We start from the raw sequence: 56,899 nt of genomic DNA, 5'->3' as shown, positions 1-56,899 counted from the left end.
ACTACTGCCACCGCGACGTGCCCAGGCAGAAGGAGTTGCTGCGCGGGGCGTTCGGCGGTATGCACGCCGAGGTGGACCGCTGGCTGGCGGAGCTCGACCGCACCCCGGCGTTCTACTTCGACTCGATCACCCAGATCCGCATGGACACGTGCTCGCGAGGGCGGGTGACACTCGTCGGCGACGCGGGCTACTGCCCCGGCCCGGCCGTCGGCGGCAGCACCAGCCTGGCCGTCGTCGGCGCATATGTCCTCGCCGGAGAGTGGCGCGGGCGGGCGGCAATCACGAGCGCGCCTTCCCCGCCTACGAACGCGCGATGGCGGAGCATGTGCGCGGCAGCCGCGCGGTCGCACTGAGCGCGGCGAAGACGCTGGTCCCCACGTCCCGCCTTGGCGTGTCGGGACTTGTTCAAGGCGCTCGCCTGGTCTCCGCTCTGCCCGCGAGGCCCCGTCGTGCCTTCCTTCGCCTCACCACCAAGAGCGCACGCCTCTACAACTCCATGACCGTCGACGACTACCAGCCCTTACCCGATCGAGCACCGCACCCTTCCTAAGGCGATTTCTCGCACGGATATCCCTCAACACCCGTCCAGCACACGTGGCCGCCGACCGACAACGTGGCCCAACCCGTCGGGCGGCCCGGACGTCCGTTGCCTGGCTCGACGATGAGATCACCGATTCTGATCGAGACCGGGTAGCCGCACCGTCACTACCGAGCTCTACTTGACTGTCGGGGAGGCAGTTTCGACCCTGCACTATTCGACGTCCTCGCTACGTATTCTGCAAGTATGTTGGATCCTCTCAGCCTTGCGGTCGGTGGCGGTCTGGTCGGTGTCGGCTGGGTATGTGGTCGGTTCGGGCATCGGCGGCGAGCCCAGTTCGGGTCGAAACTTCGCGCGCGCTGCGGTTGCGGTCACGATCTGGCGCTGCACGACCGGGCCGCAGGCACCTGTCACGCCCAGATCTCTCGTAAGGGCACTCACGGCCTGCGGGAGTGGGTCGGCTGCAACTGCCGCCGCTACAACGGCCCGACCCCGCTGGAGGAGATGTTCGCGTCGCCGATACTTCCGCCGGAGTCCTGAACGGGCGGAAGATGATTCACCGTAGCTGCGCCGAATCGGTTGTGGTTCGACGGAATAACCGAACTTCGCACGGCGAGGGAAAGCTCCACCCGCGAGATATCGGTCTCACCGTCGGGTGGCAAGCCGCTGGTTGGTGACCTCGAGCTGGCGCATCGTGCTGGCCGTCAAGGCGCGCACCTGGGCGTCGTCCAGACGTCCGCACAGTCGCCCCCAATGCACCGCGACCTGCTCCCCCGCCGACACATCGGGCACCGCCGCGTAGCCGTCCACCCGGATCGGCATCGGCTGCACCGTTTCCGCCGTGAGTACGAGCTGCCGCCCGTCCCAGCTCAGCTTGCGGCAGCGCAGCGCGATCTCGTCGTCGGTGCGGTCGACCACCGTCCCCCAGGTGATTCGGCAACTGTCGAGCACGTGTAGTGGATGCCCGTTACCGTGCCCGACCAGCCGTGACCACGGGTACACGCCGAAGACGTGGAAGCAGTGGTTGGCCGCGGCCTCGTCGGCCAGTTCCGGGCCCAGATGCGCCCAGTACCTGCCCGCAACCGGTCCGAGCAACGCCAGCAACTCGGCGGTGAACTCGGCCGGGTCCAGGTTCGCGCCGATTCCGCCGCCCAGCCAATAGGATTCGACGAGGCGGCGATCCAGCGGGTCGACGATCCCGGTCATCGTCGCCATCACCCGCAGATACGGCCACGCACCGGTGAACCGCCGCGCCACCGCTCGCACCTGGTCATCCGATCCGTCCCGCAACGCGGCCGCGTCGGGTGGCCCACAGAAACCGAGTTGGTTGGGGGCGTACGCATACCGGGCGAACATCTCCGCGCCACCGCCCGTCATCAGCCGGGCCCCTCTCCGGCGCGGTCGACGCACCACCGCTGCTCGAGCCCGCCGAGTCGCCATATGCCGACGGCGATCGCCCAGGTGAGCACGAACAGGCCGACGACGAGGAAGCCGAGCGCGCCGAGATCCAGATCGCCGACCCAGGCCACCGGACCGCTGGTGATGCCGAGCTTGTCGGTCAGTATCGAGATGATCTCCTGCGCGCCGATCAGCAAGGCGACGGCAACCGACAGCCCGGTGAGCGATACCAGATTCAGCAGGCCGATGAGGAGGAGGAAGGTTCCCGAGACGCCGGTGCCGAATACGCCGGTCCACCGCTGCAACCCGGAGTTCTCGTCCCGCAGATTCGCCGCGAGTGCCTTGACGCCGAACGCGAGCAGTGCGACGAGGACGAACACGATGGTGGAGTGCCCGAGCGCGAACCAGAATCCGACCGACAGCGGTTTCCGCCCGTCGGCCACCAGTTTTCGGGTCGTGTTGTCGATCGCGGCGATGTGGTCGGCGTCGAAGGCGTGCCGCATCCCGAGTGTGTAGGCGGTGACGCCGAGGCCGACGCCGAATACCGCGCCGTCCACGACGTAACCGCCGGGAACCACGAGTAGCAGCAGCGTCGCCCACCCGAGGATGTGCAGCGCCACGATGACGAGAGCCATCCCGGCGACATCGCGACGCTGCCGCCGGTCCAGCCCGGCCCACGCGCCGCGCGCCACCGCGGGTGCATCGGCGACCTCGACGATAACGAATACCTCGCCTTCTCACTTCGGACGGTGGAGCCCGCCGTCTCAACAGATACGCGGCAGCTGTTCTCCCGCGGGCAGATCCACCACGCGGGTGCCGCCGAGAGCCGTGCGGGCCACCACCATTCCGGCGTGTTCGCCGACGCAGTGACCGATGGCCGCGGCCTGGGCACCCAGCGGGTGTTCCCGCATGGCCGCGAGTACCCGATCGGCGTCCTCGGGGGCGACGAACGCGAGGAGCTTGCCCTCGTTGGCCACATACATCGGGTCCAGCCCGAGCAGCCCGCAGGCGTCGCGCACCTCGTCCGGGACCGGAAGCTGCCGCTCATCCAGCGCCACACCGACATTCGCGGCCCGAGCGATCTCGTTGAGCGCGGCGGCGACGCCGCCGCGCGTGGGATCGCGCAGCACGTGCACGTCGGCGCCGGTCGCCAGCATCGCGGCGACCAATCCGTGGAGCGGCGCGGTATCGCTGAGCACAGTGGTGCCGAACTCCAATCCCTCACGGCAGCTCAGCACCGCGACACCGTGCACTCCGATATCACCGCTGACGAGTACGACGTCGCCCGGCGTCGCACGCTGCGGCCGGATATCGACGCCGGGGTCGACGAGGCCGATTCCCGCGGTGTTGAGGAAGATCCCGTCACCGTGCCCGGCGTCGACCACCTTGGTATCCCCGGTGACCAGGTGGACTCCCGCCGCCAGGGCGGCGGTGCCCACCGCCTGGGCGATGCGCGCGATATCGGCCAGCGCCGTGCCCTCCTCCAGAATGAACGCGGTCGACAGCACCATCGGCCGCGCACCGGCCATGGCCAGATCGTTCACCGTGCCGTTGACCGCGAGTTCGCCGATCGTGCCTCCGGGGAACACGATCGGCTTGACCACGAAGGAGTCCGTGGAGAACGCCAGCCGGGCGCCGCCGAGCGTGACCACTGCCGAATCGCCCATCTCCGCGCGCGCGGCCGAGCCGAATGCGGGCAGGAACAGATGCTCGATCAGCTCCCCGGACATCGCGCCGCCACCGCCGTGGCCCATCACGATATTCGGCGAATCCCGCAGCGGCATCGGGCACACCCAGCCCTCCATATCGATGGCCACGGGCGGGCCGCCGTTCTCAGGCATGGGCCACCTCCGCCGGAAGATCGAGCCGCCGGTACAGGTAGTAGGCGGCGCACGCGCCCTCGGAGGACACCATGGTGGCGCCCAACGGCTTTCGCGGCGTGCATTCCTTGCCGAAGGCCGCGCACTCGTGCGGTTTGATGAGTCCCTGTAGCACCTCACCCGAGCGGCAGATCGACGACTCGGCGGTGTGCAGATCGCCGACCGAGAAGCGTTGTTCGGCGTCGAACTCGCGGTAGCGCTCCGACAGCCGCCAGCCGCTGCCGGGAATCATGCCGATGCCGCGCCAGGCCCGGTCGGTCACCTCGAAGACGTCCTGCAGCATGGCTTTCGCGGCCGGGTTGCCCGCCGAGGCGACCGCGCGGGGATAGGCGTTCTCCAGTTCGTGCCTGCCTGCCTCCAGTTGCAGCACGGTGCGGCGGATGCCTTCCAGGATGTCCAGCGGCTCGAATCCGGTGACCACCATGGGAACCCGGTATTTCTCGGCCAGCGGCGGGTATTCGTCGGTGCCCATCACGGTGCACACGTGCCCGGCGGCGAGGAATGCCTGCACCCGGCAGGTCGGCGACTCCATGATCGCGGCGATGGCCGGCGGCACGAGCACATGCGACACCAGCAGCGAGAAGTTCCGGATGCCGAGCCGCTTCGCTTGGTACACCGTCATGGCATTGGCCGGTGCTGTGGTCTCGAAACCGATGCCGAAGAAGACGACCTCGCGATCGGGGTTCTCCTTGGCCAGGTTGAGCGCGTCCAGCGGTGAGTAGACCACCCGGACGTCGCCGCCCTCGCTCTTGACCCGGAACAGATCTTTGGTGCTGCCCGGTACGCGCAGCATGTCCCCGAAGGAGCAGAAGATCACCCCGGGCCGGGCGGCGATCTCCAACGCCTTGTCGATCACCTCGAGCGGGGTGACGCAGACGGGACAGCCGGGACCGTGAATCATCTCGATCTGATCGGGGAGCAACTGGTCGATGCCGTGCCGGATGATCGAATGGGTTTGTCCGCCACAGACTTCCATAATGGCCCAACGCCTGCTGGTCGCGGCGCGAATCCGGTCGAGCAGGTTCTGGGCCAACTCGGGGTTGCTGAATTCGTCCAGATACTTCATGGTGTCACCTCTGGTTCCTCGCGTGGTTGCTCGGCTGCGGGATTGTCGAGACCCGCCTGTTCGGCGGCGATGGCGAAGCCGTCGCCGAATTCCTCGTTCAGTACACCGAGGTGTTCGAACTCGGCCAGGGTCTCGAGCGCGGACTCCTCGTCCAGCCGCTGGATCGCGAAGCCGACGTGGACCACGACGTAATCGCCGATCGCCGCGTCCGGGATGTATTGCAGGCACACGTCCTTGTGCACGCCACCGAAATCGACGACCGACATCAACGTGCCATCGCGTTCGTGCAGGCTGAGCACCTTTCCTGGTACCGCAAGACACATCGTTGCTCTCCTTCCGCTCATCCCTCGCTACACGCGAGGAGTTGGCCGAACGCGAGGCCGCCGTCATTGGGCGGTAGTCGGCGATGGCTGATTACGGTGAACCCGTTGTCCCGCAGCAGCGCACACGACCGCGTGAGCAGCAGGGCGTTCTGGAAGACGCCGCCGGACAGAGCGACGGCCGCCGAGGGCGCGGCATAGCGCACCGCGAGGTCGAGCACCAACTGGGCGACGGCCCCATGGAACCGCGCGCCGACCACGGCGGAGGGCACGCCGGCGCGGACATCGGCCAACACGGCCGCGATCACCGGCGCGGCGTCTATCACGGCGGGATCGCCCGTGCTGGATGGGAACCGGTACTCGGTTCGGCCCCGCGCCCCGCCGCGCGACAGCCCTTCCAGCTCGATCGCCGCCTGTGCCTCGTAGTCGACCACGTGCCGTACGCCGATCAACGAGGACACCGCGTCGAACAGCCTGCCCATGCTCGAGGTGGGCGCGCAGCCGAGCCCGGTCTCGAATTGGTGGACCAGTACCCGCCTTTCCTCTTGGGGGCAGGCCGCGACCGCGGGAATCTCTTGGTCCCAGTCGATCCCGGCGGCCCACAGATGCGCCAACGCCATGCGGTAGGGCCTGCGGACCGCGAGATCGCCACCGGCCAGCGGCACGTAGTTCAGGTGCGCCAGCCTCCGGTAACCCTTGTAGCCCGCCAGCAGGACTTCACCACCCCACACCGCGCCGTCCGGACCGTATCCGGTGCCGTCGAAGGCGATGCCGACCACCTGCTCGGTGGCGCCGAGCCCGTGCTCGCCCATCACGGCGGCGATATGAGCGTGGTGGTGCTGCACGGTATACACCGCGCGCTCACCCGCATGCCCGCGCGCCCACGCGGCGGAGCGGTAGCCGGGATGCGCGTCGGTGACCAGCTGCACCGGGCGCACCCCGGTGAGCTCTTCGAGATGTCGTTGCGCGGTATCGAAGGAGCGCAGCGTGGCCAGGTCGTCCATATCGCCGATGTGCTGGCTCAGCCAGGCGTAGCGCCCGTCGGCCACGGCGCAGGTGTTCTTCAGATCGGCGCCTACCGCGAGGGTCGGCGGCAGTGGGACCGGCAGCGCCAGTGGTAGCGGGGCATAGCCGCGCGAACGACGGATGGGCAGCTCGTGGCCGTCCAGCGCACGCACCACCGAGTCGTCGCAGGGCACCAGGATCCGCCGGTTGTGTGACAGCCAGCCGTCGGCCAACTCGGCGAGGCGGGTGCGGGCGTCGCCGTCCTCATAACAGATCGGCTCACCGCCGAGGTTGCCCGAGGTCATCACCAATGCCAGCGGACCGGGCGGATCTCCGGGTAAGCCGAACAGCAGCAGATGCAGCGGGGTATAGGCGAGCATGACGCCCAGGTCAGGATTGCCGGGCGCCACGGATTCGGCGGCGGATCCGGAGGTCTCCGGATCGGGGTCCACCGGGCGGGCTCCCGCGGGTGCGGACCGGCGGGGAAGCAGCACGATCGGCCGGGCCGGGCCGGTCAGCAGCGTTGCGGCCGCATCGTCCACCACGACGATGGTTCGAGCCGTCGCGAGATCGGGCACCATGACGGCGAAGGGCTTGTCGCCACGGCGTTTACGCCTGCGCAGCTCGGCCACGGCCGCCTCGTTCGCGGCGTCGCAGGCGAGGTGATAGCCACCGATGCCTTTGACCGCGAGGATTCCGCCCGCGCGCAACAGCTCTCGCGCGGCGGCCAGTGGGTCACCCTCGCCGGGCCCCGAGTACGCCAGCGTCGGGCCACAATCGGGGCAGGCGATCGGCTGGGCGTGGAAGCGGCGGTCGGCGGGGTTGGTGTATTCCCGAGCGCATAGATCGCACATCGCGAAGTCCGCCATCGAGGTCCGCTCACGGTCGTAGGGCAGACTCGCGATGATGGTGAACCGCGGACCGCAATTGGTGCAGTTCACGAACGGGTGGCGGTAGCGGCGGTCGGCCGGGTCGCGCAGCTCGCGCTCGCAGTCCGCGCAGAGGGCGACATCGGGTGAGGCAAGCGTGCGCCCACCGCCGTCGCGGGTGGTGTCGGCAATGTGGAATCCGGTGCCGCCGCGCACCGGAATATCGGCCTGGTCGACCGATTCGACCACCGCGAGCGGCGGTGGCCGCAAGCGCAGCCGATCGGCGAATTCGTCCAGATCCGTTCGCGCGCCTTCGATTTCGATGACTACCCCACTGCTGTCGTTGCCGACGCTGCCGGACAACGCCAGTTCGGCGGCAGTGGTGTAGACGAACGGCCGGAATCCGACGCCCTGGACCACACCGCGCACGAGCAGGCGGCGGCGCAACCGATCGGGGCTCATCCCTGGTCTCCGCGCTGTAGCAGGCGCAGCCCGTCCATGGCCGCCGCGGCGCCCTCCTCGTCTGTTTTCTCCACGACGAAGCCCATGTGGATGATCACCCAGTCCCCCGGCCGCGCCGGATCATCCTCTAGTAGGCCGATATTCACCTTCCGCTGCTCCCCGGACACATCGACGAGAGCGACCTGGCCGTGGTAGCCATCGAGGATGTCCACCACTCGTCCCGGGATGCCAAGACACATCGGTTATTCCTCCTGTCGCACCGTGGTCGGTGGGAGCGGCGTCCCGCCGTCGGGCATCACGTCGGCTCCGTCCACCGCACCGACCTGCGCGGCCGGGCGGGGCCCGGTACCGGTGGGCACCAGGTCGGCGAGGACACGGCCGACGGCGGCGACCGCGTCGTCCACCGCGGCGGCGACCGGCGCGGATAAGCCGATTCCCTCCTGCACGGAAGCGACTTGGCAGCCGACGACGACGGTCGGCGGCAGCACACCGCCCAGCGCACGCACCCCGGCGAACACTGCGGCCGGAGTCATCGCGTGCGCGTCGAGCTGTGCGGTGTCCGCATCCTCGGGCGCCGCGCGGAACACCTCGACGGTGCCCGGGGCTCCACGATTGGGCACCGCGTCGATCAGCACGAGCGCGTCCCAGGCGTCGAGCAGGTCGTAGGCGAGGTGCATACCGCGTATGCCGTAATCCACCACGCGCACACCGATATCGGGGTGGTGCGGCAGCCGCCGCACCACCTCGGGGCCGAATCCGTCGTCGCCGAGGAAGATATTGCCGATCCCGGCGATCAGTACCGCGGCCGTCGGCTCGCCCTACATGTGCCGGATCTTCAGATAGCGCCGGAGATCCGGTATCGACCGCAGGCCCACATACACACCGGCCGCCGCCAGCACGGCTACAACGGCCGTCGCGATCACTCCCACCGTTTCCATAGCGGACTTCCTTTCACTTCTCGGGGCTGTCGAGGGGTTCCAGTTCGTCGGGCGCGAAATACAGGTAGCGGCCGTACCATTCGTGCAGATCGGCCGCGGGGTCGTCGTCCAGCACGACCCCGACGTGCGCCTGCCCGTCCACATCCTCGTGCACCGAGATGACGCGGGCGGGTTTGCCGTCGAAGAACAGGTCCTGGGCGTCGGCGCGCCGTGATGGGTGCAACCGGACCCGGCTGCCTTTGCGCACCAGCACACCCGCGACCGGCACGGCGTCCGATTCCGGGCGAACGGCGTTGTCGGCCAACGGGTCCCACCAATCGATGCCCTCGGGAACCTGTGGGATCAGTTGCGGCCGGTCGAGATGCGGATCACGCAACACGCCATGTAACTGCCGCATCGCCTCGGGCGTCATGCTGTCGCAGCGATCGATGATCTCGGCGGCACGTGGATCGGTCGCGCGCGCCTGGGCCTTCTCCTCGTCGGTCATCGTCATGACACGCAGAGTGAGGATCTCGTCGATTTCGGTGGAGTCGAACAGCGGACCTTCGCTCTGCTCGGCGATCTCCGGGTGGTCGTAGAGGATGATCGGCGAGATCAACAGCACGCTGTGGTCGCCGGGCGGACCGGCGAGCACGGGGAAGCAGCGGTGCCGGGTGCAGCGCTGCGCCGCAGCCTCGGCAGCGGGCGGCGGTTCGAGCAGCGAAACGAACTGTCCGCCTGCGATATCCGCGATGACGTGCGCGCCGATCATCGATCGTGCGATGGCGTCCTGCTTATCGGTCGCGGCCGGGCCCGCGTTGCGCACCGAGATCGAAAGCCGGAGGTACCCGCCGTCGCGGTCGAGCTCGAGTTCGATTTCGCCATCGAGCGGCAGACGGGTCCGTACGAACGTCCCCACTACCCGTCCCGACGAGTCGGTGATCTCCTCGGTGTCGGTCCCGCCGGGAACCCGCAGTGGCCGTACGAGATTCGCGGGCATCAGCGGTCCGATGACGAGTTCTCGCGCGACCGCCTCGTCCCAGGACAGCCACGACTGCGTGCCGACGCTCAGTTCCGCGACCGGTGTGCCCGCGCCGTCCACGACCTGTCGCCGCTGTAGCTGAAGGAATCTGATCGTGATGGTGAGCATCGGGTCCGCTGCGGGATCGATCAGGCACTGCGCCGACATCGCCGACTCCTCGCCGATCCCGGCCGCCGCGGCCCCATCCGGTCCCAGCACACCGAACTGCCAGCGCGACTGGTTCTTGCGCGAATTCGCCCGATAGGGATAGAGCAGATAGCCCTCGTAGAGCACCGCGTCGGCGACGGCGCGGGCCCTGACACTGGGATCGGCGGTCATGGCAACTCCTGTGAACAGGACAGTAGCTTGGTCACCGCGTCATCGAATCCGAGCAGGCCATGACCGGCCTTGTAGGCGGCGAGCGCGTCGAGGGTGTCCCGGTGCAGGCGCAGCCATCCGGTATTCGGGAATTGTGCCGCTATCAGGTTGTGCCAGACCGAGATCGGCATATCGAACTTGTCGTCGCGGTCCCAGGGAATCTGCTGGATCGCGAATCCACCGCTGCCCTTGAAGAAGACGGTGCCGCTGAACAGGAACAGTAGCGGCACCGTGCCCTCGCGCAGCGCGTGCAGATACTTCGACCCGGTCACCTCGAAGTCGTAGGTGCACGGCATCGGCAGATCCACCTCGGTGCCGCCGGTGAACCCGGGAACCATGGTGGCGCAGTGCATCCAGAGAAACGACCGTTGAGTATCGCGCCAGCGCTCGCGCGGGCCGAACAGATCGACCAGGCCCTCGCTCTCCTCCTCGGAATAGCCGCGACGGAACGGTTCGATACGGACCTGCGCGCGCAGAGCGATCGCGTGCACGGGTTCCTCCGCGAGCGCGGCGATACCGACCCGTGCCGACAGGATCGGGGCGACGGCGTACGGCTCCGGCTTCATGTCCAGCACGTGGAACGTCGTCGAGTAGACAGGGCTCATGCGGCACCGCCGGGGTGCGCGCGAGCCGAAACGGTTTCGAAGAAATCGTCCAGGTAGCGCCGCACGTCCTGCCCGCCGTCGAAGCCGCGCCACAGCTGCCGCATCCGGCCGACGAACTCGTAGCAGGCGTCGATCGGCAGCAGCAGGCAGCTCGCCGCGGCGGTTCCGCGTTCGGGCACCCGGATCAGCAGCGCCTCGACGTCGGCGGCGAGCACATTCAGTTCGGGATGTCGCTCCAGGATCGAATTCCACTCCGCCAGTGGAAGTTCCGATTCGGTCGCGCCTGCCGGTCCCGGATAGAACGCCACCGTCCGTTGCAGCGCGGAGTTGCGGAAGAAGAACGCCAGCCCCACCGGTATATCCAACGCGTCCCACTCCCCCTGGCTGATCGTGAAGTCGGGGAATGTGAGATACCGATCCGGCACCGCCCGATAACGCAGGGCCGCGGTCTGGTCCACGAACAGCAGATAGCAGCTGCGACAGACACACATCAGTTGCCTGCCTTCGACATTCACGACGTGCTGGTGTTCATCGGCGATCGGCTCGGCGCACATCTCGCATCGCTCACCCACCCGCGGCGTGGGTGAGCGATCCGCGGTGATGCGCTTCAGGACCCGAAACGGCGTGTTCACCCATGCACCCCCACCGGCACCGCGACCGACAGTTCGCCGGAGCGCACGAGCACCGGAAGCGGCTCGAGATGTCCGTCGCCGTCCACGCGCGCTCCGGCGTGCACGACGTCGAAATGCGCGCGGCAGTTCGGGCAGCGCAGCACGGCGTCACCGACCGGATGGCCGACGCGACGGTGCAGGGCGGCGCCCGCGAGGGAGTTGTCACACGCCGGGCAGTGGTCCCGGTAGGCGAATACGTTGTCACCCACCCGGCAAGCCAGCACCGCGAGCCCGCCGACGGTGAACCCGCCCACCTCACCGGCGTCGAGATCTGCCAGTTCGGGGACCGCGATCCAGCTGCCGGACCGGTGGCCTTCCGTATGCACCCGCGAGAACAGCGAGTCGGCGGAGATCAGTCCCGCCGACTCCGGCTGCGCGGCAACAACTTCGATGGACTCGATTTCCGGCGCCGCCGCCCGCACCGCGTCCTCGACGGCCAGTTCCAGAGTTACCGACGAGGACGGGCAGCTGCGGCAACTGCCCGCCAGTTCCAGGCGGACAACGCCGTCGACGATATCGACCAGGCTGACGTCGCCGCCGTGCGAACCGAGATACGGGCGCACACTGTCCAGCGCCGTGCGCACCCGGGTGTCGAGGTCGTGCGGGTGCAGCCCGTGCACCAGCAGCAGGCTGGCGACGAGATCGTCGCGCGCCAGCCGCTCGATCGCCGCCGCGTCCAGCAACTGGAGCACGCGGGCCAGGCCCGCGCCGTAGAGTTCGGCGACTTCACGCACCAGTTGTTCGGCACGCTCGCGGGCCAGGGTGCCGCCCGCCGAACTCGCCTCCAGCAGCGTTTCGATGCGCTCGCCCGCCTCGCGCCACCGATTGTCGTCGGGCGTCGCGTCATGCTGGTCGTCCGGGTGATCGTTCACCGCCACCTCCTGTCGCTTCGCCCGCTGTGGACTCACTCCCCGGTCAGTGTCTGCGTCGGGGAGTGCAGCTTCTCGACCGTCTGTCCGTTGCCGAGGTACATGTGCACACCGCAGGGCAGGCAGGGATCGAAACTGCGCACGGTGCGCATGATGTCGATGCCCTTGAAGTGCTCGCGGTCGTTTTCTTCGAAAATCGGCTGGCCCTGTACCGCGTCCTCGTACGGGCCCGGCGTGCCGGATTCGTCGCGTGGACTGGCATTCCACGGCGTCGGCGGATACGGGTGGTAGTTCGCGATCTTCCCGTCCCGGATCACCATGTGGTGCGACAGCACACCGCGCACCGCCTCGGTGAAGCCGCAGCCGATGCTCTCGTCGGGCACCTCGAACTTCTCCCAGGTCTTGGTGTGGCCTGCCCGGATCTCCGCGAGCGCCTTCTCCGCGAAGTGCACCGCGCACGCCGCCGCGTATGCCTGGAAGTAGGTGCGGGCCCGGTTGCGTTCGATGGTGTTGCTTCCGTGCGCGGGGATCTTCCATTCCAAGGTGACCGGGCCTTTGAGCGCGGTCTTGGGCAGGTTGATCTGCACACTCTTGCCGGTCGACTTCACATAGCCGATGTCGACCAGGTTGGCCAGCGCCGTCGACCACAGCCGCGCCAGCGGACCGCCGCCGGTGTCGAGAGCGAGGTGGTCGGTGCCGTCGAACCAGCGCGGCGACATCACCCAGCTGTATTTGTCTTCCAGATCGCGCTTCTGCGGCTTGGGATTGGTGTGCTGGTTCCAGGGGTGCCGCCGGTCAATCGGGTTACCGAGCGGATCGTTCTTCACGAACATCTCCTGATCGGTCCAGTCGTCGTAATACGAACTGCCCAAATGGATTCGGATGCCGAGGTTGATGTCGACCAGGGAGGTGGTGAGGAGCTTGCCGTCCACCACGACGCCCGGGGTGACGAACATCTTGCGGCCCCAGTTCTCCATGTCCTTGTACTGGAAATTGCAGACCTCGGGATCCTGGAACGAGCCCCAGCAGCCCAGCAGCGTGCGTCGCAGGCCGACCTGTTCGTAGCCGGGCAGCGCCTCGTAGAAGAAGTCGAACAGGTCGTCGTGCATCGGCACGACCTTCTTCATGAACTCGACGTAGCGCATCAGCCGGGTCATGTAGTCGGTCATCAGCTGAACCGTCGCGACGGTGCCGACACCGCCGGGGTAGAGCGTCGACGGATGCACGTGCCTGCCTTCCATCAGGCAGAACATCTCCCTGGTGTAGCGGCTGACCTGGAGCGCCTCACGATAGAAATCGCCGGTGAACGGGTTGAGCGCGCGCATGATGTCGGCGATCGTGCGGTAGCCGTGGTCACCGGCGTGCGGCGCCTCGGTCTTCTCCGCCCTGGCCAGGACGCCGGGATTGGTCTCGGCGACCATCTTCTCGCAGAAGTCCACGCCGACCAGGTTCTCCTGGAAGATGTTGTGGTCGAACATGTACTCGGCGGCCTCGCCGAGGTTGACAATCCACTCGCCCAGGTTCGGCGGCTTCACGCCGTAGGCCATGTTCTGGCAATAGCACGAACAGGTCGCGTGGTTATCGCCGCAGATACCGCAGATGCGACTGGTGATGAAGTGGGCGTCGCGAGGGTCCTTGCCGCGCATGAAGATCGAGTAGCCGCGGAAGATGGACGAGGTGCTGTGGCACTCGACCACTTCCCGGTTGTCGAAGTCGATTTTGGTGTAGATGCCGAGGCTGCCGACGATGCGGGTGATCGGGTCCCACGACATCTCGACGAGACGGTCCGGGTCGATTGTTCGGTGCGACGGCTCGGGGATGATCTGTGTCATCGGAGATCCTCCTACCAGGTTCGGGTCGCGCCGGTCTCCAGCTTTTGGCCCTTGTGCCGCCAGTGCGGCTCCTTGTCGACCGTGCGGCCGGTGATGTGACGGAGGCTGCGGATCACGGATCCGTAGAGCCCCGATGCGGTGGACGAGAACTTTCCGCCGGGAGGTTCGTCCATGAACGGCATGAACTTGTCGGGGAATCCCGGCATGGTGCAGCCGATGCAGACGCCGCCGACGTTCGGGCAGCCGCCCACGCCGTTGAGCCATCCGCGCTTGGGCACGTTGCATTTGACAACCGGGCCCCAACAGCCCAGCTTCACAATGCATTTCGGCGAACCGTATTCGGTGGCGAATTCGCCCTGCTCGTAGTAGCCCGCCCGGTCGCAACCCTCGTGCACGGTCGCGCCGAACAGCCACTTGGGCCGGAGCGCTTCGTCGAGCGGGATCATCGGCGCCTGTTCGGTCGCCATATAGAGCAGATAGGTCAGCGTCTCCGACAGATTGTCCGGTTGTATCGGGCACCCGGGCACGCAGACGATCGGGATGCCCGCCTTGCTCTTCCAATCCCAGCCGAGGTAGTCCGGCACACCCATCGCTCCGGTCGGGTTGCCCGCCATCGCGTGGATGCCGCCGTAGGTCGCGCAGGTTCCGGCCGCCACGATGGCGGTGGCCTTCGGAGCGAGACGGTCCAGCCACTCACTTGTGGTCATGGGCTGGCCGGTAGCCGGATTGTTGCCGAACCCGCACCAGTAGCCGTCCACGTGCAATCGCTCGTTCGGAATCGAACCCTCCACCACCAGGACGAACGGCTCGAGCTCGCCGCGGTCGGCCTTGAAGAACCATTCCATAAAATCGTCGGCGCCACCCGTCGGCCCGCACTCGAAATCGATGAGCGGCCAGTGCACCGCGATCTTCGGGAGGCCGGGCAGAGCGCCGAGAGCGATTTCCTCGATACTCGGCTGCGTGGCCGCGGTCAATGCTACCGAGTCACCGTCACAACTGAGTCCCGCATTGATCCAAAGAACGTGGATCAACGTATCTTCGGCTTGAACTGCTTCCTGAGTGGGCATCTAGTGCCACCTTCCGCAGTGAATCACCGGGGGCGATCTCACCTTTCTCGAAGAAAGTCACCAGTGATCCTGATCACGTCATATTAGGCCCGCCCGGAGGCTTCCTCAAGGGCCGCCGAGCGGGCCTCGCGGCGTTGCGCCGCAAGCCAGTCATACCAGCGCGACATTCCTTCTCCCGTGGTCACCGAGATCGGAAGAACCTCGACACCTGGGTGTACCGAGGCCGCGTAGGCACGACATTTGTCCAGGTCGAAATCGACGTAGGGCAACAGATCAATCTTGTTGATGAGCACCAGGCTTGCGGCCTGGAACATATGTGGGTATTTCAGCGGTTTGTCTGTCCCCTCGGTCACCGAAATGACTACAACCTTGTCCCGCTCGCCGAGATCGAAGAGCGCCGGACAGACCAGATTGCCGACATTCTCGACGAACAGCAGCGCTCCCGGAGCGGGATCGAGGGTCTCCAGCGCTCGGTACATCATCTCGGCATCGAGGTGGCAACCTGCGCCGGTATTGATCTGGACCACCCGGCAGCCGGTCGCCTTGATCCGTTCGGCGTCCAGCAGCGTCGCCTGGTCGCCCTCGATCACCGCGATCGGCGCCTCGTCGAGATCGCGGATGGTTCGCTCCAGCAGGGTCGTCTTGCCTGCGCCCGGCGAGCTGGTCATATTGAACGCCAGGATGTCGCGCTCGGCCAGCCAGGCGCGATTGTGTTGGGCCAGTTCGTCGTTTTTGGCGAGGACCTTCAGTTCCAGGCTGACCGTCTCGGTGGCCGGCACGTGGACGTGGTCGGCGCCGGGCCCGTGGTGGTGGTCGTGTGGGTGACCGTGGTCGTGCTCGGACGAGTGGTCGTGGCCGTCGTCGTGGTGCCGCTCATGCGGGACGCGAATCACCGCCGCGTCGTCCCCGCATCCGCAGGTTGCGCACATATCTCGCTCACCTCCATCGATCGGATACGCAGCTCGCGCCCGGATTGGATCTCCACATCGGCGCTGCCGCAGGGGCATAGCAGGATCGGATCGGACAGATGGAATTCGGCGCCGCAGGTCCGGCATGTCGCAACGCCCGGAACCTCCACCAGCATCAGCTGCGCGCCCTCCGCCACCGTTGCCTCGGCCGCCAGTTCGAAGCAGAACCGCATGGCCTTGGGTACGACGGCGCACAGCGCGCCGACTTCGACGGTGACGGCGTGCACCCGCCGTCCCTCCGCGTGCTCGCAGACGGCGTCGATGACGCTCTGGGTGATTGCCATTTCATGCACCGCAGCCTCGATCCATCGAGCGGATCCTTTGAGATTACCCGGCGACGAGCACTGTCGCGCGAAATCAGCTACGACACAGCAAATCGAAGGTTCACGTCGAAGACGGGGCGCCTCGCCGACCGGCGTCGGATTCGCGAGGCGTCGCGTGTGGCTCCTGCCGAAATGTACGAAGTACACCCGGCAAAACAGACTCGAAATAGGCGCTTGCTCGCCGTTGTGGATACTTCGCCCGGCGGCCGTCCGTTGGCGCAGTATCTGCTTTTCTTCCGCTCACTCCCCGTTCGGCGCCGTCCTGACGCACACTGGAAGGCAATGTTTCCGGATTGATGATGCAACGTTCGAGCTGTGCCACATCTGGCGATCCGCTATGTCCACTGCCCTATGCGTGAAGGAGCGGTTATGAACGCGTATCCACCGATCGCCGAGCACGGCATCATCGGCGATTTACAGACTGCGGCTCTGGTCTCCTCGGCGGGCACGATCGACTGGTGGTGCACACCCAGGTTCGACTCGCCGAGTATTTTCGCCTCGCTATTGGACAGTGAGCGTGGAGGTTTCTGCCGATTGGCCGTGGATTCCACCGCCCGGGATGCGACAGTCCGCCAGCTGTATATGTCGGATACGGCCATTCTTCTCACCCGGTTCATGGCGGCCGAGGGGGTTGGTGAGGTCGGGGATTTCATGGAACCGATTCGGGATCCCGCGCCCACCGATCGGCATCGCCTGGTGCGCGTGGTCCGGGTAGTGCGTGGAACTCTGACCTTCACGCTCACCTGCCGCCCGCGATTCGACTACGGTCGCGCCGCGCACACTCTGGAGCGGATCGACAACCGGGCAGTGGTGTTCCATGGCCCGGAAACAGATCTGCACTTGCAGGCCACCGACTCGATAGCGCTACAGGACGACAACGGTGACATCACGGCACGGTTCACGCTCTCCGAAGGTGAGACCGCCGTGGTGGTGTTGACCAGCATGGCCGGCGACGGCCCAGCTCCGGCGCATCCGGCGCTCAGCGATATCGCCGCCGAGCTCGAACAGTGTCGCGGCTTCTGGCAGTCCTGGCTGCGCTCCTCCACCTATAGAGGCCGCTGGCGGGACATGGTCAATCGTTCCGCGATCACGTTGAAGCTGCTCACCTACGCGCCGACGGGAGCCCCGATCGCGGCGGCCACGATGGGATTGCCGGAGCAGGTGGGTGGTGAGCGCAACTGGGACTACCGCTACACCTGGATCCGGGATGCCTCCCTGTCGGTACGGGCGCTGATCGATCTCGGCTTCACCGAGGAAGCCCATGCCTTCCGACGTTGGCTGCGCGGGCGCATCGACGCCGGCGGCACCGCATCCGGCGAGCCATTGCAGATCATGTATCGGATCGACGGCGACCCCAAGCTGGAGGAGGAGGTGCTCACCCATCTGGAGGGCTACCGGGGCTCGGCGCCGGTGCGGGTCGGCAATGCGGCGGCCGATCAGGTCCAGCTCGACATCTACGGTGAGGCCGCCGACGCGCTGGCACAGGCCTCCGATATCGGCGGCATCGAAGGATGGCGGACATTCGCGAATCTGACCGACTGGCTGACCGACAACTGGGACCGGCCCGACGAAGGAATCTGGGAAACCCGTGGCGGCCGACAGGATTTCACCTACAGCCGGCTGATGACCTGGGTCGCATTCGATCGCGGTATTCGCCTGGCCACCACATACTCGCGGCCCGCGGATGTGGCGCGGTGGACACGAGCGCGGGATGCTGTATTCCAGCAGATCGTCGAGCGCGGCTGGAATGCGAAAAGGCAGGCGTTCGTGCAGCACTACGCCACCGAAGTGCTCGATGCGTCACTGCTGCTGATGCCCCGGATGGGTTTTCTGTCACCGGTGGATCCGGCGTGGCTGAGCACGTTGGACGCCATGGACGACGAGTTGGTCAGCGACAGCCTGGTCTACCGATACAACCCCGAGGCCTCTCCGGACGGACTGCGCGGCGTCGAGGGCACCTTCAACCTGTGCAGCTTCCTGTATGTGGAGGCGCTCGCCCGCGCGGGCAGGGTGACGCAGGCCCGCTACGCCTTCGACAAGATGCTCACCTACGCCAATCACGTCGGACTGTTCGCCGAGGAGATCGGGCCGTCCGGTGAGCAGCTGGGCAATTTCCCGCAGGCGTTCACCCACCTCGCTCTGGTCGCGGCCGCCATGGCCCTCGACGACCAACTCGATTGGGCCGAGGCGGCGGCCAAATAGGGCGACGAGCCGATGGCCGGTACCGAGGTGTCCAGCCCGCCACGCACGGTGGTTCTCCCGCTGGCGCTTGCGCAGTTCATCTGTAGCTTCGCCGGTTCGAATATGAATGTGATGATCAACGACATCAGTGCCGACCTCAACACCACGGTGCAGGGCGTGCAGATCGCGATCACGACCTTCCTGCTGGTCATGGCCGCGCTGATGATTCCCGGTGGCAAGATCACCGACCGGTTCGGCCGCAAACGCTGTTTCGTTGCGGGTCTGGTTGTGTACGGTGTCGGCGCGGTGGTGAGCGCGCTCGCGCCCGGACTGGGCGTGCTGATCCTGGGTAACTCGATCCTCGAGGGTGTCGGCACGGCGATGCTGATCCCGCCCGTCTATATCCTGACGACCTTGCTGTTCACCGAAACGACTTCCCGCGCACGGGCATTCGGGGTGATCATGGCCATGGGCGGCATCGGTGCCGCGGCGGGACCGCTGCTCGGCGGACTCATCACCTCCGGGCTCGGCTGGCGCGCGGCCTTCGCGTTTCAGGCGCTGGTGGTCGCGTTGATCGTAGTTCTCGGTCGGCGCATCACCGATCCGCTACCCGAGGACCCGACGGCGTCGTTCGACCTCCCGGGCGCGGTGCTGTCCGCGGTCGGGCTGATTCTGATCGTGATGGGGATTCTGGCCGCCGACAACGATTTCCGGCTGATGCTCGCCCTGCTCGCGGCGGGCTTGGCGGTTCTGGCGTTGTTCTTCCTGTCGATCCGCGCCCGGGAGCGGGCCGGCCGCGAGCCGCTGATCTCGACGAGTCTGTTCCGCAACCGCACCTCCAACCTCGGTCTGCTCACACAGCACGTCCAGTGGCTGGTACTGATGGGAACATCCTTCGTGGTCGCTGCGTATCTCCAGGTTGTGCGGGGATACGACGCCATCCAGACCGGCGTTATCTTCACGGCGGCCACGGCGGGGCTGCTGGCGTCGTCGCTCGCCGCGGCGCGACTGGCGCGTCGCCGTTCCCAGCGCACTCTGATCATGGCGGGGTTTCTCGTGACCATCGTCGGCATCGGCGTACTCGTCGCCTTGGCGGGCCGCTCTGTGAATCCCTGGGCCTTCGCTCCGGGATTGCTGTTGATCGGGGTGGGAGTGGGAGTGATGCTGACCCCGTCGGTCAACGTCGTTCAATCCAGCTTCGGTGTCGACCAACAAGGCGAGATTTCGGGGTTGTCGCGCAGCGTGTCCAACCTCGGCTCCTCGCTCGGCACCGCGATCGCCGGTACCATCCTGGCCGCTGCCCTGACCGGTCGAGCCTACGCCGCCGCGATGATTACGCTGGCCGTCATCGGGATCGTAGGTTTGGTCGCCGCGACGTTGCTGCCCCGACGTGCCGATACCGGACCACCCGGCGGGTGATGACAGTGCCGCGCCGAATGTGCGAAACACGCCCCCACGGACGAACGAGATGAGATCCGATGGACACCGAAGGCCATGCGCTTTTGCACCGTCCCTTGTTCTCGCGCAGTGTTCCGCTCGACCGCGACAATGCTGCGAGCCGCATCAGCGCGTACATCTACGGAAATATTCTGGTTCTTGCGGCGCTGGTGCCGATCGTTACGGCGGACAAGTACGTCGGAATACTGGTGGTCCTCGGTACGGCCCTGTCTACGTTCGTCGCCCATGTCTTCGCCGAAGCAGTCGGACACAGCGTGCGTGACCAAAGTGCATTGACGCTGAGAGGGAGCCGACACGATTTACGCAATTCGGTCCCGATTCTCAGCTCAGCGGTGTTGCCGTGCATCATTCTCGCGACGGGATGGCTGGGGTGGTTGGATCCGAGGACCGCGCAGATTCTCGCGGAGCTCGCTGTTCTGGTCCGCATCGGGAGCATCGTGTTCGTCATCGGCCGGCTGAAAGGCGAGCGCCCTACGGGAGTGTCCGTGTTCGCTGCCGTCGTGCTGACGGTTGTCGCAGTGACCGTCGTGATCATCAAGATCCTGTTGACCCATTGAGGCGCGGGACAGTTCACTTCGGTCCTTACCGATCGCGGGGCCGCGCATATCCTCGCGGGTCATACCCCGAACTGCGCGGTGATCCGGCCTTGGTCGATCGCCTCCAGAAATGCCGCGTGATCGCGGGCGTTCTGATCCGCGTACGACTCGGCGAACGCGGTCATCGCGGTATCGAATGCACTGCCGGCGCCCAGGTACGCGGCGATCGCGATCCGGTCACCGGAGCGCGCGTGCCCGTAGGCCAGCACCCGTGCACACAGCCGCCCGTACAGCTGCATTCCGGACGGAGTCATCTCTTCGACCACCGCCGAACCCTTTCCGTCACGCAATTGACGCACATAGAAGTCCCGTACCACGCCGTCGTGTCCTGAACCCTGCTGCCAGCCGAGGAAGATGTCGCTGGCCGCCTGCATCAACCGCTGCCCCGCGACGACCCGCTCCCCCTGGTTGGCGAACGACGGTCCGTCGAGATAACGCGCCAGCACCGACGGCATCGCTTCTTTCGCCTGGAGGAACAGGGGGTCGCCGTCGACTCCTTGCAGCAGCAGGATCCACGCCTGGGTGCCGACGCTACCGACGCCGACAACCTTACGGGCCGCCTGCACGAAGTCGAACTGCCCGAGTAACACTCGGCGGTTGTCCTGCAATGTCGACTGGTAGTCGCGCAGCCGCTCACGCAACTCCCCGAACAGCGACTCGGCGTCCTCTTCGGCGAAGATCTCTTCGATCGGGATGATCAGCGGCGGATTGCTGATGATCTTCCGTCGGCCATCCACCTCGGTGGTCAATTTCGCCAGGGCCTGCACACTGTCGCGATGCCCCGACTTCTCGACCGTTTTGCGCACGCGCTTCTTGGTCGACGTATCGAGTTCGTCGCGGAGCTCGACCAATTCGGCGATGGGCTCCAGGTGCGAGTACCACACAGCCAGGGTCCCCCGCTCCGCCTGCCGCAGCATGGTTTGGCGGTACTCGGCAGCGCAGGCCCCGATGACTGCCCGACGCTGCTTGCCGTTGAATCCCCGTTGCCTTGCGGCCACCGCGAGGCTCGCGACGAGGCGCTTGACGTCCCACTCGAACGGTCCCGGATACGTCTCATCGAAGTCGTTGATGTCGAATGCGAGCTTGCGTTCCGGGGTCGCGAAGATCCCGAAGTTGCTCAGGTGGGCGTCTCCGCACAACTGTGTTCGCAGGCCTGTCGCCGGAGTATGCGACAGGTCGTCGGCCATGATCAGTGCCGAACCTCTGTAGAAGGCCAAGGGACTGCTCGCCATACGCCCGTATCGCACCGGAATCAGCTCCGGGATACGAGCCGCGGCCTGGGTTTCCAGCAATCCGACCGGGTCACGTCGGTCGCCGGTCTCGTGTTCGGCGAGAGTCTCGAACGGAGTCGCACGCCGGGCGACCAGACCACTCTCGGCACGTTCGGCGCGGGTCGGCTGCCCGGCTCCGGATCGGCGTCCGACAGTATCAGCCATGCTCAACTACTTTTGCCGGGGATCTGGGGCGCTGCTTCGCCGACGGCCGGCGCCGACGATGACATCGCGGGCCGGGCCACCAGTTCGACCAGCAGCAGCGCTGCGGCGGCGAGAAGGATGGTGACCATCACGACCAGCCCCGACGGGTACTTCCAGAATACGAGGGTCATCGTGGCGATCGCGATGATGATCACTCGCAGCGGTATTCGGTACGTCGCGACGGCAGTCTCGACCGGGTTAGGGGCACGGCCGGTCTTCGGCGCCCGGACGGCATCGACGGCTCTGGTGAAGCCGCGGCGCACCGCCGCGGCGGAATCGGATGATCCGGTGAGATATCCGACTGCCGCGATTACCACCGCCAGGAGGAACACCGCACGCACCGCGGTGCGAAGAGGAAGAACAAGCGCGTCGATCATCGCCGCGGCCGCATCACGCGAGAGGACATCGGCGGGTATGTCTCCGAGGTAGATTGCCCTGCCGATGCTGATCGCCACCGCCAGAAGCACCATGGCCACCGCGATACTGACGCCGACCAATGAAAACGCCTTCCGGCGACTGCCTTTGGGTGCGGCCCAGACGGCTGCGGCGGCCAGGAGGAGAGTCACCAAGGGCAATACCGTGTGTGCCTTGTCCAGAGCCGACACCATTCGCTGTGCCTTGACCAGTTGGGGGGATTGGAACAGGACGAACGACTTGTCGACCTCGGGAATTTTCTCGGCGAAGGCGAATCCGCGCTCGGTCAGTTTGGTCTGGACATTGTCGATGATCGGTGCCAATTCGATACTGACCGTGCCCTGTTCATCGATCTGCACCGCCGCCCTTGTCTGGCCGGTCATCACCGCGACCAGCACTTCATGCGCTTTCCGGTTCGCCCGGATCCACAACGCCTCGAATTGGTCCGAGGCCACGAACTTGCCGACCGTTTCGTGAACAAAGGATTTGGCTTGATCGGCGAGCACCGGTGCCAGACCGACCACGGCGGGTGGAACCCGGGGTGCGTTCTCGGTCAGTGCCGTCAAAGCCTCGGCGGTCAGTGTCTGAATATCGAGACGAGTCATGATCTGATCGGTGATCTGGTTCGTCAGCTCGGTTTCCAGCACCGGATCGGCGGCCAGGGGCGTCACCGTCTGGATGTATCGGTCCGTATCGAGAACCTCACCGCGCGCATACCGCGCCAGCACCGAGGAAAACGCCAGGACCGCTACGAGTACCAGTAGTACACCCGCTCCTGTCCAACGCCATGCGCGATGATCGGTCACCCGCGATGGACGGACTCCCGCCGCCGCTGGCCGTTCCGCACCCTGGTCGAGACGGAGTTGCGCGACTTCCCGGCGCAGCCGCTCGAGTTCCGCACGCTCGGTGGCATTCAACGGTTCGCCAGCCTCTGAATTATTCATGGAATCGTCCAGATCTGTTGGTGCACACCCGTTTATTGCAGGACGGAACAGAATGTCTCCTGCAACTATGCCCATATGTTCGCAATGCTCGTTGCCCACCTCGGTGATGCAACCTCGATGCCCGAAAAGGTCGAATTATCCTGAGGCCACATGTCATCAAGCGGCCGTACTGCATTATAACGTGAATCCGGTGCCACCCTTGTACTATCAAGGGAAGACGCAAATACACCTCGGGTCGTTTCCGCGGCGGCACCCGCGGCGCCCATCCGGGGATTTTTCAGCACGCAAGAGATCACGAGCGAGGCGGTGTTCGCCGATCGGCAGGATCCGGCGGGACCGATCACGTCGAGCGCAGGTACTTACCCACAGGTGGTGGCGGCCGGTCGCGAAGTCATCACCCTGATCTGCCGAAGCGAGGATCTATGGTGAATGAGAGTGATTTAGACGAACTCGGGCCCATCGACTACTTGGTCGTGGAATTCCCCGCGGACCGGCAACCAGACGGGTCGGCCTTGCCGCTGCTGCGTGATCTGGTCGAGCGGGGCATCGTCCGTGTAATCGACCTGGGGTTTGTTCGCAAGGAACAGGACGGGTCGCTGGTGGGTATCGAGATCCAGGATCTCGACCTCCAGGGCGACTTCGATGTGACCCTCTTCGCGGAAGCCTCGTCCGGCGTGCTGGATCGCACCGACCTCGCCGAAGCCGGAACGGTGTTGGAGCCGGGGTGCTCGGGGGCCGTGCTGGTCTATGAAAACCGTTGGGCGGCGCCGTTCGCGGCGGCTTTGCGCCGGGGCGGCGCCCAACTCGTTGCCTCGGGTCGCCTGCCCACCCAGGCCCTGCTGGGGGCACTCGACGCACTCGAAACCGACAACTGACAGCAAGGAGCACAGCATGCCCGGTCTTCTGCGCGGAGTCGTCCGCACCGCCGCAATCGCAGGAACCGCAACCGCCGTCTCGAATCGAGTATCGCGGCGTCAGGGCGAGCGGTGGGCGTCGCAACAGCAAGCTGCTATGCCGCCGGCGGCAGCCCCATCGGAGCCTATGCCCACCGCGGGTGAACCGGCGCCCGACCGGCTCAGCGCGTTGAAAACACTCGGCGAGCTCAAATCACAGGGCGTGCTCACCGAGGAAGAATTCAATGCCGAGAAGGCCAAGATATTGGGTTCCGAACCGTGAGTTCGATTCATGCTGATGGGAGAGGGCAATGGATTCTTTCTGGGAATTTTTCTGGTTGACCGTATGGATCTTCGCGTTCGTCGCCTATCTGATGGTCTTGTTCACGATCATCACCGATTTGTTCCGGGATCATGAGATGTCGGGATGGTTGAAGGCGTTGTGGCTCGTGCTGCTGTTCGTGTTCCCGTTCCTTTCGGCGCTGGTGTACGTGATCACCAGGGGCCAGTCGATGACCAAGCGATCGATGGCGGCCGCACAGCACGCCAGGCAGCAGCAGGAGAGCTACATCCGGGATGTCGCCGGAAAGTCGTCGACCGAGCAGATCTCCGAGGCGAAAGCGCTTTTGGACTCCGGGGCGATCACCGCTGACGAATTCAGCGCGCTCAAGGCAAAGGCGCTCGGTGGAAGCGGATCGTGACAGATACGGCCGGACGACCTTCGGCTTCGATCGACACCCGCGGAACAGACGGCATACCCCGATGTTGATTCCTTGTGCCCGAGGCGATCTCGAATGTAGCGCCCTCGTCGAGGATAAATGCTGCTGATAGTCGAACCGCGAGAGAGGCGAGGCGATGAGCCGCGAGGAGGCGCCGAAGCGGGCGACGCGAGCCGGGGGCCTGGTGCTCACCGTGCTGGCCTCGGGTCAGTTCCTGATGACGCTCGACAGTTCGGTGATGAACGTGTCGATGGCGACCGTTGCCGCGGATGTCGGCACCACGATCACCGGTATCCAGACCGCGATCACGTTGTACACCCTGGTGATGGCGAGTCTGATGATCACCGGCGGCAAGGTGGGCGCCATGCTCGGCCGACGCCGCGCATTCGGTATCGGGCTGGTTGTGTACGGCGTGGGATCGGCCACGACCGCCTTGGCGCCCAATCTCCCCGTACTGCTGCTCGGCTGGTCTCTGCTGGAGGGGATCGGCGCGGCACTGATCATGCCTGCGATCGTGTCCCTGGTTGCCGCGAACTTCGCACCCGAACGTCGAACTGCCGCATACGGATTGGTAGCCGCGGCCGGTGCCGCGGCGGTGGCCGTCGGCCCACTGCTCGGTGGCGCGGTTACCACCTTCGCATCCTGGCGGTATGTCTTCCTCGGTGAGGTTGTCCTGGTCGTCGTCATCCTGGCGGTGCTGCGCCGCGTCGAGGACGCGGCACCGGCCGAGGTCCGGCTCGACCTTGTCGGATCGGTCCTGTCCGTACTCGGGTTGGGCATGGTGGTTTTCGGCGTGCTGCGCTCGAGCGAGTGGGGGTGGGTGCAGCCCAAACCCGGCGGGCCGGACGTTCTCGGGTTGTCGCCCGTCGTGTGGCTGCTGATAGTCGGTCTTCTCGTTATCTACGGTTTCCTGCGGTGGCAGACTCGGCTGGCCGCCGCGGGCAAGGACCCCCTCGTACAGCCCATGATGTTGCGGAACCGGCAACTCACCGGCGGTCTGACCATGTTTTTCGCCCAGTTCCTCATCCAGGCCGGTGTCTTCTTCTCGGTCCCGCTCTTCCTGTCCGTTGTGCTCGAGCTCAGTGCGCTCGAGACCGGGCTGCGCATTCTTCCGCTGTCGGCCGCGCTGGTGCTGGCCGCGGCCGGAATTCCGAAATTCGTGCCGCACGCCGATCCACGTCGCGTCGTCCGCATCGGGCTGATGTCGATGATCATCGGGATCCTGATCCTCGTCGCCGGTATGGATCCCGGCGCCAACGCTGGTGTGGTGATGATCCCGATGTTGTTCATGGGATTGGGGTTGGGTGCGCTGTCCTCGCAGCTGGGCGCCATCACGGTCTCCGCGGTACCCGACTCGCAGAGCGCCGAGGTCGGTGGATTGCAGAACACCGCAACGAATCTCGGAGCATCGCTCGGGACCGCTCTGATCGGCTCGATTCTCATTGCCACCCTGACCAGCTCGGTTACCGCGGGCATCGAAGGCAACCCGGATGTGCCCGCTTCCGTGCAACAGCAGGCAAGCACCGAACTGGCCGCGGGGGTGCCGTTCCTGTCCACGACACAGCTCGAAAACGCGTTGACCGAGGCCGGTGTCGCCAGCACGACCGCGGACGCCATCATCGACGTCAACGCCGACGCCCGCCTCGATGCGCTGCGGGTGGCGTTTGCCGTCACCGCCCTGCTGGCGATCGCAGCGCTGTTCGCTACCGGTCAGCTGTCCCGCACGGCGGTCGGATCACAGGAACGGCCGGTTCAGCCTCGAGACCCGGAACCGGACGACTGAGGACGGCGTCGCCTCCGCCGGAATTCATTCCGGCCGGTCATCCGATTCCGGCTGTTGGGCATGGGTTGTCGCTCGACGCGAGCGCACCGATGCCGTCAGCAAACGAATGCCCAACGAGATCAGTATCAGATTGCCGAGGATCTGCACCGACACCACCGCACGCGAGGTCTGCTCGGTGGCCACGATGTCACCGAATCCGACCGTGGAGAACACCGTCAAGGTGAAGTAGAGAGCGTCGAGGCGTGTCAGTGCTTCGCTGAAGTCGTCCGGCCGGGCGTCCGAGAGCAGGAAATACGTCGTCGCGTAACCGACAAGGTAGACCCCCATGGTGACGGCCGACGCCTCGACCGCCCGCACGCCCGCGTATTCGGCGTGTAGCACTTGGCGGATCTGCCAGACGTACACCACACCGACCACGGCTAGAACGCCGAATACGAGGGACGCGGCGCCCAGGTCGTCAATCCTGTTGAAGGGCAGTAGAAAGTATGCGGCCAGCAGCATCGAGGTGGTGCCCACGGGGCGCAGGACCGCCCGCAATAGCAGATACACCCTGGCATCCTTGGACAGGTTCCGGGTGCTGTCCCGGAACACCACCGCACCGCGCCTTCCCGGCCGGGGTGGTCAGGCTTGCTCGGGATGCCAGGTCGAAACCGCCCAGATCACCACGACATCCAGCGCGATGATCAAGACCGACCACCACGGGTAGTACGGCAACCACAGAAAGTTGGCGATGAGCGACAGCGACGCGATCACGATGGCGCACACTCGCGCCCACTTGGCTCCGGTGAACAAGGCGACACCGACCGCCACGAGGATCACCCCGAGCACGAGGTGGATCCATCCCCATGCGGTGACGTCGAACTTGTAAACGTATTCGATGCCGACCACGATCACTTGATCCTTGGCCACCGCAGAAATCCCTTGCAGGAATTGCAGAACGCCCACGGTTATGAGAAGGGTCGCCGCCCCTAGCGACGTTCCCATTGCGACCCCCTGCTTGACCCGCGAATCCTCGGCCATGATCCTGCCTTTCCTCGGGTGATTCGACATGGTGTCGAATTCACATCTTCCTCCGGCACGCAAGCGATCGCAGCATTTTGCTCGTCCTGGGGTCCGCAATGGACCCGGCGATATGCACTGGTCGAGGCATTTCGTGTGACGTCGGCACCGGGATCGAAGTATGAGCCGTTACCGAGAAGAGTGCCAATTCCCGGGCGAACCCGGGGCCTGTTCTGCTTCAATCGATATATGTGTCGATGGATGGCTTACTCGGGTGAGCCGATCCTGGCCGAGGACTTATTGTTCCGGCCGGCGCATTCGTTGATCGACCAGAGTATGCACTCTCGGCTCGGCGCGACGACTACGAACGGTGACGGCTTCGGGATAGGCTGGTACGGCGAGGGCGCACAACCGGCGGTATTCAAGAACATCGAACCCGCATGGAACGACCGCAACCTGCGTGAGATCGCCGGCCAGATACGTACCCCACACTTCTTCGCGCACGTACGCGCATCGACCGGGACTGCGGTGCAGCGCAGCAACTGTCACCCCTTCCGGCACGGTCGGTGGTTGTGGATGCACAACGGAGCACTCCACGGTTTCCACGAAATCAAGCGCGACCTGATGACGGCCGTCGACCCGGCGCTGTTCGCCGACATCGAGGGTTCTACCGACTCCGAACTCCTGTTCTTCCTCGCACTGACATTCGGCCTCGTGGACGATCCGTTCGACGCGGTCGCACGCGCGGTCGGCCTCGTCGAAAACGTCGGACACGCGCACGGGGTCGACGCCCCGGTGCAGATGACCGTCGCGACCACCGATGGCCGATCGATGTGGTTCTTCCGGTACTCGAGCGAACGGCAGACGCGGTCACTGTTCTTCTCCACCGAGATAGAGAAGCTGCGCGCGCTCCACCCCGAGGTCGAGGTTCTGCGCCACCTGGGCGGCGAGACCCGATTCGTGGTCTCGGAGCCGCTACGCGACCTCGCGGGGGCCTGGAACGAAGTACCGGAATCATCGGCCGGGGTCGTCCGTCCCGGCCGCGATGAAATACGGCCCTTCCAGCCGATTTCACCTGGCTGAGATCGAACCGCGTCGATGTCAGTTGGTGACCGTGCACCGTCGACGATTCGGCTGGGCGTGGTCGGATCGGTATCCGCAGAGCCGCAACGTCATTCGCGGTCCTTGTCGACCGGACCCCGCAGGTAGCGACCGACGGCGGTTTCGTCCAAGGCGAGCGCCTTGACAACCGATGCCGCGCCCACGATCACCACCGACATGACGAATAACCAACTGACCGTGGTGAAGGCAAGCCCCAGCGGACCGAAATGCTCCCGGGCGTTCGTCGCCATCCGAGGCAGGACGACGCGACCTGCCACGTGCACCGCGGTCAAACCGACCGCGGTGAGGATGCCGGATGCCCACAGCAGGCGCCCGGTCAGCGCTCCTTTCGTGAGCAGGAACGGAGCCAGCATCCAGACACATGCCCAGATGGCGGCCTCACCCAGCAGGGCGAGCGGCCGACCCGCGTAGCGGATCTGGGTGAGTTCGCGTGTCTGTCCCACCAACCCCGCGGCCACAGCGACCGCGATCAGCGCGGCCAGCCACCGCCAAGCATCTCGCGCCCCGATCACGGGTACCTTCCAGATCGCCTCGTAGACGCGCGCGAGAGCGCGTGTGAACGAGGTGCCGCCGAGCACGATCATCAGCAGTCCGACCACCCCGAACGCGGCTATCGACGGATCGGTCAGGGTGGATTCGCCGTCGGCGGCCAGCGATTCGGAGTCGAAGCCGAACTGGTCGCTGATCGTTTTCGCCGCCGTATGCCAACCGCTGAACACAGAAGCGGCGATGATCACCGGCAGCAGCGAGGTGAAGATCTGCGCGGCAAGGGCCAGTGACCGGTCCACGATCTGGACCTGCGCGAGGCCCTCGAGCACACGCCGCACCGTGCGACCGTACGGCGTTCCTCGCAGCCAGCCGGATGCGGCCTGGGCGCGCGCCACCGATACTTCTCGGGCCAATGCCACAGACAATTTCACGGACCGCACCGGAATTCACCGCTCTTCTGCTCGTTCGGTCGGAATGGGTCGGATTTGTGCAACTGGTGTCGGCGGAGACGAACCGGTACGACCAACAGTCGAATTACGGTCCGGCTGACCTCGGCCAGGATACCGAGCGAGTCGTAAACGACACTCCGGACGATGCACCTGTGCGAGGATCTCTGAGTCGGCACCACCGATCGATGTACGCAAGCGAACCATCCACCAGGGTTCGATCTCGCCGAAGTTCCGACATTCCAGGCATGACATCGAATGACGCAAACGGGATTCTCCACCTAACACAGGAGTAGGCCGATGATATCCAGGAAGAGCGTCAGCGGAATTGCCGCTGTGGCGGTAGTTCTGCTCATGACGGCAGCATGCGGATCCGACAGCGACTCGGATTCGAAGGCGACGACCGAAATGACACATGGTATGCAGGAAAGCATCGCCGCTACCGCGTCCTCTGTCGCGGGCTCGGCCCTGAACACCGCGCAGCAAGCAATCCAGAATGCGATCAACACGGCGCTGGCGGCCGCGCCGATCACCTTCGAGAGCGGCAGCTCGGACCTCGGCGTGGTGGATGTCGCCACCATCAAAGCGGTCGCGATCCCGCTGAAGGGGAACGACACCAAGATACAGATCACGACCTACGCCGAGGACTCGGATGCCGCCGCCGCCGAATCGCTGGCCAAGTCCCGTGGTGACAACATCGTGGCCGCACTCGAGGCCGAGGGTGTCGACAAGGCGCGCATCACCACGAAAGCCGAAGCCAACCCGACCGCGGAGGACGTTCAGGTCGACGAGGCCAAGATCGAAGTCATCGCCCGATAGTCGCGTCCCGAGCCGCCGGCTCAGGACCGCGTCTGCCGCCTCATGGTTGATCGTTCGCATCGGTGGTCTCCTCCGAACACAGATGCGGTGTCGGCTGAGGGCGCAGCCAATGGCCTGCGCCCTCAGCTCTTCCGGGCGATGTAATAGCTATTGAAGATGTCGGCGTCGATGTGCCGGATGTCTACGGAGGTGAACCCCGCCTCGCGCAGCATGCGGGTCGCGACTTGCTCGCCCCACATGGTCCCGAGTCCGTCGCCGTCGAGTGCGAGCGAGACCGTCATGCAGTGCATCGTCGAGAGTGCGTACATCGATGGTCCCAGCGGATGTTCCATATTGTCCTCCAGGTTGCTGGAGGCCTGGATATCCACCATCAGGAATGTGCCGTCGTCTTTCAGCGCCGTGGCAATGCCGCGGAGCACCTCGGCCGGGTGGGCTTGATCATGAATGGCATCGAATGCGGTGATCAGGTCGAATCTGTTGGCAATGTCGAGATTCGCGACGTCACGAACTTCGAAACCCACGTTGGTCAGACCCATCCCCCGCGCCTCCGCCCGCCCGCCCGCGACACCTTCCTCCGAGAAGTCGTAGCCGACGAACCGGCTGTGCGGAAAGTGCCGGGCGAGCAGGTTGAGCGCGTGTCCGCTGCCGCAGCCCACATCCGCGACCTCGATGCCCCGGTTCAGCAGCTCGGGAAGTCCGGGGACGAGTGCGATGGTGACGTCGATCAACGCGACATCGTGAATGGCCGCGCTCTCCTCGGCCATGAGTTGTTGAAATCGGCCGAATTTCGAATAGGGCACACCGCCGCCGTGCCGGAAGCACTCGACGATCTCGGGCTCGACGCTCGCGGACAAGGGAATGTACTGCACGAAGGCCGCGATGTTGTCGGGACCGGCCGCCCTGGTCAATGCCGCCGCGTGAGCGGGTGGCAGAACGAAGGTGCGGTTGTCGGGGCTGTAGTCGACAATCTTTCCGACGGTCAACGCGGCCAGCCATTCCCGCACGTATCGTTCGTCGAGATTCGCGGCCTCTGCGATATCCGCGCTCGTCGCGGGAGGCAATGAGCTCATCACGTCGAACAGGCCGGTCTGGTGGCCGATGCTGATCATGAGGGTCAGAAATCCGTTGTTGAGGACTTCCAGCATCCGAGCGCCGAAAGCCTCTGTGCGCGCGGCGAATTCCGGATCGGCGCCGGGCGCCGGGCTGTTCGGAGCCGGGGTCTCCGCGCTGTCCGACATGGGCGATTCACTGCTTGGCATAGTCGGCGAAGCCCTGCCAGTCGATCATCACGCAGGGCTCGTCACCCACGACCCATGCGTCATGTCCGGGTGGGGCGATCATGAAGTCGCCGGGCCCGTATTCCTGTTGTTCTCCGTCGTCCATGACCACCACCATCCGGCCCGAGACGCAGTAACCGATATGGGATGCCTGGCAACTGTCGGTCTGCGCGATCGGCTTGACATGCACCGACCACCGCCACCCCGGCTCGAATACCGCCCGCCCGACCGGGCCGCCGTCGAGGTTGACCAGATCGAGTTTGCCCTTGCCTTGCTCGAACGGGCGGGTTTCCTCGGGCGAATCGAAACTCTTGCGCACCAGACCGGACATGATGGTTCTCCTAGGTAGTGCAGCCCCTGCTCCAGATGTATCGGCATCCTCGGAGCCCACATCGCCGGGACCGAGCGCCTGCCACGAGGACCTCTAATGTGACGTGCATCACAGCCTATGTGTTCGGTGTCCTAGCTGCAAGATAGCTGCGATGACCCGACTGGTAGGAGCGGTGTCGGCCTGCGACTTGGTGCGGTCCGCTTGCCGAGCACCCGAACCCCGGGAACGTACTTGTTACGCTGCGCAGGCGTGTGGGCCCGAGGATGGGGCCTTCTTCGGGAGTACGGCGATGACGGGTGGTTTCTCGGTGCAAGGCAATGCGGTTTCGGACTACTTCCAGCTGACGGGACCCCAGCAGGTCTCAGCGGCCATGCCCGCTTGGGAACCGCATTTCACCCAGTTCGACACCGTTATCGGCTACTCCGCTCTCGGTCATGCCTTTCTCGCCGACAGTCGTACTCGCAACTATGCGGTACTGCATCCCTACTCGGCGGGGGCCAAGAGCTACGGCTTCTTCCCCGAGCGCACCGACTTCATCACCGATGTCCTGCTCGATCCCGGTTTCGGCACGTACGTGCTGCGCACCGACCATGTCGATACGATCCGGCAGCTGCACGGGCCCCTCGATGAAGGGCACGTCTACATCGCCACTCCGTACCCCTTCCTCGGCGGCAACGAGGATCCCGGCACCTACACCAAGGGTGACGTCTGGGTCTTTCTGGACCTCGTCGCCGACGCGCACGGGTTGTAGGTTCGGGGGCAATCGCCCAGTGCCGAATAACGAAGACTCGAAAAGAGATTGATCGCGATCCTGTTCATCTGTGTGAACTGGCGCTGCGATCGTCTGCCGAACCACCGGCGTTGAGGGGTTCTCGGTCGGGGTCGCCGTGGCACAGGATCTCGAAATCGGTAGCCAGATCGCGCAATTCGGGGGTTCCGTCGTGTGCGCCAGCCGGTGCAGCTGGGAGCCGATGCGTCCGGCCAGGTCGCGCAGAGCGGGCGAATCGATGTCGCGGGCCATGGCTGGGCGCGGCCAAGATCGAGCATCCGCAACCCTGGCGCGCGGCATCCCACCTGCGGTTCGGCAACCCGGTTCGTGCCGACAACCGCACACCGGCTCCTGAACAGTCCGAGCGCGTCGTGGGCCACGTCCCCGAGATTTATCAGGTTCGATGATATTCGTGGGCTATGACTACCCCTCATGATTTCGAATTCGAAGAAATCTACCGAGGTACAGGGGGCCCGTTCGGGCCGGGCGTCAAGCCGCCGTGGAGTATCGGGGAACCCCAGCCGGAACTCGCCGCACTGATCGAGCAGGGCAGATTCCATGGCGACGTCCTCGATGTCGGATGCGGGGAAGCGGCGATCTCGCTGTATCTGGCCGAGCGGGGTTTCACCACCGTTGGCCTGGATCTGTCGCCGACCGCGGTCGAGTTGGCCCGCGCTGAGGCCGCCAGGCGCGGCCTGATCAACGCCTCCTTCGAGGTCGCCGACATCGCCGCATTCACCGGCTACGACGGGCGTTTCGGCACCATCGTCGACAGCACGCTGTTCCATTCGATCCCGGTCGAGTCGCGGGAGGGCTATCAGCAGTCGATTGTGCGCGCCGCCGCGCCGGGCGCGGCGTATTTCGTGCTGGTGTTCGACCGGGCCGCCCTGCCCGAAGTGCCTGAACCGGGGCCATCGCCGGTCACTGCCGACGAGCTCCGCGAGGTGGTATCGCAGTACTGGGTGATCGATGAGATCAGGCCCGCGCGAATCCATGGCAATCTGCCTGCGGTGTTGCCGGAGGACGTGGGTTTCCGGTTCGAGGGTATGCGCGACGAGCCCGGTGGCCGTAAGTCGGTTCCGGCCTGGCTGCTGTCAGCCCATCTGGACTGATCCCGTCAGACGGATCGTGGGGGTGCGTTCCCGGGCGGCAAGCCACCCCGGGAACCCGCAGTGCGGATGCTACGCTCGCTCATCGCCGCCCCTGGTGGAGCCCCGCAGTCGTCCTGCTGCGGATTCCCGGCGCAGTCAGCAGGCCGCGCGCAGACTCATATGCTCGATTCGGGAGAAGAGTCCGGGGTCGAAGGTGCCGTGGGGCCAGAAGTCGTATTGCTGACGGCTGTCGGGGAGGTTCTGTATGAATTTGGCCAATTCACCGTCGAGTTGGTGGGAGAGGATGTTGCCCAGATACCGCCGGTTGGCATCTTCCAGTTCCGCCCACATCAGCCATGCGTCGTTGTCGTCGCTACTGGTGACCTTGGCGGTGAAGTGGGCAGTGCCATCGGGCTTCAACACCCATCTCGCACCGTGGAACATGGTGCAGTCCCCCTCGTGCATATCGTGATTCCAGGTGAAGACCTTGGCCGGTGCTTGCGCGGATGCGGTGCCGCCGAACGGAACGGCGCCGAGCGTGGCGACCGCGGTCACAACCACTCCGGCGATCGACATCGACAAGTGTCTACGGGTCGGGAACATCGCTACTACCTCCAGATCGGGGTGCGAATCCCGTTCCGGGACATCGCATCGCCTACTCCGATCAAATGATCCGCGCGATGCGGGAGGCTGTCACGAGTATTTTCCACTCGTTCGGAGCAACGGCACTACTCGAATCGCGGCGGCACGCAGCATCGTGGTACGCGTTACCGCACAAGGGCGTTCGTGACGATTTCGCCGGTGACCTTCTTGGTCAGATAGTGTCTGGAGTCGTGGGGTTTCGCACCGTTGTCGAGCGATTCGGCGGTGATCGGGGTGATGTCGGCGCCGGGGAAGGGCGGGAAGTACGGTGCGAGATCGAGGTGGGCGGCGACCAGGTCATCGCGGTCGACCAGATTGCTCCAGCCGACAACCGATTTGGGAACGGTGGTGGGCTGCGGCCGCAGCCGGTCATAGATGACAGTGCGCAGGCCGAGCGGAGACCCCATGGTCAGCAGCGTGACATTGTGATCTGTGCGGTGTAGTGCCTCGTAGGCGACCACCGACCCGAGCGAGTGCGCGATCACGATCCGGGTATCGGGACCCACATGGGCGAGAACCTGGTCCTGCGCGTGTGCCCGAACCGATTCGTCGGTGAAGTAGCGGGCGACCTGGGACAGGGACCGGAAGACGAACTTCTCGGCGAGCCCGATCCCGAGCGGCGCGAACCACCGCAGTCTGACCAAGCCATTGAGGGCCGGTCGAAGCGCGGCCTTCGGTCCCTGTGCCCGAGCGTCGGGTGGGAGCGGTGTCGTGAGTCGCCGTGCGGTCGATCGATCCCGGTCGTCACCCGCGTGCTCGGCCGCCGTCTGCAACCACTCTCCGGCGAGCTGCTCCATGAGATGGAGCTGCTCCTCGTCGAGATCTCCCACCGCCGTGCCCTGCGCGCCCTTTGCCAGGAACGAGTCACCGTAGAACGCCATGCGGACCGAGATATCGCCCGGTAAACCGTTGCGCCACAGTCGATCCGCCAACTCTGTATGACCGGACGTGCGAATTCCGCCCGCCAGGGCGGGCAGCCACTGGGCTTCGAGCGTATCCGCGGATTCCTGTTCCTGGGCGATCCCGTGGACGAGGACGACTGTTGCCAACGTCCGACCCCTTTCGAACCGTCGGCGTCGGCCGACACGGTTGTTTCCTGTGACGTTGTCCCCGATAGTTTCACCTATGGCCGACAGGTTGGCGCTGGTTATCGGGTGCGAATGTGATCACTTTCAGCGGCTCGGGTTCACCTCGGAGCTCGCGGGTTCGTTGTCCGCGGCTCTGAGCACGGCAGGCCGATGGCTGCCCGTCGAGGACGGGCCGGTACTGGATCCGACAATCGGCGAACTCAAGCGCGACGTGAAGGCGGCCTTCCGGCGCGCGGACGAGGCGGGCGCGACGCTGCTGATCGCGTTCATCGGCCACGGATTCACCATGAACGAGGACGACTTCTATCTGCTCGCAAGCGATTCGGCGCAGCCGCTGGACTCCGATGTCGGCCTTCATCTGGTCAACGTGGTAGCCGAGCAATTGAGCCAGACTCGATCGCTGGACGGGCTGGTCGTGCTGGTCGACGCATGCGAGGCGGGAACCGGAGCACTCGGTGCGGGTAGCCGGTGGGTCAAGGTTCTGGAGAAGGCCGCCGGGCGGATGGAACTGCTCGTCGCCTCCGACCACGGCAATGCCTACGACGGATGCTTCACCCGCACGCTGCTGCGAACGTTCCAAACCGGGCTGAAGAACAGCGGCACCAATCTGCTGTGTGCTGATCTGACACCCGAACTCAATGCCGCATGCGAATGGCAGACGCCCCGGCATCTGTCCTTCAACGGCACCCAGGTTCGCCGCGGTGACCTCGGGCTGTGGCTGGTGCCGAACCGCGCACGCCTGAACGATGCCGTAATCGGTAGGCCCGCAGCCGGTTTGGTCGACCATCTGGTCCGTACCGTATCGGCGACGATCGCGGTTCAGGAAACCCTTGTCGCGATGGTGGAATCCGCGGGCGACCGGCTGCAGGCCCTGGTCGGTCCTGCCGGAGCGGGGAAGTCGACGATCATGTCGCTGCTCATCCGCCCCGGTCTGACCGGCGCGCTGGATTCGCTGACCTCGGAGTTCGTGTCGGCGGCTATCTTCCTCGACGTGGCGAGCACCGTCGAGACGGTGATCGCCGAGTTGACGGCGCAGTTGCAGGAACGGTACGGCGATGAATTCCGCGCCGCGCAGCGGTCGGTGCAAGAGGAGCTGACCGACTACGACCGTTTCAGCGCATTCGAAATCGGAGTCGTACGACCGCTGTCGCGACTGAGAATGCCGGGTCGCCGCATTCGCATCCTGATCGACGGACTCGATCAGCCGGAAACCGGCAACCGGGACGGCCTCATCGCAGCGGTGTCCACGCTGACGACCGACGACAGGCTCAACCATGTCCGTGTCGTCGTCGGTATCCGTTCCGGCACCGGAGTCGAGGCTCGGCCTGAGCTCGCGCACGCGCGGGTATTCCCGGTCCAACCGCCATCGCTCTCGGAAGTTCTGCGCGAACTGGCGATCGCCGACCGGGGTGTGCCGTCGGATCTGGATCGGGCACTCGCGGAACAGGCCGCCGAGGTCGGCGGCGGCGGATGGCTGATCCCCCGGCTCATCGCCGAAGTCGACTGGTCACTCGACCGGGCGCCTGGCGCGGTGGATCTGGGCTTCCTGGTGGCGCAACGCTTCCGAACCGCCGCTCGGCGTTCTGTGCACGCGACCACCGTAGGCCGGATGGTCGCCTTGCTCGCGGCGGTCGGGCCCGGTCCGGTCGCACCGCTTCGGCTGATCTCCGATGCGCTCAACCGGCTGGGACCGCCCGTATCGCAGCCGCAGTTGCGCGACATCGTGGTCGACCTCGGCATTTTGGTGGCGCGGGGGCATCCCGGTCAGGAAGACGAGCAGGTAGGTCTCGCGCATTCGACCTTCATCGAGCCGCTGGTGCGGGCCGCCGCCACCGCGCCGGAGCCTACGGTTCTGCTCGATGCGCATCAGGTTCTCGTTTCCGCGCTGACGGACTTGACCGGGTCCGATATCGACGCCTACGCGCATACGGCGGCGCCGCGACATTTCCTCGCGAGTGGAAATGCCTCCCGCGCAGTGGAATTCCTCGATCAGAGCGATGCGAGGCGGCGGGCGATCGACAATCGCACCTCCTGGGCAGGCTGGCTGGTGGCGTTCGAAGAGGCGCTGCCGCCGACGGATACCCAGCTACTGGCCGCCCGCGCTCGGCTTGCCCGCTGGACCGGCGACGCGGGTGATCCGCATGCGGCGAGGGATATGTTCGCCGCGCTCGTCGAGGATTGCACGCGCATATTCGGCCCGGATCACGGCGAAACGCTCAAGTGGCGAGTGCAACTCGCGAACTGGGTGGCGCAGACGGGAGATAGCGAACGTGCGGTGTCGATGCTGACCGACCTGCTGCCGTTGCAGCTGGCCCTCTCGGAACCGGAACATCCCGATGTACTCCGAATTCGGGCGGACCTCGCTTTCCATATCGGCCAGACCGGAGATATCGTCGGGGCGCGTGATCGATACACCGCGCTCCTGCCCGTCTTGGAGCGTGTCCTCGGCGCCACCCAGGATGACGTGTTGCGGGTGCGCGATCAGTACGCGCGGTGGATCGGTGAGTCCGGTGACCCTGCCGCCGCACATCGGCTCTGCGCCGAACTGGTCCCGATCTGCATCCGGGAGTTGGGTGCCGAACATTCGGACACATTGTGGGCCATGGGCAATCTGGCATGGTGGACCGGAGAGGCAGGAGAGATCGAGCCCGCCGTCCAGCTGCACCGTGAGGTGCTCTCGCTTCGCGAAAGGGTCTCCGGCACAGAACATCCCGCGACGCTGGTGGCCAAGGGCAACCTGGCCTACTGGTGTGGCCGGGGCGGCGACTTCGCTGTCGCCAGGGATCTGTTCGGCGAACTGCTCGAAGTGCGCGTGCGCATCTTCGGCGATGCGAACTACGAGACCCTCCTCGCTCGGGAGAACCTCGCCACCTGGACCGGCCGCACCGGTGACGCCGCGGCAGCCCGCGATCGTTATGCCGAGCTGCTGGCCGTCCAGCGCAATGTCCTCGGGGCGGACCATCCGAGCACGTTGGAGACCCTCGATCAACTCGCCGCCTGGACAGACGCCGCGACATCGAGCGCAGGCGCGGGCGCACCCGGCTCGGACGAATGACGTCACTGTCACCGGGTAACGGGTCGGTTCGCGATAGTGCGTCCAATCCCCCGGCCCGGGCGAACGCCGAATGCCGGTCAGTCGGATTGTCGTACGCGTGTACTATTCGCCCGGATAACCCCCCACGCGGGAGCTCGGGCACGGCCGGGCCGAGAGGGCGGGCCCGAAGCTCCGCCGACCGCCCGAACCTGTCCGGGTAATGCCGGCGTAGGGAGCGAGTTGCGGCATGGCTGCGTCGACCGTGGAAAGTACCGGGCACGAGGCCCCGCTCACACTGGATCAACCGGCGCCGAAGGTGCTGTCGTTCTGGGATCAGAGTGCGTTCTGGGCGAATCTGGGTGTGAGCCTGTTCGCGTTCTCGGGGGCGTACACGGTGTTGGCGCCGAATGCGGAGGGCGCGGCGCAGATCTCGATTGCCGCGGGCATTCTCGCGATGATCATCGGAACCGTGGTCGGCGGGCTGATGCTGGGGTTGGCGGCGGTGCCGGGATCGAGGACCGGTAAGCCCGCGATGATGCTGCTGCGCGGTCTGTTCGGCGCGAAGTTGAGTTATGTGCCGACCGTGCTCAATATCGCGCAGCTGATCGGGTGGGGCACCTTCGAGTTGATCGTCATCGGGAATGCCGCCGAGGAGTTGTTCGAAGGCGGTCCGCACTGGCTGTATGTGGTGGTCGCGGGCGTGCTCACCACGGTGTTGACGATCTGGCCGCTGGGCTCGGTGCGGATGCTGCGCCGGTTCGTGACGGTGGGTGTCGCGATCGCGCTGATCTGGTTCTACATCCAGTTCTTCCGCGCGGGACTGCCGGATCTGACCACGAATCCCGGCCCGGAGGGTAATGGCCCGTTCGGTGTCGACTGGAGTCTGTTCTGGATCGCCACGGACGCGGCGCTGGCGGTGTCGATTTCCTGGGTGCCGGTGGCCGCCGACTACACCCGGCACTCCCGGAGTACCCGCGCGGCATTCGGCGCGGCCAGTGGGGCCTACGCGATCACCCAGATCGTGGCCTACATCCTGGGTCTGTTCGCGTTGGCGCTGGCCACCGGTGACGGAACATACGGGCCGTTTCTGAGCGTCACCCTGGGCGGGGTGTTCTTCTTCATCCTGGTGCTGCGCGAGGCCGATCAGTCCTTCGCCAATGTCTACTCCACCGCTGTCTCGATCCAGAACCTGGCGCCGCGCATCGACCGCCGCATCCTCTGCATCGGGCTCGGCGTCTTGATCACCCTGCTCGCGCTGCGCCTGCGGATGGACGACTACTTCGGCTTCCTCGGCCTGATCGGCTCGGTCTTCGTACCGCTGCTCGGCGTCCTGGTCGCCGACTTCTTCCTCCGCGCCAAGGGCGAGTGGAATACCGCGGCGGACGCACCGTCACGCTGGGGCATGATCCTCGCCTGGCTGGTGGGACTCTCGGTCTACCAGCTGATCAATCCCGGCGACGCGGGCGTCTGGACCGACTTCTGGGTGCACGTGCAGGAGTGGCTGCATTTCACCAAGCAGCCGTGGATGAGCGCGTCGCTGCTGTCCTTCCTTGCCGCGGTGGCGATGGCCTGGGCAGTCGGCCGGATCTCGACCGCGCGAACGGTGGCTGCGTAGCCGAGCAGGCTCCCTGAACTGCACTTCGGTACGACCCGCAACGGTAAGCCGAGCCTCCCGATCGCCACCCGATTCGAGCGAAAGTTCTACGACTCCAAGGAGGATCGGCTCTTCCTCGATCTCCAGCGGATGCTGACGGAAATGGAGGTCGACCGGTCCCCCAGCCTCGAGCTGATCCTGCTGCACGAATGTGGTGGCATTACCAAGGTCCACATCACCCGTGACCGCATCCGTATGGCCGAGCCGACCGGGTGGCGTGAGGTGGACGAGATCGAACATTGGTTCTGCGGGTGCTCGCTCGAGTCGCAAGTCGACCGCCGAGCCGACGAGTTCGACTCCGACTGACAAGGATTCGGTACTGGTCTAGCCTAATAACTCCAGCTATCGGCGCGCTAGCTGCCGTTCTCCGCACGCAACTCGCGTACCAGGTCGAGGAACTTCTGGTGCAATTCCCGGTAATCGGTCGAATAGACCGCGCCTGCTTGGAAGATCACCTCTGCTTCGCCCAATCTGCCTAGCCTGAGCAGGCATTCGCCGCTGCTGAAGTTGGCTGCTTCACCCTCCGGGAACAACCGCAGCGAGTGCTGGAAATCGTCCAGCGCGGATTGGAAGTTACCCAGATTCATATGGCTGAACGCCCGGTTGTCGATGGCCTCGTAGAAGAGTGGAAACAGCTCAACAGCACTGGTGTACTCGGCAATGGCTTCCTGGTGTCGTTGCTGATCGTTCAACACGCCACCAGCCGCAAAGTGTGAGTTGGCTTGTGCGACAACAGTATCAAGATCCTGTCCGGTTACCTCGAGATATCGCCTGAAGTCGAGCCGCTTCAGATACTCATGGAACCCGACGAGGTCCTGCGGCGTCACCGGACAGGTGCAGAGCACCTCCCACCCATTTTGAAATGCCTGGGCGCTCATCGGTGTGTGATAGGCGAGTACCTCCAGTGACCCGAGCGTCGCCGCCGTGGGACGTTCGGCGGTCGGCCGGTACATCATGCAATGGAGCGTTTGGCGCTCATCCGGCCACCTGTCGACTGCCAGTACTTTGACCGCAGCCCACTCGTCTGAATTCCTGCGTCCAACGAGCACGTCCCCCACCTGCACATCCGCCTCCACATAGCTCACGCTCAACCCTGTCGGATTATCTACCCATCAGCGCGATTGGTAGTCAATGGGTGGACTCGGGTCCGCGCTCGGGCGCGGCCTGTAGTTCGGGCGCGGCGGCGGCCAGCAATGCGTCGCGGTCGCGGCTCAACGGAGGATAGATACGCCGGGTGTTGATGGCGCGCTTGGTGTCCTTGGCCGCCTCCCCGCACGCGACCACGCGGCGGTCCCAGCCCTCGGTATACACCGCGCCGGCCGGTCCCAGATCGAGAACCGTGACATACCAAGGGATCCGCAATGGCTTCACGGGCTCGCCCAGAAGATCGCCGATGACGTTGTATCCCGCCCATCGGCCCATCGGGCGGCTGTGCTGGCAAGACATCACCGACATATGCTCGTCGTCCATTTTCGCGGCGGCGACGTCACCGGCGGCGAATACCCCGGGCACACCGCAGACCCGCAGATAATCGTCGACGGGGAGTCGACCCAGCCGGTCACGGTCGACCCCGAAATCTGCGGTCAGCGGGTTGGCCCGCATGCCGGCACACCAGACGACGGTGGCGGCGGTCACCACTTCACCCGAGGAGAGCGTCACGCTGCGCTCGTCGATGGCGACGACCCCGACGCCCAGCCTGGTCTCGATCCCGGCGTAGGCCAGTGCCGCCTCGATGACCGGTCGCGCCGATGCGCCCATGTCCGAGCCAACGAACGGGTTGCGGTCGATCAGGATGACCCGCGGTGCGACGGCACGCGCGGCAAAGGCGTCGGCGAGCATCGCGGGCAGTTCAGTCGCCTCTTCGATCCCCGTCAAACCTGCCCCGACGACGACTACCGTCGCGGCCGCCGGGTCGGCGGGGCCCTCGGCAAGCCGGCGCAGGTGGGCTTGCAGTCTGGTCGCCGCGTCATGGGTGTCGATGTCGAAACTGAACTCCCGCAGGCCAGGAATATCGGGTTTGACCACCTGGCTGCCCACCGCGAGCACCAGCCGGTCGTAGCCGTGAGCGCCCGCGGTGGATTCCACGACCCGCGCCACAGCATCGATCGCCGTCACTTCGCCGATGATGTGCTTGATTCCGACCGGATCAAGAAGAGCGCTCAGCGGGATACGGGACGGGCTCAGATCGGTCTCATAGTCGCGCACGCGGATGTCGTGGTACGGCGTGGAACTGATCATCGTGACTTCGACGGTTCCGTCCGCCACACCGAGTTCGTCGAGCCGCCGGGCCGCCGCGAGCGCCGCCCACAGACCCGCAAACCCGGACCCGAGAACAACGACACGCGAAGGATCGGTCACCGCAGCGCGCTGCACATCGTCATTTTAATCCTCCAGCCGGACTCGTGATCGTTCGATGCTGCTGGTCGGGCGCTGGAAGTGGGGTGGTCACCGCGTGATCAGGTTGTGTCTGTTTGGGGCACAACTGCATTGGCGGTGGCCGTGTTCGGCGGCATAGCCGTTGACCGGTGACGGGAACAGTTCGATGGGTTCACCGGCATGAGCGGGGCTCGGTTCGGGCGGGTGGAGACCCGCCCGAACCGAGGGAAGGATGCTGAGTTTCGCCACCAAGCCCGCCCTGGCCGAACGATTGATCATCGATGTGCTCTCTACGCCGACACCAGCGTCGCGCCCGACGCTGCCACTACCAGAACCGATCCCGACTCACACCGTGAGTACGAAGCCGGGCTGGAATGCCAGGGGTCGCCGTGGTATCGGCCGAATTTCGGGCCGATATAGCGTAGTGAGCTGGTAGGGAACGGTTTTCGCGTTCGTGATTCGGTGGGCGAGAGCCTGCTGACAACCGGCCGTGATATCGACGATTCAGGAGAGTACGGAATCGAGAGCTGCGGCGAGGTCGTCGTAGCTGTCGATGGTGATCTCAGTGTCGTTGACAAATAAGGTGGGGTGCCCTGTACGCCCAGGGCCAGGCCTTCGTCGAAGTCGGCGAACATGCGCCGATACATCTGCTCGAACCGGCCCTGCGCGGCGGCCGCCTCGACGGCACGGGCGGCGCGCTCGGCGTTGAAATGCCCGGGCAGGGGGAAGTACCGCACTACGAAACCGACCCGGTCGCGGTACTGCTCGCGCAGCCGTTCCATGACCGGGAACATCGCCCGGCAGCCTTCGCACTCGAAGTCCAAGAACTCCACCAGCGTCACCCGCCCGTCGGCCGCGGTGGAGAGCCGGTGGCTGTCCGGGCGCACCACCGCAGGCTCGGCGGCCGACGCGCTCCCGCGACCGGTGCCGCCGTCGCGGGCGGCGGTGAACAGCAGCGCGGCGACGACCACCGCGACGACGGTGGTCACGATCCGCGCCCGCCGAGAGATGGTAAGGGCCGCAGCGGTCATCGGTTTACATTCCGGGCGAAAAGGACGAATCGGCTATCGGCCAGCACGGCGGACACGCTACCGCCCCGACAACAATAATCCAATATTCCATGAATACAGATTAATATGTACTATCTGACGTATGGAGACCTTGCCGGTACTGCACACCGATGCCCTGGCCCGGTTCGGGCACGCGCTGTCGGATTCGACCCGCACCCAGATCCTGTTGAGCCTGCGCGCGAGGCCCGCGTATCCGTCGGAGATGGCCGACCGGATCGGGGTCTCGCGCCAGATCCTGTCCAATCACCTGGCCTGCCTGCGGGGCTGCGGGCTGGTGGTGGCGGTGCCGGAGGGGCGGCGCAGCCGCTACGAGCTCGCCGACTCCCGGATCGCGGCTGCGCTGGGGGACCTGCTGGGACTTGTGCTGGCCGTGGATCCGGCGTGCTGCCCGGACGCGGCGACCCAGGACTGCTGCTGAGGGCACCCCGCCGAAACCAGCCACGACGACACGAGAGCGAGGCAGACGATGAGCGAAGCGTGCTGCGGCACCGACGATCACGACACCGCCGCCGAGCAGCCGCACCGATTGTGGCAGGTACGGGAACTGCAACTGGCCGCTGCCGCGGGCCTCGCACTGGCGGCCGGATTCGCCGCTGGCTGGTCGGGAGCGGAGATGGCCGCGACGGTGCTGTCCCTGGCCGCCGCGGCGATCGGTGGTGCGACGTTCGTGCCGGGAACGCTGCGGGCGCTGTGGCGGCGACGGATCGGCGTGGGCACACTGATGACGATCGCACTGGTCGGGGCGCTGGCCCTGGGCCAGTTCGCCGAGGCAGCGATGCTGGCGTTCCTGTTCTCCATCAGTGAAGCCCTCGAAGACTACTCCCTCGCACGCACCCGCCAAGGGTTGCGGGCGCTGCTCGCCCTGGTTCCCGATCGGGTGTGGGTGCTACGCGCCGACGGCGAAGCCGTCGTCGCGCCGGCCGAATTGCGGGTCGGGGACCGGATGCTGGTGCGCGCCGGCGACCGCATCGCCAGCGACGGTATCGTGCGCGAGGGGCGTTCGAGTTTGGACACCGCCGCGGTGACCGGGGAGTCGATTCCGGTGGAGGTCGGTCCCGGCGATGCGGTGTTCGCCGGATCGATCAACGCTCACGGCGCCCTGACGATCGAAGCGACCGCGAGTGTCGCGGACAACTCTCTGGCCAAGATCGTGCGGGTGGTCGAGGATGCCCAGCAGCGCAAAGGTTCCCGCCAGCGGCTGGCCGACCGGCTGGCCCGGCCGTTGGTGCCCGCGGTCATGGTGCTCGCCACCGCGATCGCCGGGGTCGGCGCGATCCTCGGCGATCCCGGGGTGTGGATCGAGCGTGCCCTGGTGGTATTGGTCGCCGCCGCCCCGTGCGCGCTGGCCATCTCGGTCCCGGTCACCGTCATCGCCGCGGTCGGCGCCGCCACCCGCCTCGGAGTTCTGGTCAAGGGCGGCGCCGCACTCGAGACGCTCGGCACGGTACGCACAGTCGCCCTCGACAAAACCGGCACTTTGACCCGCAACCAGCCCACTGTCGTAGAAATCGTGTCGGCCCCCGGGCACACCCGCGAGCAGGTCCACTCTGTCGCCGCCGCCCTCGAAGCCCGCAGCGAACACCCCCTCGCCGCCGCCATCCTGGCCGCCGCACCCGTTCCGGTCGCGACTGCGGAGGATGTCATCACTGTGCCCGGCGCGGGTATCGAAGGCGCCGTCGACGCGCGGGTGGCCCGGCTCGGCAAACCCGGCTGGATCACGCCCGGTGCCCTTTCGGGCGATGTCGACCGGCTTCAGGACGCGGGGGTCACCGTCGCCGTCGTCGAGCACGACCACGCCGTGATCGGGGTAATCGGCATCCGTGACGAACTGCGCCCCGAGGCCGCCGAGACCGTCGCCGCGCTGCGGGCCGCTGGGGTGCGGGTGGCGATGCTGACCGGCGACAACGCCCGCACCGCCAGCGCGCTGGCCGCCCGAGTCGGTATCGACGATGTGCACGCCGGACTGCTGCCCACCGACAAGGCCGACCACATCACCAGACTGCGCGGCGAGCGCTCCGGCACCGTCGCCATGGTCGGCGACGGTATCAACGACGCCCCCGCCCTGGCGACCGCCGATATCGGAATCGCCATGGGCGCCATGGGAACCGACGTCGCCATCGAAACCGCCGACATCGCCCTCATGGGCCACGACCTGCGCCACCTACCCCAAGCCGTGGCGCACGCCCGCCGCGCCCGCAGGATCATGCTGCAGAACATGGGACTGTCCGCCGCCATCGTCGTGTCGCTGGTGCCACTCGCGGCCACCGGTCTCCTCGGGCTGGCCACGGTCGTGTTCATCCACGAACTCGCCGAAGTGTTCGTCATCGCCAACGGCGTGCGCGCCGCCCGCCTACGGCCACTGCCCGGCGCACCCACACCCCAACCCGTCAGCACCGTCCCGGCCACCCCAACCGCACAGTCCGAACCGGCGCCCACCCCTGCCTGCGCCTGCTGCCTACCCTCGGTCACCCCCGCACCTGTCTCTGAGTCGCGTGCCAACCTGCTCACACTCAGACCCGCACCGATCACCGTCACATCCGCCCCGGCTGGCCACGCCAGCGACTGTTGCGACTGACCGACAGCCAACCACCGCCGAAAGGGGTGGCGGTCTGGCGCGAGCTCCGCAAGATCGGAGCGCTGTCGCTGGGGCAGGGCAGCTGGGCCGTGCCCGACGTCGCGCTGACCCCGACCACCGCCCGGGCGATCTTCACCAAGCCTTCCCCCCTGAACGATCGCATCCCGCGGCCTGTACCACAGGCCGCCCAGCCACCACCCCGCGTCGCCCAGCCGGGCCCTGGACTCGGTCTCCGACGACGAAATCGGCGCGGCCCTGGAATCTCTGGGGCCAAGAACGGTCAACACCTGGAACGCACGCCGCGCCGCCGTCGGCAGATGGCTTTCCTGGTGTCGTGAGCAACGCTGGGACGCCCCGCGGGTGCCGGTATCGGCGCGCGCTCGACCCCGGCCGGACTTCGACACGCCGGTGCGCTCGCGGACCGCGATCGACCGGCTCATCGCCCGCCGTGACATTCATCTGTGGGAGAAGACGCTGTGGCGGATGCTGTATGAAACCTGCGCTCGCGCAGAAGAACTGCCTCAGCTCAACATCGAGGACCTCGGCCTGGCGGGTCGCTGCGCCTGGGTGAAGCCCATGCGCGAACTGACCAGCCTCATCGGCCCTGGCGCTTCCGGCACCCACTGACCAGCGGCTCCGCCACATCCGCCCGAGAATCGGCCGATACTACGGCGACCCCTGCTAGTGCGGCGACGCCAGGGTGGCGAGGGCGGCGAGGGCGGCGTTCTGGAAGACAGGTGACAGGGTGCGGGGGGTGGCCTCGACGGTGCCGCGGATCCACTGCCTGCAGTACTCCTGTGCCGGTCCTATGCAGACGGCGTGTGCCAGTGGATAGTGGGATCGGCCGCCGGGGCGCGCGGTGCCGAGCAGGTCGGTGTAGTGGTGGTCCAGCGCTTCGAAGAATGTTTGATTGTGCGGTGCCAGATCGGGTTTCGCGAAGCGGGCGACCTCGTCGGGCAGGGTTGCGAAGAGGAATCGCGCCAAGTGCCGATGGTCCTCCACCCAGCCGAGATGCCCGTCGATCAGCGATCGGACGGCCTGTTCGGGCGCGTCGGCCGCGGTGATGCGGTTCAGGATGGCGCCCTGATAGTCGAGCATGCCCGCGACGTACACCGCGGCCGCGAGTTCGGCCTTGGATCCGAATGCGTGGAACATGCTACCGCTGGACAGGCCGAGCCGATCGCGGACACCGGCCATGGTGAATGCCGGATACCCTTTATCCAGTAGCTGATTCGTCGCCTCGGCCAGGATCCGGTCCCGGGTCGCCCCCGTCATCTAGGCGCCGAACTCGGTATCGATTCCCGATCGAACCGCGGCCAGTGCCTGCGCCCGGACCCGCTGCTTCGTCCCGAGGTGCGCCGCCATATCCACGCCCGCCAGCCGTTCGGCCTCGGCGGTGGCGCGCTCGGTGAGTTCGGCTTGGTCGGCGACCAAGATATCGAGGAATCCCAGGTCCCGGGCTTCGCGGGGCGCGAACAGTCCCCCGGTGTTCGCGGCCCGGTCGAAGCCGGGCGGGGTCAGCCGATGGCGCGCCACTTCGACCCCGTAGTGCGGAATGGTCAGGCCGATCGCGACCTCGTTGAGGCCGAGCTTGAAATCGCCGTCCACACCGAATCGCACGTCCGTAGCCAACAGCAGGAATGCGCCTTGCGCTATGGCATGTCCGGAGCAGGCGGCCACGACCGGATACGGAAAGCTGAGCAGCCTGTGCACGAGATTGCCACCCGCCCGTAGGGTTCGGACGATCTCCTCGGGGCCCCGGCCGAACATGGCGGTGTCGTATCCCGCCGAGAACAGTCGTGGGCGTCCGGTCAGCACGACGACAGCGCGATCAACCTCGGCCTGGTCCAGTGCCGCACCCAGTTCGCGGATCATGTCCTCGGACATCACATTTGCTTTGCCATCGTCCATGGTGACGGTGGCGACGGCGCCGTCGCGGCGGTAGGTGACGAGGTCGGTCACGGGATCCTCCAATGCTCTAGAGTACTGCTCTAGAGCTGCACTCTACATGCGGCGTTCGCACTCCGCCAGTGCCCACAGCAACACCGCGGCCAACTCGGCGTGCCGGCGCTGCGACACTTCGGCGGTGACGATGCCGCTGGACGCCTACCGCGTCACCGGCTCGCTGCGCCGTCCGCCGACCGCTTCCAGCCGCATCACAGCAGCGTCGCCCGTCGCCGACTGTCGGCAAACCCTCGGCATCGACCTGACCGGCCCTACCGGGGCTGCTCCGTGCGCTCCTTGCCTTGGCCGCTCGGCGCCTGCTCAACCCCGGAGGAATTCAGCCGGGACGGCGCTGGCACCCCAACGTCCAGGCCGGAATGCGCTCTGCCGGTTGTATTCCCGATTCGGACCTTCCGATCAGGGCGAGATTAACCGTCGCATTGGTGGACGAAGGGTCGCATTCTCGACATCTCGGTTGTGAGGGAAGGTGACGCATGGGCGGATTCGGGGTCGGGATCGAACTCGATGGCGACGGATACCATCCGGCGGCGTGGCGGCGTGCGGGGCAGGCGCCGGATCGGCTGCTGACCGCGGCGACGGTGCGGGCGCGGGTGGCCGCCGCGGAGAATGCCGGGTTCACCCTGGCGAGTTTCGCGGATTCGATCGTGCCGGGCGATGCGCCGCCCGGGCGGATCGACGCGGTGACACGGGCATCGTTCGTCGCGGCGACGACGAGCACGATCGGGCTGGTTCCGACGGTCGCGACCACCTACGCCGAACCGTTCCACACGGCCTCGCAGGTGGCGACACTGGACTTCGCGTCCCGTGGCCGCGCGGGCTGGATCGCCGAGCGGGTCGACGACGGGCGGGCCGCGGCGATGTGGGGTCGGCCGGTGGTTTCCGGGGATGCCGAACTCGCACGGGAGCAGCGTGATTCGATCGAGGTCGCGAGGCGTCTCTGGGATTCGTGGGAGGACGACGCGGTCATCAGAGACTACGCGAACGGATGGTTCCTGGACCGGAACCGGTTGCACTACATCGACTTCCGCGGCGACACCTTCGCGGTGAAAGGCCCGGCGATCGTACCTCGGCCACCGCAGGGACAGCCGGTGGTGTTCGGTATCGAGGGGGATGTCGACGTGCGGCTGCTGTACGCGACGACATTCGACGAGGTGGTCGCGGCCGCACGAGCGTCGGATACTCCACTCGCGTTCGCCGAGATCTCGGTCGCAGTGGATACGCCGGGTGTCACCGCGGCCGAACGACTCGCCGATCTGGAGGGGCATACCCCGGCGAATTCCACGGCAGGTCTGCGGTTTTCGGGATCCGCCGAGGAGCTGGTGGATCTGCTGACGCGGCTCGCCGCGCACGTCGACGGCGTCCGCCTGCATCCCGCGGTAATCGATGAGGACCTCCCGGTCCTGGCCCGCCGGGTCCTGCCCGCCCTGTTCCGTGCCGGGCTCGCGCACCGACCGGTGCCGGGATCGACGCTTGCGGGCGAATCTCGGGCTGGCCCGCCCCGCGAACCGCTACGCGGGCACGAACTGATCGACAGGAGAGACGCTATGACCGCCCATCCCATCGATGTGCCGCATCCGGACGCGCAGGTCCACTTCGGGATCTTCTTCCAGGGTGTCAACCACACGACGATCTGGTCGGATCCGACGAGTGGGTCGCAGATCGATTTCGAGACTTTCCGCAGGATCGTCACCACTGCCGAACGCGGCCTGTTCGACGCGTTCTTCCTCGGCGAGGGCCTGCGACTGCGCGAGCAGGACGGCAAGATCCTCGAACTCGATATCGCCGGCCGCCCCGATGCCATCGCGCAACTCGCCGCGCTGGCGGGCATCACCCGTCACATCGGTCTGGTCGCGACACAGAACACCACCTACAACGAGCCGGCCGATCTTGCCCGGCGTTTGAGCGGCCTCGACGTGCTTTCCGGTGGCCGCGCCGGGTGGAACGCGGTGACCACCGACAACGCCTGGACCGGTGAGAACTTCCGGCGCGGTGGCTATCTGGACCATGCGCACCGCTACGAGCGGGCCGCCGAATTCGTCGCGACGGTCCGCGAGATCTGGGATTCCTGGCGCGACAACGCCGCCGCGACCTCGCAGCGGAGTCCGACCTGGGCAGCACCGGACGCGGTGCGGCCGGTCGAACGCTTCGGCCCCCATATCCGAGCCACCATCACCCCGACGCTGCCCCGCAGCGCGCAAGGACATCCGGTGATCTTCCAGGCCGGAGATTCACCTTCCGGCCGGGACTTCGCCGCGACCCACGCCGACGTCATCTTCTCCAGGCACGGTACACATTTCGACGATGCGCTGGCCTTCGCCAACGATGTGCGCTCCCGGCTGCGCGCGGCAGGCAGGCCCGAGGACGACATCCGAATCCTGCCCGGCACCCAGATCGTGCTGGCGGAGAAGGAATCCGAGGTCGAGGAGAAGGTGCGCTGGGTCACGGAGAGTCAGTACACCGGGCAGACCGCGCTCTCGCTGGCCGGGCAGGTGTGGGGCCGTGATCTGTCCGACCTCGATCCCGATGGTCCACTCCCCCGGGAGGATCCGGAGCGGCGGCCCATTTCGGAGACCCCCGGCACAGACAGGATCCGGTATCGATTGCCCGCGAATGGCGGGCCCGCGCCGAAACCGAGAATTTGTCGCTGCGCCAGGTTGTCATCGCGACGACCGAGCGCTCCGGATTCGCGGGCACCCCGGCTCAGGTCGCGGACGAACTCGCGCGCTGGGTGCGTCACGGCGCGTCCGACGGGTTCAATATCTCGCCGTACCTGGTCCCGACCGGGCTGGACGAGATCGTCGAGTGGCTCGTCCCGGAACTTCAGGAGCGCGGCGTCTACCGGACCGAGTACACGGGCGCTACCTTGCGCGAGCATCTCGGTCTGCGTGAACCTCTCACCCACCGCGGCTGAATGACGTCTGCCGCCGGTCTATTCGGCGGCGGCTGCGGTATCCGTCGGGGCTTCGGGCGACGGCGAGGTGACCACATCGATGTCCGACTCCGGCTGCGATGTGGTCACCACGTCGATCTGTTCGCCGATGTAGCGGATCACCACCGCGATGATCGCTACCACCGGCACGGCGAGGAAGGCGCCCACGATCCCGTAGAGCGAGCCGCCCGCGGTCACGGACAGCAGCACGATCACCGCGTGCAGCTTCATGCTGCGGCTCTGCAGAACCGGTTGCAGCACATTACCTTCCAGTTGCTGCACCGCGATGATGATGCCCAGCACGATCAGCGCGGTGGTCAGCCCTTTGCCGACCAGCGCGACGAGAACGGCGAGCGCGCCCGCCACGAACGCACCGACCATCGGGATGAACCCGCCGATGAAGGTGATCACGACCAGCACTCCCGCCAGTGGCACACCCAGGATGACCAGCCCGGCGCCGATGAATACCGCGTCGATCAGGCTGACCAGGGCTTGGGTCCGGATGAACCCGCCGAGGGTGACCCAGACCCGACTCAGCACCTCCTCCAGATGCCGTCCACTCCGGCTGCCGAGCACCTGGTGCATCCAGGGCATGAAGCGCGGCCCGTCCTTGACGAAAAAGAAGGCGAGTACGAGCACCAGGAACAGCGTGATGAGCACCGAGGTCGCGGTGCTCACGCCGCTGAACACTCCGGTCGCGATCTGTTCGGCGCTGGACTGCAACCTGGTCACGATGGCGTCCACCGCCGATTGCAGCTGTTCGTCGCGGATCCGCAGCGGTGGCCCCTGCAACCAGCCCCGTACCTGGTTGACACCCGCCGTCGCCTTGTTGGCGAGTTCGGGCGACTGATCGACGACCGACGGCACGATCAGTGCGATCACGCCGGCCAGGAATCCGAGGAATCCGAGCACCGTGATCGTCGCCGCCGCCGCGGGCCGAAAGCCGTGTTCGGTCAGCCAGTGGGTCGGCGGATAGAGCACCGTCGCCACCACGATCGCCAACGCCACCGGCAGCAGCACCACCCACAGTTTGGCGGTGAGGAATCCGAGCACCCAGGCGCCCGCCGCGATCGCCACGATGCACAGCGCCCATTTGGCCAACCACAGAATCCCCGTGCCGATCACATCCCCGCGATCCGGCGTCGGCTGCCCGCCCGACTTGTCGTTGCTGGTTCCTTCACTCGGCCCGCTCACGCCGTCAGTCTTACATGGTCCTCGCCCGCGAGCAGGCATTGCCGAGCCATCGTCCGCCGGTGCGATCGCCCCGTCGGGCTGCGCCGCCTCGCCCCCGTTCACCGGGGTTTTCGCCGCTATTCGACCATCGCGTGGTAGGAATGGCCTGGTGAGCACCGATGACTCCGAAGCCGAACAGCTGATCGAACTGGCCACCAAAGTCTTCGATCTGGCCCGGCAGGGCGAGGCCGACGCGCTGGCCGGATACCTCGACGCCGGTGTGCCACCGAACCTCACCAACGACCGCGGCGACACGCTGCTCATGCTCGCCGCCTACCACGGCCACCGTGACGCCGTCGCGCTGCTGCTGGTGCGCGGCGCGGATCCCAACCGCGCCAACGACAAAGGCCAGACTCCCCTGGCCGGCGCGGTGTTCAAGGGCGAGGACGAGATCGTCGGTCTGCTGGTTACCGCGGGCGCCGACCCCGACGCGGGAACACCGTCCGCGCGTGAGGCGGCCACCATGTTCGGCAAGACCGAGCTGTTGGCCTCCTTCGACTCCTGATCGCAGGAATTTCTGCACCGCCTGCTGGGTTGGCGGTGAGGACACCGTGATCGGAAGGACAAGATGAGCGACTTCAATGCCAGTGTGATCGAGGAGTTCCGCGCCAACGACGGTCGCGTCGGCGGCCCGTTCGAGGGCCGCACCAATATGGTCCTGATCACCACGACCGGCGCCAAGTCGGGCCGTGCCATCACCAACCCGCTGGTTTTCCTGCCCGACGGTGACCGCATCGTGATCTTCGCGTCCCACGGCGGATCCGATAAGAATCCCGCCTGGTACTACAACCTGCGCGCCGATCCGGAGCTCACGGTCGAGGTCGGCACCGAGACCTATCGGGCGAAAGCGGAATTGGTCACCGGGCCGGAACGCGACGAGTTGTATGCGCGCATGGTCGAACTGATGCCGCAGTTCGGCGATTACGAGGTGAAGACGGACCGGCTGATCCCCGTCTTCGCGGTCTACCGCAGCCAGGCCTGAGCTGTTGCGCCGGGTGCGGGCAACCAGCGCCGCGCGCCCGGCGTGGATTCGCGAGGCGCGCTACCCGCGCTGCCGCACCGCCACGACGGCCTTGCGCGCCGCCACCAGCACCGGATCCCAGACCGGGGAAAAGGGCGGCGCGTAGCCGAGATCCAGCGCCGTCATCTGTTCGACGGTCATCCGGGCGGTGAGTGCGACCGCGGCGATATCCACGCGTTTGCCCGCACCCTCGCGCCCGACGATCTGGACACCCAGCAAACGTCCGGTGTGGCGTTCGGCGAGCATCTTGACCGTCATCGGCGCGGTGCCCGGGTAGTACCCGGAACGGCTCGTCGATTCGATGGTGACGGTGACGAACTGGAGCCCCATCGCGCGGGCTTCCTTCTCGCGCAGGCCGGTTCGCGCGACTTCCAGATCGCAGACCTTACTGACCGCGGTGCCGACGACCCCGGGGAAGGTGGCGTATCCCCCGCCGATGCCCGCGCCGATGATCTGGCCGTGCTTATTGGCGTGGGTTCCGAGTGCGATATGCCGCTCGCGCCCGGAAACCAGATCCAGCACCTCGACGCAATCGCCACCCGCCCAGATGTTCTCGTGGCCGCGCACCCGCATCGCCAGATCGGTGAGCAACCCGTCGTGCTCACCCAGCGGCAAACCCGCGGCCCTGGCAAGTGTGGTTTCCGGTTGCACTCCGATGCCGAGGACCACCACATCCGCCGGATATTCGGCGTCGGTGGTGACCACCGCGCGTACCCGCCCGGATTCGTCGGTGCGTATCTCGGTAACCTCCGCGTCGCAGACGATCTCGATGCCCATTCCGCACATGGCGGTGCGGACCTGTGCGCCCATATCCGGGTCGAGGGTGGACATCGGTTCGGTACCACGGTTGACGACGGTGACCTCGTAGCCGCGGTTGATCAGGGCCTCCGACATCTCGACGCCGATATAGCCCGCACCGACCACCACCGCGCGTTTACCCTCGGTGCGATCGAGGGTGTCGAGCAGGGCCTGGCCGTCGTCGAGGGTCTGCACTCCGTGCACGCCCGCCGCGTCGATACCGGGCAGTTGGGGGCGGATCGGACGGGCGCCGGTGGCCAGCACCAGTTTGTCGTAGGAGACCCAGGATTCGTCGCCGGATTCGAGATCCTTCGCCCGGACCCGGCGGCCGTCGATATCGAGTTCGAGCGCCTCGGTGCGCATGCGCAAATCGATGTCGCGGGCCCGATGCTCCTCCGGGGTGCGTGCGATCAAAGCATCCCTATCAGGCACATCGCCGCCGACCCAATACGGAATGCCGCACGCCGAGAACGAGGCGAAGCGACCCCGTTCGAAGACCACGATCTCCAATTCGTCCGCGCTCCGCATCCGGCGGGCCTGCGAGGCCGCCGACATGCCCGTGGCGTCCCCGCCGACGATCACCAGTCGCTCGGCCGCGCCCACTGTTCGCTCCGTCATACCGCCACGCTACGTCGCCCGGGAACCTCGCCCGCGCGCCCGGTCCCCGAGGGTGCACTGGCCGCGGACCCGATCCGACGCTCCTGGCATCCGCCGAGTTTCCACGTTGCGCTGCGGTTGACCCGGGTTTACTTCACACTGATCTTCTGGCAAACGCTGTGTGAGGGCAGCGTTTTCACCTGGGAGCGCGCATGACCGAAATCCAGCCCCAATCCGATGACGAACGCCGTCTCGCCGAACTCGGCTATAAACAGGAACTGGCCCGATCCTGGTCCGGATTCTCCAATTTCGCGATCAGTTTCACCATTGTCTCGATCCTGACCGGCGGGCTCGCCAGTTATGGCATCGGGCTGGCCAACGGCGGGCCCATCACCATGGCGTGGGGCTGGCCGCTGGTGTCGGTGATGGTGCTGTTCGTCGGTCTGGCGATGGCGGAATTGGCCTCGGCCTACCCGACTTCCGGTGGCCTCTACTGGTGGGCCTCGGAACTCGGCGGACCGATCTGGGGTTGGTTCACCGGATGGTTCAACCTGATCGGCCAGATCGCGGTGACCGCCGCGATCGATTATGGTGCCGCGATTTTCACCACCGTGGTGCTGAATGTGATCGGCATCGATATCGGAACCGACCGCACCGCAATATTTTCGGTATTCGCGGTCATCCTGGTGCTGCACGCGGTGCTGAATGCGATCGGCCCGCACCTGTCCGCGGTGATCAACAATATTTCGGCCTGGTGGCATGTCGGCGGCGTCGCGATCTTCGTGCTGGTACTCGGGATCGGCGCGGAACACCATCAGAGTGTCGGGTTCGTTTTCACCGAGACGGTCGACAACAGCGCGGTCGGCTTCGGCGGTGTCGCCTTCAGCTTCCTGCTCGGTCTGCTGCACGCGCAGTACACCTTCACCGGGTATGACGCGTCGGCGCACATGTCGGAGGAGACCCACGACGCCTCTCGGATGGCGGCCAAGGGCATCATCAACACCATTGTCGTATCGGCGATCGCGGGCTACCTGCTGATCATGGCGGTGACCTTCGCGATTCCCAACCTGGACGACGCGCTCGACCCCGAAAAGAACAGCGGCTACCCGGTGATCTACATCCTGGAGAACTCGCTGAATTCCTTCTGGTCCGGTCTGTTGCTGGTCATCGCCGCAATCGCCCAGTTGTTCTGCGGATACGCCTCGGTCACCTCCGCGTCCCGGATGCTGTTCGCATTCGCCCGCGACGGCGCGGTCCCGGGTTCGGCGCTGTGGTCCAAGCTTTCGGCGCGCAAGGTTCCGGTGAACGCCGTGCTGTTCATCTCGGTCTTCGCGTTCATCCTGCTGATCCCGTCGATGCTGGTGCCCGCCGCCAACGCGCCCACCGCCTACGCCGCGGCCACCTCGGTGGCGACCATCGGCCTGTATATCGCCTACGGCATTCCGATTCTGCTGCGCCAGTTGCACGGCACGCGATTCCGGACCGGCCCGTGGCAACTCGGGCGCTGGTACCGCCCGATCGGCGTCGTCGCCCTGCTGTGGATCGTGGCCATCAGCTTGCTGTTCATCCTGCCCACCGACGACCGCGGCTACCCCTGGAACGACGAATTCACCTGGACCACGGTCAATTACGCCCCGATCGCGCTGGTCGGCGTTGTCGGCGCGATCGCCATCTGGTGGTTCGTCTCCGCGCGCCGCTGGTTCACCGGTCCGAAGCGCAACGTTCCCGAACCGCCCGCCGCGGAAGCCCCGGTCAGAGCCTGACCCGAGTAAGCCTCCGATCCACCTGGATCGGAGGCACTACGGCGAGTGGCTTTCCCAACCGGTCAGTGCATCACCGCTGCTGAGTCGCCCAGCTTATCTCGCACGGTTGGCCATTACGATGAGCTGGTGTACTGGGATCCGCTACCCACTGTGCGAGCA

Annotated in this window: 53 protein-coding genes, 5 pseudogenes and 1 riboswitch (2 of these 59 cut by a window edge); of the genes and pseudogenes, 26 read left to right on the top strand and 32 right to left on the bottom strand. The window is 66.0% G+C overall.

Going from position 1 to position 56,899, the window contains the following annotated elements; genetic code table 11:
• Positions 1–550: pseudogene (locus AB0H61_RS28660) on the top strand (FAD-dependent monooxygenase); it begins 676 nt to the left of the window's first position.
• 234 nt (positions 551–784) lie between these two features.
• Entirely contained in the window at positions 785–1,078 is a 294-nt protein-coding gene (locus tag AB0H61_RS28655; protein WP_357310454.1) for a hypothetical protein, read from the top strand.
• Between the two features lie 105 nt (positions 1,079–1,183).
• On the opposite strand, the gene AB0H61_RS28650 is transcribed toward AB0H61_RS28655, so the two are convergent.
• The 16 genes and pseudogenes from AB0H61_RS28650 to AB0H61_RS28575 form a co-directional block, all read right to left on the bottom strand.
• Positions 1,184–1,915, bottom strand: coding sequence for a DUF6390 family protein (locus AB0H61_RS28650; protein WP_357310452.1), 732 nt, complete (start codon positions 1,913–1,915; stop codon positions 1,184–1,186).
• A complete protein-coding gene (locus tag AB0H61_RS28645; protein WP_357310501.1) occupies positions 1,915–2,604 on the bottom strand; it encodes a hypothetical protein in 690 nt (229 codons plus the stop codon). Before AB0H61_RS28645 ends, AB0H61_RS28650 begins: the two co-directional genes overlap by 1 nt.
• A 96-nt stretch (positions 2,605–2,700) precedes the next feature.
• A complete protein-coding gene (gene hypE / locus AB0H61_RS28640; RefSeq protein WP_357310450.1) occupies positions 2,701–3,777 on the bottom strand; it encodes a hydrogenase expression/formation protein HypE in 1,077 nt (358 codons plus the stop codon).
• Entirely contained in the window at positions 3,770–4,882 is a 1,113-nt protein-coding gene (gene hypD, locus AB0H61_RS28635; protein WP_357310448.1) for a hydrogenase formation protein HypD, read from the bottom strand. The genes hypE and hypD overlap by 8 nt, the downstream gene beginning before the upstream one ends.
• Entirely contained in the window at positions 4,879–5,205 is a 327-nt protein-coding gene (locus tag AB0H61_RS28630; RefSeq protein WP_357310446.1) for a HypC/HybG/HupF family hydrogenase formation chaperone, read from the bottom strand. Before AB0H61_RS28630 ends, hypD begins: the two co-directional genes overlap by 4 nt.
• A 17-nt stretch (positions 5,206–5,222) precedes the next feature.
• Positions 5,223–7,538 (bottom strand): carbamoyltransferase HypF, encoded by a 2,316-nt coding sequence (gene hypF, locus AB0H61_RS28625; RefSeq protein WP_357310444.1) that lies wholly within the window; start codon positions 7,536–7,538, stop codon positions 5,223–5,225.
• A complete protein-coding gene (locus tag AB0H61_RS28620) occupies positions 7,535–7,777 on the bottom strand; it encodes a HypC/HybG/HupF family hydrogenase formation chaperone (protein ID WP_357310442.1) in 243 nt (80 codons plus the stop codon). Before AB0H61_RS28620 ends, hypF begins: the two co-directional genes overlap by 4 nt.
• Before the next feature lie 123 nt (positions 7,778–7,900).
• Positions 7,901–8,335, bottom strand: a pseudogene (locus tag AB0H61_RS28615) (hydrogenase maturation protease); the annotation flags it as partial.
• Positions 8,336–8,489: 154 nt separating this feature from the next.
• Positions 8,490–9,815 (bottom strand): hypothetical protein, encoded by a 1,326-nt coding sequence (locus tag AB0H61_RS28610; RefSeq protein WP_357310440.1) that lies wholly within the window; start codon positions 9,813–9,815, stop codon positions 8,490–8,492.
• A complete protein-coding gene (locus AB0H61_RS28605) occupies positions 9,812–10,459 on the bottom strand; it encodes a DUF6084 family protein (protein WP_357310438.1) in 648 nt (215 codons plus the stop codon). Before AB0H61_RS28605 ends, AB0H61_RS28610 begins: the two co-directional genes overlap by 4 nt.
• Complete coding sequence (locus AB0H61_RS28600; protein ID WP_357310436.1) at positions 10,456–11,091, bottom strand: DUF5947 family protein; 636 nt, start codon at positions 11,089–11,091, stop codon at positions 10,456–10,458. Before AB0H61_RS28600 ends, AB0H61_RS28605 begins: the two co-directional genes overlap by 4 nt.
• Entirely contained in the window at positions 11,088–12,002 is a 915-nt protein-coding gene (locus tag AB0H61_RS28595; protein ID WP_357310434.1) for a NifU family protein, read from the bottom strand. Before AB0H61_RS28595 ends, AB0H61_RS28600 begins: the two co-directional genes overlap by 4 nt.
• A 32-nt stretch (positions 12,003–12,034) precedes the next feature.
• Positions 12,035–13,831: a nickel-dependent hydrogenase large subunit gene (locus AB0H61_RS28590; protein ID WP_357310432.1), complete on the bottom strand. Its 1,797-nt coding sequence runs from the start codon at positions 13,829–13,831 to the stop codon at positions 12,035–12,037.
• An 11-nt stretch (positions 13,832–13,842) separates the two neighbouring features.
• Positions 13,843–14,898 carry a hydrogenase expression protein HypE gene (locus tag AB0H61_RS28585; RefSeq protein ID WP_357310430.1) on the bottom strand — a complete coding sequence of 352 codons (1,056 nt, stop codon included), beginning with the start codon at positions 14,896–14,898 and terminating at the stop codon, positions 13,843–13,845.
• Positions 14,899–14,981: 83 nt separating this feature from the next.
• On the bottom strand, positions 14,982–15,827 hold the full coding sequence (gene hypB / locus AB0H61_RS28580; RefSeq protein WP_357310428.1) for a hydrogenase nickel incorporation protein HypB: 846 nt from the start codon (positions 15,825–15,827) through the stop codon (positions 14,982–14,984).
• Complete coding sequence (locus AB0H61_RS28575) at positions 15,788–16,159, bottom strand: hydrogenase maturation nickel metallochaperone HypA (RefSeq protein WP_357310426.1); 372 nt, start codon at positions 16,157–16,159, stop codon at positions 15,788–15,790. The genes hypB and AB0H61_RS28575 overlap by 40 nt, the downstream gene beginning before the upstream one ends.
• Before the next feature lie 399 nt (positions 16,160–16,558).
• On the opposite strand from AB0H61_RS28575, the gene AB0H61_RS28570 reads away from it, so the two are divergent.
• From AB0H61_RS28570 to AB0H61_RS28560, 3 genes are read left to right on the top strand one after another with little or no spacing between them, the layout of a single operon-like run.
• On the top strand, positions 16,559–18,391 hold the full coding sequence (locus tag AB0H61_RS28570) for a glycoside hydrolase family 15 protein (RefSeq protein ID WP_357310424.1): 1,833 nt from the start codon (positions 16,559–16,561) through the stop codon (positions 18,389–18,391).
• A gap of 12 nt (positions 18,392–18,403) precedes the next feature.
• Complete coding sequence (locus tag AB0H61_RS28565) at positions 18,404–19,789, top strand: MFS transporter (protein WP_357310422.1); 1,386 nt, start codon at positions 18,404–18,406, stop codon at positions 19,787–19,789.
• A 59-nt stretch (positions 19,790–19,848) separates the two neighbouring features.
• Positions 19,849–20,385, top strand: a complete 537-nt coding sequence (locus AB0H61_RS28560; RefSeq protein ID WP_357310421.1) for a hypothetical protein — start codon at positions 19,849–19,851, stop codon at positions 20,383–20,385.
• Between the two features lie 59 nt (positions 20,386–20,444).
• Here the strand turns inward: AB0H61_RS28560 and AB0H61_RS28555 are convergent, their stop codons facing one another.
• Together AB0H61_RS28555 and AB0H61_RS28550 are read right to left on the bottom strand one after the other, a co-directional pair.
• Positions 20,445–21,860 (bottom strand): DUF2252 domain-containing protein, encoded by a 1,416-nt coding sequence (locus AB0H61_RS28555; RefSeq protein WP_357310419.1) that lies wholly within the window; start codon positions 21,858–21,860, stop codon positions 20,445–20,447.
• 2 nt (positions 21,861–21,862) lie between these two features.
• Complete coding sequence (locus AB0H61_RS28550) at positions 21,863–23,257, bottom strand: hypothetical protein (RefSeq protein WP_357310417.1); 1,395 nt, start codon at positions 23,255–23,257, stop codon at positions 21,863–21,865.
• A 425-nt stretch (positions 23,258–23,682) separates the two neighbouring features.
• Here AB0H61_RS28550 and AB0H61_RS28545 point away from each other — a divergent pair, with 425 nt between their 5' ends.
• The 4 genes from AB0H61_RS28545 to AB0H61_RS28530 all read left to right on the top strand — a co-directional run bounded on the left by AB0H61_RS28545 (position 23,683) and on the right by AB0H61_RS28530 (position 26,652).
• Positions 23,683–24,132 carry a DUF6325 family protein gene (locus AB0H61_RS28545; protein WP_357310415.1) on the top strand — a complete coding sequence of 150 codons (450 nt, stop codon included), beginning with the start codon at positions 23,683–23,685 and terminating at the stop codon, positions 24,130–24,132.
• A 16-nt stretch (positions 24,133–24,148) separates the two neighbouring features.
• Positions 24,149–24,433, top strand: a complete 285-nt coding sequence (locus AB0H61_RS28540) for an SHOCT domain-containing protein (protein WP_357310413.1) — start codon at positions 24,149–24,151, stop codon at positions 24,431–24,433.
• A gap of 28 nt (positions 24,434–24,461) precedes the next feature.
• Positions 24,462–24,851 (top strand): SHOCT domain-containing protein, encoded by a 390-nt coding sequence (locus AB0H61_RS28535; protein ID WP_357310411.1) that lies wholly within the window; start codon positions 24,462–24,464, stop codon positions 24,849–24,851.
• A 154-nt stretch (positions 24,852–25,005) separates the two neighbouring features.
• On the top strand, positions 25,006–26,652 hold the full coding sequence (locus AB0H61_RS28530; RefSeq protein WP_357310408.1) for an MFS transporter: 1,647 nt from the start codon (positions 25,006–25,008) through the stop codon (positions 26,650–26,652).
• 24 nt (positions 26,653–26,676) lie between these two features.
• On the opposite strand, the gene AB0H61_RS28525 is transcribed toward AB0H61_RS28530, so the two are convergent.
• The gene (locus AB0H61_RS28525; protein WP_357310406.1) at positions 26,677–27,246 is read right to left on the bottom strand and encodes a potassium channel family protein; all 570 of its coding nucleotides are present in this window, start codon (positions 27,244–27,246) and stop codon (positions 26,677–26,679) included.
• A 27-nt stretch (positions 27,247–27,273) separates the two neighbouring features.
• Entirely contained in the window at positions 27,274–27,672 is a 399-nt protein-coding gene (locus AB0H61_RS28520) for a hypothetical protein (protein ID WP_357310404.1), read from the bottom strand.
• Positions 27,673–27,912: 240 nt separating this feature from the next.
• On the opposite strand from AB0H61_RS28520, the gene AB0H61_RS28515 reads away from it, so the two are divergent.
• Positions 27,913–28,734: a class II glutamine amidotransferase gene (locus AB0H61_RS28515; RefSeq protein WP_357310402.1), complete on the top strand. Its 822-nt coding sequence runs from the start codon at positions 27,913–27,915 to the stop codon at positions 28,732–28,734.
• Between the two features lie 89 nt (positions 28,735–28,823).
• Here AB0H61_RS28515 and AB0H61_RS28510 read toward each other — a convergent pair whose 3' ends face one another.
• The gene (locus AB0H61_RS28510) at positions 28,824–29,702 is read right to left on the bottom strand and encodes a hypothetical protein (protein WP_357310400.1); all 879 of its coding nucleotides are present in this window, start codon (positions 29,700–29,702) and stop codon (positions 28,824–28,826) included.
• Between the two features lie 426 nt (positions 29,703–30,128).
• Between AB0H61_RS28510 and AB0H61_RS28505 the strand changes: the two genes are divergently transcribed.
• Positions 30,129–30,527, top strand: coding sequence for an OmpA family protein (locus AB0H61_RS28505; protein ID WP_357310398.1), 399 nt, complete (start codon positions 30,129–30,131; stop codon positions 30,525–30,527).
• Between the two features lie 122 nt (positions 30,528–30,649).
• On the opposite strand, the gene AB0H61_RS28500 is transcribed toward AB0H61_RS28505, so the two are convergent.
• Both AB0H61_RS28500 and AB0H61_RS28495 read right to left on the bottom strand, forming a co-directional pair.
• Positions 30,650–31,765 (bottom strand): class I SAM-dependent methyltransferase, encoded by a 1,116-nt coding sequence (locus AB0H61_RS28500; RefSeq protein ID WP_357310396.1) that lies wholly within the window; start codon positions 31,763–31,765, stop codon positions 30,650–30,652.
• A gap of 7 nt (positions 31,766–31,772) precedes the next feature.
• The gene (locus AB0H61_RS28495; protein WP_357310395.1) at positions 31,773–32,135 is read right to left on the bottom strand and encodes a cupin domain-containing protein; all 363 of its coding nucleotides are present in this window, start codon (positions 32,133–32,135) and stop codon (positions 31,773–31,775) included.
• 289 nt (positions 32,136–32,424) lie between these two features.
• Between AB0H61_RS28495 and AB0H61_RS28490 the strand changes: the two genes are divergently transcribed.
• Positions 32,425–32,886 (top strand): hypothetical protein, encoded by a 462-nt coding sequence (locus AB0H61_RS28490; RefSeq protein ID WP_357310393.1) that lies wholly within the window; start codon positions 32,425–32,427, stop codon positions 32,884–32,886.
• Between the two features lie 437 nt (positions 32,887–33,323).
• Positions 33,324–34,016 (top strand): class I SAM-dependent methyltransferase, encoded by a 693-nt coding sequence (locus AB0H61_RS28485; RefSeq protein WP_357310391.1) that lies wholly within the window; start codon positions 33,324–33,326, stop codon positions 34,014–34,016.
• Positions 34,017–34,151: 135 nt separating this feature from the next.
• Here AB0H61_RS28485 and AB0H61_RS28480 read toward each other — a convergent pair whose 3' ends face one another.
• Positions 34,152–34,571 (bottom strand): DUF6294 family protein, encoded by a 420-nt coding sequence (locus AB0H61_RS28480; RefSeq protein ID WP_357310388.1) that lies wholly within the window; start codon positions 34,569–34,571, stop codon positions 34,152–34,154.
• Between the two features lie 191 nt (positions 34,572–34,762).
• Positions 34,763–35,686 carry a hypothetical protein gene (locus AB0H61_RS28475; protein ID WP_357310386.1) on the bottom strand — a complete coding sequence of 308 codons (924 nt, stop codon included), beginning with the start codon at positions 35,684–35,686 and terminating at the stop codon, positions 34,763–34,765.
• A 76-nt stretch (positions 35,687–35,762) separates the two neighbouring features.
• On the opposite strand from AB0H61_RS28475, the gene AB0H61_RS28470 reads away from it, so the two are divergent.
• The 3 genes from AB0H61_RS28470 (at position 35,763) to AB0H61_RS28460 (ending at position 40,719) form a co-directional block, all read left to right on the top strand.
• A complete protein-coding gene (locus AB0H61_RS28470) occupies positions 35,763–38,780 on the top strand; it encodes a tetratricopeptide repeat protein (protein WP_357310385.1) in 3,018 nt (1,005 codons plus the stop codon).
• 116 nt (positions 38,781–38,896) lie between these two features.
• Positions 38,897–39,011: riboswitch (TPP riboswitch) on the top strand.
• Entirely contained in the window at positions 39,007–40,374 is a 1,368-nt protein-coding gene (locus AB0H61_RS28465; RefSeq protein WP_357310383.1) for a cytosine permease, read from the top strand. It overlaps the preceding riboswitch by 5 nt.
• 141 nt (positions 40,375–40,515) lie before the next feature.
• Positions 40,516–40,719, top strand: a complete 204-nt coding sequence (locus AB0H61_RS28460) for a hypothetical protein (RefSeq protein WP_357310381.1) — start codon at positions 40,516–40,518, stop codon at positions 40,717–40,719.
• Between the two features lie 47 nt (positions 40,720–40,766).
• Here AB0H61_RS28460 and AB0H61_RS28455 read toward each other — a convergent pair whose 3' ends face one another.
• The 3 genes and pseudogenes from AB0H61_RS28455 to AB0H61_RS28445 all read right to left on the bottom strand — a co-directional run bounded on the left by AB0H61_RS28455 (position 40,767) and on the right by AB0H61_RS28445 (position 43,820).
• Positions 40,767–41,498 (bottom strand): tetratricopeptide repeat protein, encoded by a 732-nt coding sequence (locus AB0H61_RS28455; RefSeq protein ID WP_357310379.1) that lies wholly within the window; start codon positions 41,496–41,498, stop codon positions 40,767–40,769.
• 43 nt (positions 41,499–41,541) lie between these two features.
• A complete protein-coding gene (locus tag AB0H61_RS28450; protein ID WP_357310499.1) occupies positions 41,542–42,771 on the bottom strand; it encodes an FAD-dependent oxidoreductase in 1,230 nt (409 codons plus the stop codon).
• A gap of 522 nt (positions 42,772–43,293) precedes the next feature.
• Positions 43,294–43,820, bottom strand: a pseudogene (locus AB0H61_RS28445) (DsbA family protein).
• 121 nt (positions 43,821–43,941) lie between these two features.
• Between AB0H61_RS28445 and AB0H61_RS28440 the strand changes: the two are divergent.
• The 4 genes from AB0H61_RS28440 to AB0H61_RS28425 all read left to right on the top strand — a co-directional run bounded on the left by AB0H61_RS28440 (position 43,942) and on the right by AB0H61_RS28425 (position 47,061).
• Positions 43,942–44,277, top strand: a complete 336-nt coding sequence (locus tag AB0H61_RS28440; RefSeq protein WP_357310377.1) for a metalloregulator ArsR/SmtB family transcription factor — start codon at positions 43,942–43,944, stop codon at positions 44,275–44,277.
• A gap of 48 nt (positions 44,278–44,325) precedes the next feature.
• Entirely contained in the window at positions 44,326–46,434 is a 2,109-nt protein-coding gene (locus tag AB0H61_RS28435; protein WP_357310375.1) for a heavy metal translocating P-type ATPase, read from the top strand.
• 26 nt (positions 46,435–46,460) lie between these two features.
• Entirely contained in the window at positions 46,461–46,772 is a 312-nt protein-coding gene (locus AB0H61_RS28430) for a Chromate resistance protein ChrB (RefSeq protein ID WP_357310497.1), read from the top strand.
• A 70-nt stretch (positions 46,773–46,842) separates the two neighbouring features.
• Positions 46,843–47,061 carry a hypothetical protein gene (locus AB0H61_RS28425; protein ID WP_357310373.1) on the top strand — a complete coding sequence of 73 codons (219 nt, stop codon included), beginning with the start codon at positions 46,843–46,845 and terminating at the stop codon, positions 47,059–47,061.
• A gap of 54 nt (positions 47,062–47,115) precedes the next feature.
• Here AB0H61_RS28425 and AB0H61_RS28420 read toward each other — a convergent pair whose 3' ends face one another.
• Positions 47,116–47,709, bottom strand: a complete 594-nt coding sequence (locus AB0H61_RS28420; protein WP_357310371.1) for a TetR/AcrR family transcriptional regulator — start codon at positions 47,707–47,709, stop codon at positions 47,116–47,118.
• Positions 47,710–48,396 carry a crotonase/enoyl-CoA hydratase family protein gene (locus tag AB0H61_RS28415; RefSeq protein ID WP_357310369.1) on the bottom strand — a complete coding sequence of 229 codons (687 nt, stop codon included), beginning with the start codon at positions 48,394–48,396 and terminating at the stop codon, positions 47,710–47,712.
• Between the two features lie 476 nt (positions 48,397–48,872).
• On the opposite strand from AB0H61_RS28415, the pseudogene AB0H61_RS28410 reads away from it, so the two are divergent.
• Both AB0H61_RS28410 and AB0H61_RS28405 read left to right on the top strand, forming a co-directional pair.
• A pseudogene (locus AB0H61_RS28410) lies at positions 48,873–49,926 on the top strand (LLM class flavin-dependent oxidoreductase).
• Positions 49,927–49,943: 17 nt separating this feature from the next.
• Positions 49,944–51,310 (top strand): annotated as a pseudogene (locus AB0H61_RS28405) (NtaA/DmoA family FMN-dependent monooxygenase).
• Positions 51,311–51,328: 18 nt separating this feature from the next.
• Here AB0H61_RS28405 and AB0H61_RS28400 read toward each other — a convergent pair.
• Positions 51,329–52,522: an AI-2E family transporter gene (locus AB0H61_RS28400; protein ID WP_357310367.1), complete on the bottom strand. Its 1,194-nt coding sequence runs from the start codon at positions 52,520–52,522 to the stop codon at positions 51,329–51,331.
• Positions 52,523–52,670: 148 nt separating this feature from the next.
• On the opposite strand from AB0H61_RS28400, the gene AB0H61_RS28395 reads away from it, so the two are divergent.
• Positions 52,671–53,066, top strand: a complete 396-nt coding sequence (locus tag AB0H61_RS28395; protein ID WP_357310365.1) for an ankyrin repeat domain-containing protein — start codon at positions 52,671–52,673, stop codon at positions 53,064–53,066.
• Positions 53,067–53,129: 63 nt separating this feature from the next.
• Positions 53,130–53,543 (top strand): nitroreductase family deazaflavin-dependent oxidoreductase, encoded by a 414-nt coding sequence (locus tag AB0H61_RS28390; protein WP_357310363.1) that lies wholly within the window; start codon positions 53,130–53,132, stop codon positions 53,541–53,543.
• A 60-nt stretch (positions 53,544–53,603) separates the two neighbouring features.
• On the opposite strand, the gene AB0H61_RS28385 is transcribed toward AB0H61_RS28390, so the two are convergent.
• Positions 53,604–54,998: an FAD-dependent oxidoreductase gene (locus AB0H61_RS28385; RefSeq protein ID WP_357310361.1), complete on the bottom strand. Its 1,395-nt coding sequence runs from the start codon at positions 54,996–54,998 to the stop codon at positions 53,604–53,606.
• Positions 54,999–55,189: 191 nt separating this feature from the next.
• On the opposite strand from AB0H61_RS28385, the gene AB0H61_RS28380 reads away from it, so the two are divergent.
• Positions 55,190–56,740 carry an amino acid permease gene (locus AB0H61_RS28380; RefSeq protein ID WP_357310359.1) on the top strand — a complete coding sequence of 517 codons (1,551 nt, stop codon included), beginning with the start codon at positions 55,190–55,192 and terminating at the stop codon, positions 56,738–56,740.
• Between the two features lie 126 nt (positions 56,741–56,866).
• Positions 56,867–56,899: the 5' portion of a ferredoxin gene (locus AB0H61_RS28375; protein WP_357310356.1), read on the top strand. Its footprint extends 546 nt past the window's final position; 33 of the gene's 579 nt are visible here — the first part of the coding sequence; the start codon lies at positions 56,867–56,869; its stop codon lies beyond the right edge, outside the window.

The sequence above is a fragment of the Nocardia sp. NPDC050710 genome, assembly GCF_040654375.1.
In the GTDB taxonomy this organism is placed as follows: domain Bacteria; phylum Actinomycetota; class Actinomycetes; order Mycobacteriales; family Mycobacteriaceae; genus Nocardia.
The sequence above is the reverse complement of the archived record's forward strand: the minus strand, read 5'-3'. Positions and strand labels throughout refer to the sequence as shown.

Excerpts from the sequence above, each read along its gene's own strand:
- AB0H61_RS28655 (WP_357310454.1), top strand. The coding sequence starts at position 785 with ATGTTGGATCCTCTCAGCCTTGCGGTCGGTGGCGGTCTGGTCGGTGTC.
- AB0H61_RS28650 (WP_357310452.1), bottom strand. The coding sequence starts at position 1,915 with ATGACGGGCGGTGGCGCGGAGATGTTCGCCCGGTATGCGTACGCCCCC.
- hypE (WP_357310450.1), bottom strand. The coding sequence starts at position 3,777 with ATGCCTGAGAACGGCGGCCCGCCCGTGGCCATCGATATGGAGGGCTGG.
- hypD (WP_357310448.1), bottom strand. The coding sequence starts at position 4,882 with ATGAAGTATCTGGACGAATTCAGCAACCCCGAGTTGGCCCAGAACCTG.
- AB0H61_RS28630 (WP_357310446.1), bottom strand. The coding sequence starts at position 5,205 with ATGTGTCTTGCGGTACCAGGAAAGGTGCTCAGCCTGCACGAACGCGAT.
- hypF (WP_357310444.1), bottom strand. The coding sequence starts at position 7,538 with ATGAGCCCCGATCGGTTGCGCCGCCGCCTGCTCGTGCGCGGTGTGGTC.
- AB0H61_RS28620 (WP_357310442.1), bottom strand. The coding sequence starts at position 7,777 with ATGTGTCTTGGCATCCCGGGACGAGTGGTGGACATCCTCGATGGCTAC.
- AB0H61_RS28610 (WP_357310440.1), bottom strand. The coding sequence starts at position 9,815 with ATGACCGCCGATCCCAGTGTCAGGGCCCGCGCCGTCGCCGACGCGGTG.
- AB0H61_RS28605 (WP_357310438.1), bottom strand. The coding sequence starts at position 10,459 with ATGAGCCCTGTCTACTCGACGACGTTCCACGTGCTGGACATGAAGCCG.
- AB0H61_RS28590 (WP_357310432.1), bottom strand. The coding sequence starts at position 13,831 with ATGACACAGATCATCCCCGAGCCGTCGCACCGAACAATCGACCCGGAC.
- AB0H61_RS28585 (WP_357310430.1), bottom strand. The coding sequence starts at position 14,898 with ATGCCCACTCAGGAAGCAGTTCAAGCCGAAGATACGTTGATCCACGTT.
- hypB (WP_357310428.1), bottom strand. The coding sequence starts at position 15,827 with ATGTGCGCAACCTGCGGATGCGGGGACGACGCGGCGGTGATTCGCGTC.
- AB0H61_RS28570 (WP_357310424.1), top strand. The coding sequence starts at position 16,559 with ATGAACGCGTATCCACCGATCGCCGAGCACGGCATCATCGGCGATTTA.
- AB0H61_RS28565 (WP_357310422.1), top strand. The coding sequence starts at position 18,404 with ATGGCCGGTACCGAGGTGTCCAGCCCGCCACGCACGGTGGTTCTCCCG.
- AB0H61_RS28560 (WP_357310421.1), top strand. The coding sequence starts at position 19,849 with ATGGACACCGAAGGCCATGCGCTTTTGCACCGTCCCTTGTTCTCGCGC.
- AB0H61_RS28555 (WP_357310419.1), bottom strand. The coding sequence starts at position 21,860 with ATGGCTGATACTGTCGGACGCCGATCCGGAGCCGGGCAGCCGACCCGC.
- AB0H61_RS28550 (WP_357310417.1), bottom strand. The coding sequence starts at position 23,257 with ATGAATAATTCAGAGGCTGGCGAACCGTTGAATGCCACCGAGCGTGCG.
- AB0H61_RS28540 (WP_357310413.1), top strand. The coding sequence starts at position 24,149 with ATGCCCGGTCTTCTGCGCGGAGTCGTCCGCACCGCCGCAATCGCAGGA.
- AB0H61_RS28535 (WP_357310411.1), top strand. The coding sequence starts at position 24,462 with ATGGATTCTTTCTGGGAATTTTTCTGGTTGACCGTATGGATCTTCGCG.
- AB0H61_RS28530 (WP_357310408.1), top strand. The coding sequence starts at position 25,006 with ATGAGCCGCGAGGAGGCGCCGAAGCGGGCGACGCGAGCCGGGGGCCTG.
- AB0H61_RS28520 (WP_357310404.1), bottom strand. The coding sequence starts at position 27,672 with ATGGCCGAGGATTCGCGGGTCAAGCAGGGGGTCGCAATGGGAACGTCG.
- AB0H61_RS28515 (WP_357310402.1), top strand. The coding sequence starts at position 27,913 with ATGGCTTACTCGGGTGAGCCGATCCTGGCCGAGGACTTATTGTTCCGG.
- AB0H61_RS28505 (WP_357310398.1), top strand. The coding sequence starts at position 30,129 with ATGCAGGAAAGCATCGCCGCTACCGCGTCCTCTGTCGCGGGCTCGGCC.
- AB0H61_RS28500 (WP_357310396.1), bottom strand. The coding sequence starts at position 31,765 with ATGTCGGACAGCGCGGAGACCCCGGCTCCGAACAGCCCGGCGCCCGGC.
- AB0H61_RS28495 (WP_357310395.1), bottom strand. The coding sequence starts at position 32,135 with ATGTCCGGTCTGGTGCGCAAGAGTTTCGATTCGCCCGAGGAAACCCGC.
- AB0H61_RS28490 (WP_357310393.1), top strand. The coding sequence starts at position 32,425 with ATGACGGGTGGTTTCTCGGTGCAAGGCAATGCGGTTTCGGACTACTTC.
- AB0H61_RS28485 (WP_357310391.1), top strand. The coding sequence starts at position 33,324 with ATGACTACCCCTCATGATTTCGAATTCGAAGAAATCTACCGAGGTACA.
- AB0H61_RS28480 (WP_357310388.1), bottom strand. The coding sequence starts at position 34,571 with ATGTCGATCGCCGGAGTGGTTGTGACCGCGGTCGCCACGCTCGGCGCC.
- AB0H61_RS28470 (WP_357310385.1), top strand. The coding sequence starts at position 35,763 with ATGGCCGACAGGTTGGCGCTGGTTATCGGGTGCGAATGTGATCACTTT.
- AB0H61_RS28465 (WP_357310383.1), top strand. The coding sequence starts at position 39,007 with ATGGCTGCGTCGACCGTGGAAAGTACCGGGCACGAGGCCCCGCTCACA.
- AB0H61_RS28460 (WP_357310381.1), top strand. The coding sequence starts at position 40,516 with ATGGAGGTCGACCGGTCCCCCAGCCTCGAGCTGATCCTGCTGCACGAA.
- AB0H61_RS28440 (WP_357310377.1), top strand. The coding sequence starts at position 43,942 with ATGGAGACCTTGCCGGTACTGCACACCGATGCCCTGGCCCGGTTCGGG.
- AB0H61_RS28435 (WP_357310375.1), top strand. The coding sequence starts at position 44,326 with ATGAGCGAAGCGTGCTGCGGCACCGACGATCACGACACCGCCGCCGAG.
- AB0H61_RS28420 (WP_357310371.1), bottom strand. The coding sequence starts at position 47,709 with ATGACGGGGGCGACCCGGGACCGGATCCTGGCCGAGGCGACGAATCAG.
- AB0H61_RS28390 (WP_357310363.1), top strand. The coding sequence starts at position 53,130 with ATGAGCGACTTCAATGCCAGTGTGATCGAGGAGTTCCGCGCCAACGAC.
- AB0H61_RS28385 (WP_357310361.1), bottom strand. The coding sequence starts at position 54,998 with ATGACGGAGCGAACAGTGGGCGCGGCCGAGCGACTGGTGATCGTCGGC.
- AB0H61_RS28380 (WP_357310359.1), top strand. The coding sequence starts at position 55,190 with ATGACCGAAATCCAGCCCCAATCCGATGACGAACGCCGTCTCGCCGAA.